Source organism: Klebsiella sp. HMSC09D12 (assembly GCF_001808475.1).
Taxonomy (GTDB): Bacteria; Pseudomonadota; Gammaproteobacteria; order Enterobacterales; family Enterobacteriaceae; genus Klebsiella; species Klebsiella oxytoca.
On sequence record NZ_KV793492.1, the window covers coordinates 164,643 to 208,754 of the forward strand.

49 protein-coding genes, 1 other RNA gene and 1 pseudogene are annotated in these 44,112 nt (G+C 51.9%); 32 read left to right on the forward strand and 19 right to left on the reverse strand.

The genetic code is table 11. The features are described from left to right. Positions 1 to 155: 155 nt before the first annotated feature. Positions 156 to 1,643, reverse strand: coding sequence for a UxaA family hydrolase (locus HMPREF3178_RS19220; RefSeq protein ID WP_004105968.1), 1,488 nt, complete (start codon positions 1,641 to 1,643; stop codon positions 156 to 158). 18 nt (positions 1,644 to 1,661) lie between these two features. After that, a complete protein-coding gene (uxaC, locus tag HMPREF3178_RS19225; protein WP_017145382.1) occupies positions 1,662 to 3,074 on the reverse strand; it encodes a glucuronate isomerase in 1,413 nt (470 codons plus the stop codon). A gap of 480 nt (positions 3,075 to 3,554) precedes the next feature. Here uxaC and HMPREF3178_RS19230 point away from each other — a divergent pair, with 480 nt between their 5' ends. The 8 genes from HMPREF3178_RS19230 to HMPREF3178_RS19265 all read left to right on the forward strand — a co-directional run bounded on the left by HMPREF3178_RS19230 (position 3,555) and on the right by HMPREF3178_RS19265 (position 8,703). Continuing rightward, complete coding sequence (locus HMPREF3178_RS19230) at positions 3,555 to 4,856, forward strand: MFS transporter (protein ID WP_004115725.1); 1,302 nt, start codon at positions 3,555 to 3,557, stop codon at positions 4,854 to 4,856. A 127-nt stretch (positions 4,857 to 4,983) separates the two neighbouring features. Then, positions 4,984 to 5,760, forward strand: a complete 777-nt coding sequence (gene exuR, locus HMPREF3178_RS19235; protein WP_004105974.1) for a transcriptional regulator ExuR — start codon at positions 4,984 to 4,986, stop codon at positions 5,758 to 5,760. Positions 5,761 to 6,098: 338 nt separating this feature from the next. Further along, positions 6,099 to 6,761 carry a DedA family general envelope maintenance protein YqjA gene (yqjA, locus tag HMPREF3178_RS19240; RefSeq protein WP_004105976.1) on the forward strand — a complete coding sequence of 221 codons (663 nt, stop codon included), beginning with the start codon at positions 6,099 to 6,101 and terminating at the stop codon, positions 6,759 to 6,761. Between the two features lie 8 nt (positions 6,762 to 6,769). Continuing rightward, positions 6,770 to 7,147, forward strand: coding sequence for an EnvZ/OmpR regulon moderator MzrA (gene mzrA / locus HMPREF3178_RS19245; RefSeq protein ID WP_160886235.1), 378 nt, complete (start codon positions 6,770 to 6,772; stop codon positions 7,145 to 7,147). Positions 7,148 to 7,286: 139 nt separating this feature from the next. After that, positions 7,287 to 7,655, forward strand: a complete 369-nt coding sequence (locus tag HMPREF3178_RS19250; RefSeq protein ID WP_004105978.1) for a DUF1090 domain-containing protein — start codon at positions 7,287 to 7,289, stop codon at positions 7,653 to 7,655. Between the two features lie 45 nt (positions 7,656 to 7,700). Next, complete coding sequence (locus tag HMPREF3178_RS19255) at positions 7,701 to 8,006, forward strand: ElaB/YgaM/YqjD family protein (protein ID WP_004105979.1); 306 nt, start codon at positions 7,701 to 7,703, stop codon at positions 8,004 to 8,006. Positions 8,007 to 8,008: 2 nt separating this feature from the next. Next, positions 8,009 to 8,407: a phage holin family protein gene (locus HMPREF3178_RS19260; protein ID WP_004105980.1), complete on the forward strand. Its 399-nt coding sequence runs from the start codon at positions 8,009 to 8,011 to the stop codon at positions 8,405 to 8,407. Further along, positions 8,404 to 8,703, forward strand: coding sequence for a YqjK-like family protein (locus HMPREF3178_RS19265; RefSeq protein ID WP_004105981.1), 300 nt, complete (start codon positions 8,404 to 8,406; stop codon positions 8,701 to 8,703). The genes HMPREF3178_RS19260 and HMPREF3178_RS19265 overlap by 4 nt, the downstream gene beginning before the upstream one ends. Before the next feature lie 2 nt (positions 8,704 to 8,705). Here HMPREF3178_RS19265 and HMPREF3178_RS32025 read toward each other — a convergent pair whose 3' ends face one another. Continuing rightward, positions 8,706 to 8,831 (reverse strand): hypothetical protein, encoded by a 126-nt coding sequence (locus tag HMPREF3178_RS32025; protein ID WP_265091009.1) that lies wholly within the window; start codon positions 8,829 to 8,831, stop codon positions 8,706 to 8,708. Positions 8,832 to 9,034: 203 nt separating this feature from the next. On the opposite strand from HMPREF3178_RS32025, the gene HMPREF3178_RS19270 reads away from it, so the two are divergent. The 3 genes from HMPREF3178_RS19270 to HMPREF3178_RS19280 all read left to right on the forward strand — a co-directional run bounded on the left by HMPREF3178_RS19270 (position 9,035) and on the right by HMPREF3178_RS19280 (position 11,100). Continuing rightward, positions 9,035 to 9,427: a DoxX family protein gene (locus HMPREF3178_RS19270; protein ID WP_004105982.1), complete on the forward strand. Its 393-nt coding sequence runs from the start codon at positions 9,035 to 9,037 to the stop codon at positions 9,425 to 9,427. Positions 9,428 to 9,618: 191 nt separating this feature from the next. Then, positions 9,619 to 10,605, forward strand: coding sequence for a glutathione S-transferase family protein (locus tag HMPREF3178_RS19275; protein WP_017145380.1), 987 nt, complete (start codon positions 9,619 to 9,621; stop codon positions 10,603 to 10,605). A 126-nt stretch (positions 10,606 to 10,731) separates the two neighbouring features. Beyond that, complete coding sequence (locus HMPREF3178_RS19280; RefSeq protein ID WP_070585417.1) at positions 10,732 to 11,100, forward strand: DUF805 domain-containing protein; 369 nt, start codon at positions 10,732 to 10,734, stop codon at positions 11,098 to 11,100. 37 nt (positions 11,101 to 11,137) lie between these two features. Here HMPREF3178_RS19280 and HMPREF3178_RS19285 read toward each other — a convergent pair whose 3' ends face one another. Next, a complete protein-coding gene (locus tag HMPREF3178_RS19285; RefSeq protein WP_004105985.1) occupies positions 11,138 to 12,034 on the reverse strand; it encodes a LysR family transcriptional regulator in 897 nt (298 codons plus the stop codon). A 104-nt stretch (positions 12,035 to 12,138) separates the two neighbouring features. Here HMPREF3178_RS19285 and HMPREF3178_RS19290 point away from each other — a divergent pair, with 104 nt between their 5' ends. Both HMPREF3178_RS19290 and HMPREF3178_RS31365 read left to right on the forward strand, forming a co-directional pair. Then, a complete protein-coding gene (locus tag HMPREF3178_RS19290; protein ID WP_004105987.1) occupies positions 12,139 to 12,840 on the forward strand; it encodes a pirin family protein in 702 nt (233 codons plus the stop codon). An 18-nt stretch (positions 12,841 to 12,858) separates the two neighbouring features. Further along, positions 12,859 to 13,026 (forward strand): hypothetical protein, encoded by a 168-nt coding sequence (locus HMPREF3178_RS31365; RefSeq protein ID WP_016808040.1) that lies wholly within the window; start codon positions 12,859 to 12,861, stop codon positions 13,024 to 13,026. A gap of 35 nt (positions 13,027 to 13,061) precedes the next feature. Here HMPREF3178_RS31365 and HMPREF3178_RS19295 read toward each other — a convergent pair whose 3' ends face one another. After that, entirely contained in the window at positions 13,062 to 13,472 is a 411-nt protein-coding gene (locus tag HMPREF3178_RS19295; protein ID WP_004115743.1) for a Spy/CpxP family protein refolding chaperone, read from the reverse strand. Positions 13,473 to 14,174: 702 nt separating this feature from the next. On the opposite strand from HMPREF3178_RS19295, the gene HMPREF3178_RS19300 reads away from it, so the two are divergent. Both HMPREF3178_RS19300 and HMPREF3178_RS19305 read left to right on the forward strand, forming a co-directional pair. Continuing rightward, positions 14,175 to 14,846 (forward strand): hypothetical protein, encoded by a 672-nt coding sequence (locus HMPREF3178_RS19300; protein ID WP_017145379.1) that lies wholly within the window; start codon positions 14,175 to 14,177, stop codon positions 14,844 to 14,846. Continuing rightward, positions 14,843 to 15,955, forward strand: coding sequence for a helix-turn-helix domain-containing protein (locus HMPREF3178_RS19305; RefSeq protein WP_017145378.1), 1,113 nt, complete (start codon positions 14,843 to 14,845; stop codon positions 15,953 to 15,955). The genes HMPREF3178_RS19300 and HMPREF3178_RS19305 overlap by 4 nt, the downstream gene beginning before the upstream one ends. A gap of 123 nt (positions 15,956 to 16,078) precedes the next feature. Here HMPREF3178_RS19305 and HMPREF3178_RS31825 read toward each other — a convergent pair whose 3' ends face one another. Further along, positions 16,079 to 16,288 (reverse strand): hypothetical protein, encoded by a 210-nt coding sequence (locus HMPREF3178_RS31825; RefSeq protein ID WP_017145377.1) that lies wholly within the window; start codon positions 16,286 to 16,288, stop codon positions 16,079 to 16,081. 159 nt (positions 16,289 to 16,447) lie between these two features. Here HMPREF3178_RS31825 and HMPREF3178_RS19315 point away from each other — a divergent pair, with 159 nt between their 5' ends. The 4 genes from HMPREF3178_RS19315 to HMPREF3178_RS19330 all read left to right on the forward strand — a co-directional run bounded on the left by HMPREF3178_RS19315 (position 16,448) and on the right by HMPREF3178_RS19330 (position 19,798). Continuing rightward, positions 16,448 to 17,230, forward strand: coding sequence for an OB-fold protein (locus HMPREF3178_RS19315; protein ID WP_017145376.1), 783 nt, complete (start codon positions 16,448 to 16,450; stop codon positions 17,228 to 17,230). A gap of 331 nt (positions 17,231 to 17,561) precedes the next feature. Next, positions 17,562 to 18,509 carry a ParA family protein gene (locus tag HMPREF3178_RS19320; RefSeq protein WP_017145375.1) on the forward strand — a complete coding sequence of 316 codons (948 nt, stop codon included), beginning with the start codon at positions 17,562 to 17,564 and terminating at the stop codon, positions 18,507 to 18,509. Continuing rightward, on the forward strand, positions 18,506 to 18,991 hold the full coding sequence (locus HMPREF3178_RS19325; protein ID WP_017145374.1) for a hypothetical protein: 486 nt from the start codon (positions 18,506 to 18,508) through the stop codon (positions 18,989 to 18,991). Before HMPREF3178_RS19320 ends, HMPREF3178_RS19325 begins: the two co-directional genes overlap by 4 nt. 243 nt (positions 18,992 to 19,234) lie before the next feature. Beyond that, positions 19,235 to 19,798 carry a recombinase family protein gene (locus HMPREF3178_RS19330; RefSeq protein WP_016245123.1) on the forward strand — a complete coding sequence of 188 codons (564 nt, stop codon included), beginning with the start codon at positions 19,235 to 19,237 and terminating at the stop codon, positions 19,796 to 19,798. Between the two features lie 69 nt (positions 19,799 to 19,867). Here HMPREF3178_RS19330 and HMPREF3178_RS30185 read toward each other — a convergent pair whose 3' ends face one another. The 11 genes from HMPREF3178_RS30185 to garP form a co-directional block, all read right to left on the reverse strand. Then, the gene (locus tag HMPREF3178_RS30185) at positions 19,868 to 20,152 is read right to left on the reverse strand and encodes a hypothetical protein (RefSeq protein WP_016245124.1); all 285 of its coding nucleotides are present in this window, start codon (positions 20,150 to 20,152) and stop codon (positions 19,868 to 19,870) included. A 451-nt stretch (positions 20,153 to 20,603) separates the two neighbouring features. Then, positions 20,604 to 21,338: a YagK/YfjJ domain-containing protein gene (locus HMPREF3178_RS19335; RefSeq protein WP_017145372.1), complete on the reverse strand. Its 735-nt coding sequence runs from the start codon at positions 21,336 to 21,338 to the stop codon at positions 20,604 to 20,606. A gap of 233 nt (positions 21,339 to 21,571) precedes the next feature. Next, positions 21,572 to 21,697, reverse strand: a complete 126-nt coding sequence (locus HMPREF3178_RS32030; protein ID WP_017145371.1) for a hypothetical protein — start codon at positions 21,695 to 21,697, stop codon at positions 21,572 to 21,574. After that, positions 21,694 to 22,185: a hypothetical protein gene (locus tag HMPREF3178_RS19340; protein ID WP_017145370.1), complete on the reverse strand. Its 492-nt coding sequence runs from the start codon at positions 22,183 to 22,185 to the stop codon at positions 21,694 to 21,696. The genes HMPREF3178_RS32030 and HMPREF3178_RS19340 overlap by 4 nt, the downstream gene beginning before the upstream one ends. Before the next feature lie 97 nt (positions 22,186 to 22,282). Next, positions 22,283 to 22,537, reverse strand: a complete 255-nt coding sequence (locus HMPREF3178_RS31030) for a helix-turn-helix domain-containing protein (RefSeq protein WP_124070057.1) — start codon at positions 22,535 to 22,537, stop codon at positions 22,283 to 22,285. A gap of 161 nt (positions 22,538 to 22,698) precedes the next feature. After that, on the reverse strand, positions 22,699 to 24,093 hold the full coding sequence (locus HMPREF3178_RS19345) for a tyrosine-type recombinase/integrase (protein WP_228705142.1): 1,395 nt from the start codon (positions 24,091 to 24,093) through the stop codon (positions 22,699 to 22,701). Between the two features lie 289 nt (positions 24,094 to 24,382). Beyond that, positions 24,383 to 24,761, reverse strand: an RNA gene (gene rnpB / locus HMPREF3178_RS19350) — RNase P RNA component class A. A gap of 32 nt (positions 24,762 to 24,793) precedes the next feature. Continuing rightward, positions 24,794 to 25,939, reverse strand: a complete 1,146-nt coding sequence (gene garK, locus HMPREF3178_RS19355; protein ID WP_004115745.1) for a glycerate 2-kinase — start codon at positions 25,937 to 25,939, stop codon at positions 24,794 to 24,796. A 65-nt stretch (positions 25,940 to 26,004) separates the two neighbouring features. Continuing rightward, positions 26,005 to 26,895 (reverse strand): 2-hydroxy-3-oxopropionate reductase, encoded by an 891-nt coding sequence (garR, locus tag HMPREF3178_RS19360; protein ID WP_004105999.1) that lies wholly within the window; start codon positions 26,893 to 26,895, stop codon positions 26,005 to 26,007. A 28-nt stretch (positions 26,896 to 26,923) separates the two neighbouring features. After that, the gene (gene garL / locus HMPREF3178_RS19365; RefSeq protein ID WP_004106001.1) at positions 26,924 to 27,694 is read right to left on the reverse strand and encodes a 2-dehydro-3-deoxyglucarate aldolase; all 771 of its coding nucleotides are present in this window, start codon (positions 27,692 to 27,694) and stop codon (positions 26,924 to 26,926) included. A 28-nt stretch (positions 27,695 to 27,722) separates the two neighbouring features. After that, the gene (garP, locus tag HMPREF3178_RS19370) at positions 27,723 to 29,057 is read right to left on the reverse strand and encodes a galactarate/glucarate/glycerate transporter GarP (RefSeq protein ID WP_004106004.1); all 1,335 of its coding nucleotides are present in this window, start codon (positions 29,055 to 29,057) and stop codon (positions 27,723 to 27,725) included. A gap of 518 nt (positions 29,058 to 29,575) precedes the next feature. On the opposite strand from garP, the gene garD reads away from it, so the two are divergent. After that, a complete protein-coding gene (gene garD, locus HMPREF3178_RS19375) occupies positions 29,576 to 31,147 on the forward strand; it encodes a galactarate dehydratase (protein WP_004106006.1) in 1,572 nt (523 codons plus the stop codon). Positions 31,148 to 31,197: 50 nt separating this feature from the next. Here garD and HMPREF3178_RS19380 read toward each other — a convergent pair whose 3' ends face one another. After that, a complete protein-coding gene (locus HMPREF3178_RS19380; RefSeq protein ID WP_016809844.1) occupies positions 31,198 to 32,145 on the reverse strand; it encodes a sugar kinase in 948 nt (315 codons plus the stop codon). A 10-nt stretch (positions 32,146 to 32,155) separates the two neighbouring features. After that, positions 32,156 to 32,950: a DeoR/GlpR family DNA-binding transcription regulator gene (locus HMPREF3178_RS19385; RefSeq protein WP_153675448.1), complete on the reverse strand. Its 795-nt coding sequence runs from the start codon at positions 32,948 to 32,950 to the stop codon at positions 32,156 to 32,158. Between the two features lie 352 nt (positions 32,951 to 33,302). Between HMPREF3178_RS19385 and HMPREF3178_RS19390 the strand changes: the two genes are divergently transcribed. The 12 genes and pseudogenes from HMPREF3178_RS19390 to HMPREF3178_RS19445 all read left to right on the forward strand — a co-directional run. Next, entirely contained in the window at positions 33,303 to 34,157 is an 855-nt protein-coding gene (locus HMPREF3178_RS19390; protein ID WP_004106011.1) for a tagatose bisphosphate family class II aldolase, read from the forward strand. A 24-nt stretch (positions 34,158 to 34,181) separates the two neighbouring features. After that, positions 34,182 to 35,096: a 1-phosphofructokinase gene (pfkB, locus tag HMPREF3178_RS19395; protein WP_004115752.1), complete on the forward strand. Its 915-nt coding sequence runs from the start codon at positions 34,182 to 34,184 to the stop codon at positions 35,094 to 35,096. A gap of 10 nt (positions 35,097 to 35,106) precedes the next feature. After that, positions 35,107 to 36,519 (forward strand): PTS fructose transporter subunit IIC, encoded by a 1,413-nt coding sequence (locus HMPREF3178_RS19400; RefSeq protein WP_004115754.1) that lies wholly within the window; start codon positions 35,107 to 35,109, stop codon positions 36,517 to 36,519. Positions 36,520 to 36,529: 10 nt separating this feature from the next. Beyond that, positions 36,530 to 37,345 (forward strand): HPr family phosphocarrier protein, encoded by an 816-nt coding sequence (locus tag HMPREF3178_RS19405; RefSeq protein ID WP_017145367.1) that lies wholly within the window; start codon positions 36,530 to 36,532, stop codon positions 37,343 to 37,345. Between the two features lie 175 nt (positions 37,346 to 37,520). Continuing rightward, positions 37,521 to 38,792, forward strand: coding sequence for a tagatose-bisphosphate aldolase subunit GatZ (gene gatZ / locus HMPREF3178_RS19410; protein WP_004106019.1), 1,272 nt, complete (start codon positions 37,521 to 37,523; stop codon positions 38,790 to 38,792). Between the two features lie 15 nt (positions 38,793 to 38,807). Then, positions 38,808 to 39,275: a PTS galactitol transporter subunit IIA gene (gene gatA / locus HMPREF3178_RS19415; RefSeq protein WP_004106021.1), complete on the forward strand. Its 468-nt coding sequence runs from the start codon at positions 38,808 to 38,810 to the stop codon at positions 39,273 to 39,275. Positions 39,276 to 39,301: 26 nt separating this feature from the next. Continuing rightward, complete coding sequence (gene gatB, locus HMPREF3178_RS19420) at positions 39,302 to 39,586, forward strand: PTS galactitol transporter subunit IIB (protein WP_004106023.1); 285 nt, start codon at positions 39,302 to 39,304, stop codon at positions 39,584 to 39,586. 5 nt (positions 39,587 to 39,591) lie between these two features. After that, positions 39,592 to 40,965 carry a galactitol-specific PTS transporter subunit IIC gene (locus HMPREF3178_RS19425; RefSeq protein WP_017145366.1) on the forward strand — a complete coding sequence of 458 codons (1,374 nt, stop codon included), beginning with the start codon at positions 39,592 to 39,594 and terminating at the stop codon, positions 40,963 to 40,965. Between the two features lie 46 nt (positions 40,966 to 41,011). Further along, positions 41,012 to 42,055 carry a galactitol-1-phosphate 5-dehydrogenase gene (gene gatD / locus HMPREF3178_RS19430; RefSeq protein WP_004115763.1) on the forward strand — a complete coding sequence of 348 codons (1,044 nt, stop codon included), beginning with the start codon at positions 41,012 to 41,014 and terminating at the stop codon, positions 42,053 to 42,055. A gap of 110 nt (positions 42,056 to 42,165) precedes the next feature. Then, positions 42,166 to 42,939: a DeoR/GlpR family DNA-binding transcription regulator gene (locus HMPREF3178_RS19435; RefSeq protein ID WP_004106029.1), complete on the forward strand. Its 774-nt coding sequence runs from the start codon at positions 42,166 to 42,168 to the stop codon at positions 42,937 to 42,939. A 330-nt stretch (positions 42,940 to 43,269) separates the two neighbouring features. Next, a complete protein-coding gene (locus HMPREF3178_RS19440) occupies positions 43,270 to 43,839 on the forward strand; it encodes a fimbrial protein (RefSeq protein WP_004106030.1) in 570 nt (189 codons plus the stop codon). Positions 43,840 to 43,899: 60 nt separating this feature from the next. After that, positions 43,900 to 44,091, forward strand: a pseudogene (locus HMPREF3178_RS19445) (fimbria/pilus periplasmic chaperone); the annotation flags it as partial. Positions 44,092 to 44,112 lie beyond the last annotated feature (21 nt).

Sequence of the window (44,112 nt, forward strand, 5' to 3'; positions counted from 1 at the left end):
CTGTTCAAAGCACAAGTGCTTTGTCCTGCGACTCGAATTATTTAGGGTATAAGACAAAACGGCGCATCATACTCAGAAACGCCGCTTTTGAAACGCCTCTCTTTATTACTCAATAAGGTTTCACGCCGCAGCTGTGGCGTGAAAGATACGAGTACTTAAAGGGTGACGCCGCTTTTGAATATCGCCAGTTCGCGGAAATCATTACGCTCGTTGCAGGTTTGCTTACCGTTGGCAAAGGCCACAATGGTATCGACAAACTCTTCCAGCAGCTGCGGCATCGCTTTACCGTGAATCAGCTGACCGGCATCGAAGTCGATCCAGTGTTTTTTCTTCGCCGCCAGTTCGCTGTTGGTGGCAATTTTCACCGTCGGAACGAAACCGCCGTATGGCGTGCCGCGTCCGGTGCTGAAGAGCACCATATGGCAGCCCGCGCCGGCCAGGGCGCTGGTCGCTACCGCATCGTTGCCCGGCGCGCTCAGCAGGTTAAGGCCGTGCACTTTCAGCCGCTCGCCGTAGCGCAGAACGTCAACCACCTGGCTGGAGCCCGCTTTCTGCGTACAGCCCAGCGACTTATCCTCAAGCGTAGTGATGCCGCCCGCTTTGTTGCCCGGCGATGGGTTCTCATAAATCGGCTGGTCATGAGCGATAAAGTACTGTTTGAAATCATTAACCATCGTCACCAGCTTGCCAAACGTCTCTTCATCGCGACAGTGGCTCATCAGCAGCTGTTCGGCGCCGAACATTTCCGGTACTTCGGTCAGCACGGTGGTACCGCCGTTAGCAATCAGGTAGTCCGAGAAACGGCCCAGCATCGGGTTAGCGGTGATGCCGGACAGACCGTCTGAACCGCCGCACTCGAGACCAAACTTCAGTTCGCTCAGCTTACCCGGCTCGCGCTTATCGTGGCGCATCACGTCATATAGCTGACGCAGATGCTCCAGCCCGGCTTCCACTTCATCATCCTGATGCTGGCAGATCATAAAGTGGACGCGGTCAGGGTCGAACTCGCCCAGCGTTTCGCGAAATGCATCAACCTGATTGTTTTCGCAGCCCAGGCCGACCACCAGCACCGCCCCCGCGTTCGGATGGCGCACCATGTTTTGCAGCATGGTACGGGTGTTGATGTGATCGTCACCGAGCTGTGAGCAGCCGTAGGTGTGACTGAAAAGATGTACGCCGTCAATATCTTCCGCGTCATTCGTCTCTTTCAGGAATCGATTCTGCATTTGACGCGCCATGGCGTTGACGCAGCCGACGGTCGGCAGGATCCACAACTCGTTGCGCACGCCGACTTCGCCGTTGGCGCGACGATAAATCTGGATATCGCGATCCGCCGGCTGCGCGGCGGGTTCGATAAGATCCGGTTGATAGCTGTACGCGTCGAGATCGCTTAAGTTAGTACGCGTATTATGGGAGTGGATATGTTCCCCCGGCGCGATATCCGCCAGCGCATGCCCTATCGGCAGACCGTACTTAATGACGTTGTCTCCCTTCGCAATGCCGCGCAGCGTAAACTTATGCCCGCGCGCAATATCCTGAGCCAACGTGACCGTATCGCCGTCAATGGTGACTACCGTGCCTGCCGCCATATCCGCCAACGCTACCGCGACGTTATCTTGCGAATGGATTTTAATGTATTGCATATCAACCGACCTCTGGTCTTAGTTCAGTTCAATGGCGAAGTAGTCACGCGCATTGTTAAAGCAAATATTTTTCACCATCTCGCCCAGCAGCTGAATGTCCGCCGGGGCTTCTCCCGCTTCAACCCAGCGACCAATCATCTGGCACAGGATGCGACGGAAATATTCATGACGGGTGTAGGAGAGGAAGCTGCGGCTATCGGTCAGCATCCCGACAAAGCGGCTCAGCAGGCCAAGCTGCGCCAGCTGGGTCATCTGACGTTCCATACCGTCTTTCTGATCGTTAAACCACCAGCCGGAACCGAACTGCATCTTGCCCGGCATACCTTCCCCCTGGAAGTTGCCGATCATGGTGCCCAACACTTCGTTGTCGCGCGGGTTCAGGCAGTAGAGGATAGTTTTCGGCAGCAGGTTTTCTTCGTTCTGTTTGCTGAGCAGTTTGGACAGCTCTTCCGCCATCGGACGGTCGTTGATGGAGTCAAAACCCACATCAGGCCCTAACAGTTTGAACTGGCGAAGGTTGTTGTTGCGCAGCGCGCCGATGTGATACTGCTGTACCCAGCCGCGACGGGCGTATTCCGCGCCGAGGAAAACCAGAACCGCCGTCTTGAACTGCGCAACCTCATGCTCGCTAAGGGCCTCGCCCGCCAGACGACGCGCCAGGATGCTATCCAGTTCGCTTTCGTTGGCTTCGGCAAACAGCACCACGTCCAGCGCATGGTCAGAAACTTTACAACCGTGAGCGGCGAAGTGATCCAGACGTTTAGTCAGCGCGGACTGGAGATCGGCAAAGCGGCGGATATCGGTGTCAGACACTTCGCTCAGCTTCGCCATGTAGTCGTTGAAGGTCGCCTGTTCGATATTGAAGGCTTTGTCCGGACGCCAGCTTGGCAGCACTTTCACGGTGAAGGAGCTGTCTTTAGCGACGGAAGCGTGATGCTCGAGAGAATCGACCGGATCGTCGGTGGTGCCGACCATTTTCACATTCATCTGCTGCATGATGCCGCGAGCGGAGAAGCTCTCCTGCGCCAACAGATCGTTGCACTGATTCCAGATTTCGTCCGCCGTAGCCGGAGAGAGGACTTTACCTGTAATACCAAAAGGACGACGCAGCTCAAGATGCGTCCAGTGGTATAACGGGTTACCGATGGTATGCGGTACGGTGGCCGCCCAGGCGTCAAATTTCTCGCGATCGGAAGCATCACCGGTGCACAGACGCTCGGCTACGCCGTTGGTACGCATCGCACGCCATTTATAGTGATCGCCTTTTAGCCAGATGTCATACAGATTTTTAAAGCGGTAATTTTCCGCAATCTGCTGCGGCGGCAGGTGGCAATGGTAGTCGAAAATCGGCTGGTCTTTCGCGTAATCGTGGTACAGACGGCGGGCAAACTCGGTATCAAGCAGGAAATCTTCGGTCATAAACGGTGTCATTTTCGTGTCCTCTTCGCCCCCGGGGGAGCCCATCAGATGATTGACTATAATGCTGACAAAGTTATCACACCAATTTCTACAGACCGAAGTATTTTTCGTGAGTTAGATCAATAAACGATGACAAAAAAAGTACCATGAAAGGAGTAAACGGCCCGCCAGAGCGCGCCAGCTCTGGCCTTTCTCGCATGAACGAATGCCCACACAAACTTTCCCACTTTTGTGACGTCACTCAACTTTTGAAGTTGTATGACAAGTTATCTTGCTGCCGTCGAAACATATAAACCGACGGAATGCATTACCGACGAACTATCACGTCGGATTTACCGGTATGGACACCGAATTAGACACAACAGTTAATGGCAAGGTTCGGGCCATACGAGGTTTCCTCTCCTGAACCCTCCGTTTCACCTTCTTCGCCGCCGTTACAGGCAAGAAGATAGTCGCACCCGCTGCGGATATATAACAAACGATGAGGTTTACATGCGTAAAATTAAAGGGTTACGTTGGTACATGATCGCACTGGTGACCTTAGGCACCGTGCTGGGGTACCTGACGCGTAACACTGTGGCGGCAGCTGCGCCGACTCTGATGGAAGAGTTACACATCTCCACCCAACAGTATTCCTATATCATCGCGGCCTATTCCGCTGCCTATACCGTCATGCAGCCTGTCGCCGGCTACGTGCTGGATATTTTAGGTACCAAAATCGGCTATGCCTTCTTTGCTATCGCCTGGGCCGTGTTCTGCGGCTCTACCGCGCTGGCGGGAAGCTGGGGCGGTCTGGCGCTGGCGCGCGGCGCGGTGGGTGCCGCCGAAGCGGCAATGATCCCGGCGGGTCTGAAAGCCAGTTCCGAATGGTTCCCGGCGAAAGAGCGTTCTATCGCCGTCGGCTACTTCAACGTCGGCTCCTCTATCGGCGCTATGATTGCTCCACCGCTGGTGGTTTGGGCTATCGTTATGCACAGTTGGCAGATGGCCTTTATCATCTCCGGCGTACTGAGCTTTGCCTGGGCAATGGCGTGGCTGGTGTTCTATAAACACCCGCGCGATCAGAAAAAATTAACTGACGAAGAACGCGACTACATCATCGGTGGCCAGGAGTCTCATCACCAGACTAACAACGGCAAGAAAATGTCTCCGTGGCAGATTCTGCGTAACCGTCAGTTCTGGGGTATCGCCCTGCCGCGTTTCCTTGCCGAACCGGCATGGGGGACCTTTAACGCCTGGATCCCTCTGTTCATGTTTAAAGTCTACGGCTTTAACCTGAAAGAAATCGCCATGTTCGCCTGGATGCCGATGCTGTTTGCCGACCTCGGCTGTATTATCGGTGGATACCTGCCGCCGCTGTTCCAGCGCTGGTTTGGCGTGAACCTGATTGTTTCCCGTAAAATGGTCGTGACGATGGGCGCGCTGCTGATGATTGGCCCAGGGATGATCGGTCTGTTCACCAGCCCGTTCGTCGCTATCGCCCTGCTGTGCGTCGGCGGTTTTGCTCACCAGGCGCTGTCCGGTGCGCTGATCACGCTCTCTTCCGACGTATTTGGTCGTAACGAAGTGGCAACCGCGAACGGTATGACCGGCATGGCCGCATGGCTGGCCAGCACCATGTTTGCCCTGGTGGTTGGCGCGCTGGCGGATACTATCGGCTTTAGCCCGCTGTTCGCCGTACTGGCCATCTTCGATGTGCTGGGCGCGGTGGTCATCTGGACCGTACTGAAAAATAAATCTGCGGATGACGACAGCACTCCGCTGGAAACCAGTAAGCCTGCCACGCAAAGCTAGTTAAACGCGGGCTCCCCCCTCCCGAAGCCGCCTTGATGAAGGCGGCTTTTTCATTTCTTCTTGTGGTGAGAAGCGCGTAAAAGTGGTATAACAAATCCAATATTGTCGCCATCTCCCGGGAGCGAATATGGAAATCACTGAATCGCGTCGTTTGTATCAGCAGCTTGCCGCTGAGCTTAAGACGCGTATTGAACAAGGTGTCTACCTTGTAGGCGATAAGCTACCCGCAGAGCGGTTTATCGCTGACGAAAAAAGCGTAAGTCGTACCGTCGTTCGCGAAGCCATCATTATGCTGGAAGTGGAAGGCTACGTTGAAGTCCGCAAAGGTTCCGGTATCCACGTTATCTCCAATCATCCGAAACATCAGCAAATTGCCGATGAATCGCTGGAATTCGCCAATTATGGTCCTTTTGAGCTGTTGCAGGCCCGCCAGCTGATCGAAAGCAACATTGCCGAATTCGCCGCCACTCAGGTGACCAAGCAGGACATCATGAAGTTGATGGAAATCCAGGAAAAAGCGCGTAAAGAGAAGTGTTTTCGCGATTCCGAATGGGATCTTCAGTTTCATGTGCAGGTGGCGCTGGCAACGCAAAACACCGCCCTCGCCGCTATCGTGGAAAAGATGTGGACCCAGCGCGTACATAACCCGTACTGGAAAAAGCTGCATGACCATATCGACTCGCGTACCGTCGATAACTGGTGCGACGATCACGATCAAATTCTGAAAGCGCTGATTCGCAAAGATCCTCATGCGGCTAAGCTGGCCATGTGGCAGCATCTGGAAAATACCAAGCTGATGTTATTCAATGAAACCAGCGATGACTTTGAATTCAATGCCGATCGCTACCTGTTTGCCGATAATCCGGTAGTTCATCTCGATACGGCCGCCAACGGCGCAAAATAGCCCTTTATCTCCCTGCCGGGCAGCAACTCCTGCGCTGCCCGAAAAGCCCTCAGGGTAAGCAAAGCATATATAGTGTCAGCCTGTGTAAATACACTCGCCACCCTCCGCCGCAATCAGCAAAATCAGAATGCAACAAACTGCAATTTCTCTGACGTAAAGTCAGCGGGTTTGTTACAATTAGATGCATTTTGTCGTTCTGAGAGTAAGCTTTTGCTTACTTCACTTTTAAACAGGGAACCGTTCAGAGCGCAGTAGCGACCATAATCCAATAAGAAGCTATGTCGCCATGCATATGCCGCGTTCAGACGTGCCGTTAACCGATGTACCAGGAATCGTGAATGGAACTATTAACCCAATTATTGAATGCCTTGTGGGCTCAGGATTACGAAACTCTCGCTAATCCCTCCATGATTGGCATGCTGTACTTTGTCTTATTTATGATTTTATTCCTTGAGAACGGTCTGCTGCCCGCCGCCTTCTTACCAGGCGATAGCCTGCTTGTTCTGGTGGGCGTACTGATTGCCAAAGGCGCGATGGGTTTTCCACAAACGCTGCTGCTACTTACCGCGGCGGCAAGCCTGGGCTGCTGGCTAAGTTATATTCAGGGCCGCTGGCTGGGCAATACGCGTATCGTACAAAACTGGCTGTCGCATCTCCCTTCGCACTACCACCAGCGCGCGCATCATCTGTTCCATAAGCACGGGCTTTCCGCCCTGCTGATTGGCCGTTTTATCGCTTTCGTGCGCACGCTGCTGCCGACCATTGCCGGCCTGTCGGGCCTGAGCAGCGCGCGTTTCCAGTTTTTTAACTGGATGAGCGGGCTGCTGTGGGTGCTGATTCTGACTTCGCTGGGATATCTGTTGGGGAAAACGCCGGTATTCCTGAAATATGAAGATCAGCTGATGTCCTGCCTGATGCTGCTGCCCGTCGCGCTGCTGGTATTCGGCCTGATTGGCTCGCTGATCGTCCTGTGGAAGAAAAAATACAGGAGCCGGGGCTGACAATGGCGATAAAGCGCGCCTCTCTACGTCAGATAAGCTGGATGCTGGGCGGTTCGTTACTCCTGTGCGGCCTGTTCTGGCTCTGGCTCACCGTGCAGCAGCAGGAATCAACCCTGGCTATTCGTCCCGTTAGCCAGGGTATTAGCATGCCGGACGGTTTTTCCGTCTGGCACCATCTCGATGCCAACGGCATCCGTTTTAAGAGCATTACGCCACAGAATGACGGTCTGCTCATCAAGTTTGACTCCAGCGCTCAGGGAGCCGCCGCCAAAGAAGTTTTGGGTCGCGCTCTGCCGCATGGTTATATTATCGCTTTAGTGGAAGACGATGATTCGCCGACGGCCTGGATTTCCCGCCTGCGCGATACGCCACACAGATTCGGGTAATCAACGAAAATTCCGAATATTTTCACCCGGTTTGGTGATTTCCCGGTTTACTTACTATCATTAAGTTTGCGGAAGTCACCAGACTCACGTTTATCAACTGGATCGGGGTTATTCCCCCGCACAATGGAAGGTAGTATCCATGAAACACCGCATCGCTTTGCTCCTGGTTCTGTCATCACTTAGCGCCAGCGCCTTTGCCATCTCCCCTTGCCAGGAAAAAGAGCAGGATATCCAGCGGGAGATCAGCTATGCAGAAAAGCATAATAACCAGCATCGTATTGACGGTCTGAAAAAGGCGCTGAGCGAAGTGAAGGCTCACTGCAGCGACAGCCAGCTCAAAGCCGATCACCAGAAAAAAATCGCCAAACAGCAGGAAGAAATTGCTGAACGCCGCAACGACCTGCGCGAAGCCGAACAGAAAGGCGATGCTGATAAAATCAGCAAGCGCCAGCGTAAACTTGAAGAAGCGCAGCAAGAACTGAAAGAGCTGCAATCTCGCGAGTACTAATCGCTTAAGCAAGACCAATATGGACCACTTTAACAGGAGATAAACATGGCTAAAGATAACGTTGCAGAAGACCTGCGTGCGGAACTGAAGACGCTGGCTGATACCCTGGAAGAAGTGCTGAACTCCTCCACGGATAAGTCGAAAGAAGAGATCGGTAAGCTACGTAGTAAAGCTGAAAGCGCGCTGAAGGAAAGCCGTGTACGCCTGGGTGAAACCAGCGACGCTCTCATGAAGCAAACGCGAGAAACCGCTGCGCGTGCAGATGAATACGTCCGTGAAAACCCGTGGACCGGCGTGGGGATTGGTGCTGCCGTCGGGCTGGTGCTGGGTGTCCTGCTGACGCGTCGTTAATTATGGCGAATTCTAAAAGCACGCAAGGCCCCGGACAAAGCGTTTTCGGCATCGGTCAGCGCATCGTCACTTTGCTGGTTGAGATGGTGGAAACGCGCCTGCGCCTGGTCGTCGTGGAGCTGGAAGAGGAGAAAGCCAACCTCATCCAGCTATTCCTGATGCTCGGATTGACGCTGCTGTTCGCCGCGTTTGGTTTGATGAGCATGCTGGTTCTGATCATCTGGGCGGTCGATGCGCAATATCGATTAAACGTGATGATCGGCACCACGGCGGTTCTGCTGCTGGCAGCGCTCATTGGCGGTATCTGGACCTTACGCAAAGCCCGACGTTCAACGTTCCTGCGCTTCACGCGTCAGGAGCTGGCAAACGACCGCGCATTGCTGGAGGACGATAAGCCATGAGCCGCGAACAGCAGGAACGCGAACGACAAAAAGCGCTTTTGCTGCGCCTGATCCAACAGCAGCGGCTGGACCTTAGCGCCAGCCACCGCCATTGGCTTGAGGCAACTGCGCCCATTGATCGCGGCTGGAATACCCTGCTGAATCTGCGTTCATGGGCAATGGTCGGCAGCGGCCTCGTGGCAATATGGTCAGTTCGTCATCCGCGCTTTTTGATGCGCTGGGCAAAACGCAGCCTCGGTATCTGGAGCACCTGGCGGATGGCCCGCAATCTGCTGCGCCAGTCGTCATCACGCTGAGGCTAATGTTCATAGCGGAATGATATAAGCCGGGTCAGGCGCCAGCCGCCTCCCGGCATCATGAGCAGATCTGCTTCCTCCTTGAATTTCATGACAGCCGCATCGCTTCTCCTTTCTTCTTTTCTCATCTCCAGCGCCGCTATAGCGGTTCTTCTATTCATTTGGTTTATCAATAATCACTCAGAATCTTTGAAGAAGATCTACAGTTTTCCTTGCTAACAATTCCGTCACGGCCCCGCTAATATTCACTCCATCGACAGCAACCCCGCGTAACACGCTGGATTACTTTGAAAAACAAAATCGCCGCCCTTTGGGTTTTCTGGAGTAGGAAATGAAAAAATTAGAAGATGTTGGTGTACTGGTAGCGCGCATTCTGATGCCCATTCTGTTCATTACCGCAGGTTGGGGAAAAATTACCGGGTATGCGGGTACACAACAATATATGGAAGCCATGGGCGTCCCTGGGTTTATGCTGCCGCTGGTGATCCTGCTTGAATTCGGCGGCGGTCTGGCAATCCTGTTCGGTTTCCTGACCCGCACTACCGCGCTGTTCACCGCCGGCTTCACCGTGCTGACCGCGTTCCTGTTCCACAGCAACTTTGCTGAAGGCGTGAACTCGCTGATGTTCATGAAAAACCTGACCATCGCGGGCGGCTTCCTGCTGCTGGCTATCACCGGTCCAGGCGCCTTTAGTATCGACCGCGTACTGAATAAAAAGTGGTAAGCGCACTATACTGAATAAATATAAAGCGAGGAGACATCTCCTCGCTTTTATTATCTATGCCCTAAATAATTCGAGTTGCAGGACAAAACGGTTAACCGTTTTGAACAGCGCTTGCGCTGGCCCTGAAAGGGTGAGCGAGGAAAGCCAACGCACAAGCAACTTGAAGTATGACGGGTATAAAGGAGGAAATAATGGGACAATTAGTTGACGGCGTCTGGCACGACACCTGGTATGACACCAAATCCACCGGAGGGCGATTTAAGCGTTCTGTTTCCGCCTTTCGCAACTGGTTAACCGCCGACGGCGCGCCGGGCCCAAGCGGCGAAGCCGGATTCGCTGCGGAGAAAGATCGCTATCATCTGTACGTTTCTCTTGCCTGCCCATGGGCGCATCGCACTTTAATTCTGCGTAGCCTGAAAGGGCTGGAGCCGTTTATCTCCGTCTCCGTGGTTAATCCCTTGATGTTCGAGAACGGCTGGACTTTCGACGATAGCTTCCCGGCAGCCACCGGCGATACGCTCTACCAGCACGAATATCTTTATCAGCTTTATCTGCATGCCGATCCCCACTACAGCGGGCGCGTTACGGTGCCGGTGCTGTGGGACAAAAAGCAGCACACCATCGTCAGCAATGAGTCGGCGGAAATCATCCGCATGTTTAATACCGCCTTCGATGGGCTGGGCGGCCGCGCAGGAGATTACTACCCGCCTGAGCTGCGCGATCAGATTGATGAGCTGAACGGCTGGATCTACGATAATGTGAATAACGGCGTCTATAAAGCCGGGTTCGCCACCAGCCAGCAGGCCTATGATGAAGCGGTTGATGCAGTGTTTACCGCTCTGGAGCGTCTGGAGCAAATCCTTGGCCAGCATCGTTTCCTGACGGGTAACCAACTGACGGAAGCTGATATTCGCCTGTGGACCACCCTGGTTCGTTTCGATCCGGTGTACGTGACCCACTTTAAATGCGACAAACGCCGCATCAGCGATTACCTCAACCTGTATGGCTTCCTGCGCGATATCTACCAGATGCCGGGCATTGCGGAAACGGTGGACTTCGCCCATATCCGCAACCATTACTACCGTAGCCATAAAACCATCAACCCGACCGGGATTATCTCCGTTGGTCCGCAGCAGGATCTTAACGAACCTCACGGCCGCGATCTTCGTTTCCGCTAGGCAATTGGGCGCGATTTGCTGCGCCCAATAATTCACAAAACAAATATTTACCATCATTTCATTCACGTCTATTCTTATTTCGATCGCTTTAAAAACAAGTGATTGACGGTTAACAGAGGCGTAGAAATGGACTGGTATCTTAAAGTATTAAAAAACTACATTGGATTTGGCGGCCGCGCCCGGCGCAAAGAGTACTGGATGTTTATTCTGGTCAACATCATCCTCACCGGCGTACTCAGCATCATTGATAAGATGCTGGGATGGCAGCGCGCCGGAGGAGAAGGGATTCTGACCACTATCTATGGCGTGCTGATATTCTTACCGTGGTGGGCCGTGCAGTTCCGTCGATTGCGCGATACCGACCGCTCGGCATGGTGGCTGTTATTGCTGCTGATTCCCGTTATCGGCTGGCTGGTGATCCTGGTATTCAATTGCCAGAACGGCACCCCAGGAAATAATCGCTTCGGGCCGGATCCTAAACCGACTTCTTACTAACGATGCGCCCCTCGACAAAAAAGGGGCGCATTTTGTTTTATCTTCCCATAAACAGCTTCGGGATTTCCCGCAGACACCATGACTTCGCCTCACCCATGCTGTCGCGACGCCAGGCCATAATAATGTCGATCTCGTTGCTGTATTCCGGACTGACCACCCGCAGACGCCCTTCGGCAATATCCTGCTCTACGAGCGGATACGGCATCGTCGCAACGCCCAATCCTGCCAGCAGCGCCTGACGCTTATCTTCGATGGTGCTCACGGTTAACCGCGGTTGTTTATCGAGCAGCTGCACGGTCAACACCGGGCGCTCGCGGGCGGTATCCGCGACCGCCACGCCGCGGTACTTAACGCGCGTAACTTCAGAAAGCGGCTCCGGCTCCTGGTGAATAGGATGATCCGGCGCGGCTACATAGACGCTCATCACCGAATAGAGCTTGCGGGAGTTGATTTCCGAAGAGGAGCGAAAATGCATATCCGGCGCAACGACAATATCCGCCCGCCCCTGCTCAAGGCGTTCCCATGCCCCGGCCAGTACTTCGGTAATAATCGACAGTTGAGTATTCGATTTGGTCGCCAGCTTTTCAATTAAAGGAAAAAGGTCGGTGGTGGGCACCAGCGCCTCGGTGACGATAGTGAGGTGCGTTTCCCAACCGCGCGATAGCGCTTCGGCATCCGTCGTCAGCTTATCGGCCGCCTCCAGCAGTACGCGCCCGCGCTCCAGCAACATTCGGCCCACGTTAGTGAATTTTGTTCGATGACCTGAACGGTCAAACAGCACGACGTCCAGCTCCTCTTCCAGCTTTTGCATGGTATAGCTCAGCGCTGAAGGCACCCGACCCAGCTCATCGGCCGCCGCCGCAAAGCTTCCGCGTCGGTCAATTGCATCCATAACGCGCAATGCTTCCAGCGTTAATGCTCTCTCTTTAGCCATCGCAGTCTCATTCAGGAAATTTGAATATACCGGGCAGAATATCTGGCTAACAATACAGCGTCCATACCTTTACCATTGATTTAGTGTAAAGAGAGGTCAAGAAGATGATTACAACCCGAACAGCCAAACAGTGCGGTCAAGCAGACTTCGGCTGGCTGCAGGCCCGCTACACCTTTTCCTTTGGCCACTACTTCGACCCTAAATTGCTGGGCTACGCATCGTTGCGCGTGCTCAATCAGGAAATTCTGGCGCCCGGCGCGTCGTTTCAGCCGCGGACCTACCCGAAAGTCGACATTCTGAACCTGATTCTGGAAGGTGAAGCGGAATACCGCGACAGCGATGGCAACCATATTCAGGCAAAAGCCGGCGAAGCGCTGCTGATATCAACTCAGCCTGGCGTAAGCTACAGCGAGCATAACCTGAGTAAAGATCGCTCGCTGACGCGAATGCAGCTGTGGCTGGATGCCTGTCCACAGCACGAAAACCCGCTGGTGCAAAAAATCGCTATCGCCGCCGGATCGCAGCAGCTGCTGGCTTCGCCGGACGGCAGCCAGCATAGCCTCCAGCTGCGCCAGCAGGTATGGATCCACCATATCGACCTGGCGAAAGGCGAGCAGCTTAACGTGCAGCTTCACGGCCCCCGCGCCTACCTGCAGTCGATTCACGGTACGGTGCATGCGCGGGTGCAGGAAGAAGAGAAGCAGGCTCTGACCTGCGGCGATGGCGCTTTTATTCGTGACGAAGCTAACATTACCCTCGTTGCTGATACGCCGCTGCGCGCTTTGCTGATAGATTTACCAGTGTAACAACGGCAGTAAGGGAGTATGTCAGTGGGCAAGAAGAAAACAAAAAAAGTGGCGCTATCGGCGCAACAGCCGCAATCGGAAACCGTCACTACGATGAGTTTTGGCTATGAAGAGATGTTAAGCGAGCTGGAAGCGATCGTCGCGGAAGCGGAGATTCGGCTCCAGGAAGAAGAGAGCGTCGCCTGATGCAAATATCGGCCCCGGGCGCGGGGCCGATGGATTTACTCACTCAGCTCCTGAGCTAAGTCTTTTTGTACCTGCTTACGCTGTTCTGGCGTCAGCACCTGGTTCACATCAAAATAGTACTTCACGCGATAATAGCGAGCCTGCTGCTCTACCTGGCTAAATGCCGCCAGCTGATCTTTGACCGCCTTTTCGTTCCATTTTCCAGAATCAATAACCTCAAACAACACGCCGTCTTTAATATCTTTCTGGGAAATCTGCTGAACGTTTTTTTCCAGCTGCTGATGCAGGCTTTTAATTTTTGTTATCTGATCGTTAGTCAGTTTTAAGTGCTGGACAATCGGGTCCTGCGCCGGAGCGGGTGCAGCCTTAACATCCGCAGCCTGAGCCGCCATGGAGAACCCAGTGGCGAGAGCGGCTGTTAATGCAATGCGGGTCATTAATTTCATTGTTGTATCCTGATTAATTATCGTCGATGTGGCGGTCTATTATTTTTCAGAAGCTAATGACGAAATGTAAGAAATAGTACGTATAAATGTAGTTAAATCAGCAACATATAATAAATACGAATGCTATAATTCAATTCATTTATTTAAAATATATAAAACCAGGCGAGGAGAATGCATGGCCGTATGAGTCATCATGCGGTTGATGGCAGCCCGGTTTCCCACATACTGCCCGCGTTCTTTGTTCAAACCCGAAGCCAGAAGCAAAAACCCCCGCCATTGCTGACGAGGGTTTTCTTTGAATGTGGAAGCTGACCGTTAAGGCGGCTTCGTTCAACCATACGTCAGGCATCTGCGGCGCTGGGGTTGTCTTGTGTCGCAGACTGTATCTCACTTTGTGTAGCAGATAAAGTCAGTTAACAAACAAAAAAACTCGCAGGGACGAAACCAGCTACTCTGCTGAAATTGAAACAAATATTGATTTTGAAAGGTCGTCATTTGAGGGTGTAGATAAAAATCAGCTATGCGCGAGAACTGGAGTTTCACTGCCGGTTGGCTTAACAAACATCGCAGCATGTCAATGAGCTGGGAGAAAGCCAGTAAGAAAATAAATATGAAGCCGTAATGACTTTTCGATAATCACTTCTTGATTTTGTCATAATATTTATGTTGAAATCATGAAGTGAAACTACCGGAGAGACTTTCATGACCATGCCTTACTGTATCCTGCATACCGAAGCTGATTCAGATGTTGTACTTAATGGACTGGGCTTTTCAGAAAACGATATTCATGCTGCTCTGACATCTGCTTTGTACGAGCGCCGCAAATCCAGCAAGCTTCACCCCGCTGTCGATGCAGGATTCCGTTTCTGGAGTGAAATGGTTGCCGCGACACGCCGTGTACTAATTGGTAAGGGTAACGGCTGGTCCCCTGAAGTGGTCAAGCGAATGGAAATGGTCGCTAACTCAGCGAGGGGGGTTAATCTGATTATCACCTCGGGTGATAGACACACCGGGCGTCCTGATGGATTGCCGAAAACGAAGAATGCCAAAGGTGAGGCAACGCGCTCGATTGTTCACAACAATCCTGGCACAATTGATATGTTCCAGACGGATGCTTTGTATTCAGGCAAATCTGAAATCACTCCGATAGATAGCACTCGCACCTATATCGTCCTGTACTATTATGATGCGGCTAACAAAGAGGTTCGCTGCGAGGTGTCTTATCCGGTAGGAATGGTGAATCAGGACGGATTTGCCCGCGTAAGCGCATGGAGTGAGCGTATTATTTTGAGTCCTCTGCCATTTGAAGGTGCGGATATTTTCCCTGATGAGGATTTCAATGATGACATATCAATTACTGTTGAAAGCAAATGAGTAACCCTGTTGATGACGGTAAACGTCTTTTTAATCCATCCCGGCTCAAGCTGGCACGGATCAGACGCAAACTGACCCTAAAAGAACTGGCAGAAAAGATGGGACTTTCCAGCCGTATTGTAATTGAGTACGAAAAAGCCTATTGCCTATACGAACCCACGCCAGAGACGGTCCAGGCGTACGCCAGGGCTCTGAAATACCCAGAGTCCTTTTTTTTCGGGGATGACGTTGAAGCAATCGATCCACTGACGGTTTCATTCCGTTCTTTGCGCACGACAAAAGCCGCCGACCAGCATGCGGCAATTGGGGCTGGTGCGCTGGGAGTTATGCTGAGCGAGTATTTCAGCACCCGTTTCACCCTGCCGCAGCCTGAATTGCCGAATCTTCGTGGAAGTGAGCCTGAGATCGCTGCTCAGGCGGTGCGTGAAGCTTGGGGTATTGGCAAGAAGAGCATCACCAACGTTGTTCATCTTCTGGAGAAGCACGGCGTTAAGGTGTTCTGGCTCTCGGAGGAAACGGCGAGTATCGATGCATTTTCGTTCTGGAAAGATGATGTCCCTTACATCTTCCTGAACACTCGTAAATCAGGTGAACGCAGTCGTTTCGATGCGGCACATGAACTCGCTCACCTGGTGCTCCACCGTCATGGTGACGTCAAGGGACAAGATGCAGAGCGTGAAGCGGATGCTTTTGCGTCAGCATTTCTGATGCCCCTGGAAAACGTGATGGCGGTTAAGATGACGTTGCCGACGTTCGACAAAATCGTGCAATTGAAATCGCTCTGGAAAGTCTCGGCGATGGCTCTGATTGTCAGAATGCGAAATCTGAACATGCTTACAGAATGGCAGTACAACAGTCTGATGCGCGATGCGACGGCAAAGGGGTATCGAACCGGTGAGCCCGGAGGAATTGAGCGTGAAAGATCGCTCATTATTGAAAAAATGATGACCGCTCTGGCTGGTAACGGCATTAATCTGACTCAATTGAGTGATGAGCTTAACGTGCCTCTTGATGAGCTGAGTAGCCTGCTTTACGGTGTGGCGGCAATTAGTGGTGGTAATAGCGGAACATCAAGTTCACTGTCAAAGGCCTCTCTCCGTCTGGTGTGAAAAGCTATAAGCCGTTAGAGACCGTCTTTAGCGGCTTATTATTGATCGCCAATGGGCTCGCCGCAGTCATCCTTCTGAGCAATAACCTTCATTTTCAATGTTCGACGCACTCTTATCCATAATTTATTCACTTTCGACCGTGTTGAAACTTTTGCTATACGGGCAATGTTTCGACTTCGTGACGTAGGTAAAGGTGTAAATACTGTTGGAATAGACACATAAGGTTTGCCCGTTCGCCGTGGTTGACTGCTCCGGGTTGCTCATAGTTATACGCCCGGCATTGGCACTGAACGCAGCAAGAATAAGTCCCATCAACAACACTCTTCTTACCATCTCTAAACCTCCATTGAAGTTGATTTCTGCCGCCTTCCTGCAAGCGGTGTATGTAGGATGCATCTCAGTTATTGATCTATAAAAACGATCGATAATATAATTTCGATCGATAAAATCTATTATTAATTTTAACGGTCAAGTCTGCATACAGGAAGAAGTATGAAAAAAATTATTGTCTTACCTCTGTTGCTCTGCTCTTTCTCATCCGTAGCTAGTGGAGCGGTCTCGGGCGAAATTCAGCCATATCCTGATTACCTGTCTGCCTATGTCAAAACGCTTGTTACAGCCAGTTGTGATCAGGTCCTTTCAGATGATGGAAAGAACTCCATTGATAGAGCCATCAAGTCCATCAGCGCTAGCGCCACCAAAGGAATGACTACCGACACGGAAAGTTACTACGCTGTTTACAATTCAATCGTTTTTGGGGCTGAGATGGGGGATAAGCTGAAAAATGCCAAGAAACAGAAAATGATTCTGTCAACGAAAGACAAAATTGGAATAGATAGTTGCGGTGGTGTTGGTGCTTATGCATTGATACAGAAAGATTTTAGAAAGATGACCCTCGCGGGGCTAATGCCTTTAGCTCCGCAAGCAGGTGTCGCAAAGTCAAAGGCGACAACTTCAGACGAAAGCGTGTATCGAACTACGGCGAAAGCTCTAGCTGAACTTTATAAAGCTAACGAGGTTGCAGCTGATGACAAAATTGGTGGTCGTAAGGTGGAAGTAACCGGAACTGTTCAGGACATAACAAAAAATTTCGCGAATGATGTAGTCCTTAAACTTGAAAGCGGTAACCGCTTTATGCCTGTCAGCCTGAGTATGTCTGATTCAGAAAAGACGAAGGCGTCGAAGCTGATAAAGGGGCAAAAAATCACCATAACCTGCGAAAAGATGCAGCTTTTCATCGGTGCTCCGTCTGGCGGCAACTGCACCTTTAACTAATCTGTCATACGGTCTGCGGGGTAAATTCCCGGCGACTTACCCACTTCCCCCGCCGAGCAGATTCGAGAAGTACCCCCAGCAGAGCCGCAGCCCGAAGTCAAATATCACTGAGGATTGTCTGAACGGTCAGGCAGAAGCTTTTCACTATTGGAAGTGGTTGTATTATTTTCACAAATATCAATTGCATACCATTAAATTGATGTGTAAGCAGCGTCTGATTGATGGAAAATCGAGGAGGTTCATGTTATGAATCAGTGTGGTAAAAAAAGCATTCTCAGTAACACTTTATCGGCACAGTGATTGGAAAATAAACATAATTAAGGAACAATAAGTGGCTATTAAACTCTCAGTCATTAACTTCAAGGGTGGTGTAGGTAAATCTACATTGACATTCCACCTCGCAGCATATCTTGCACAATCATCAAAAGTACTGGTTATTGATGTCGATCATCAGTCAAGTCTGTCTATAGTAATGATGGGAGGTGCCTTGTGGAACCAAGCAGTCGAAAACAGAGAAACATGCAATACTATTTTTGAGTCTTTTTGCAATCGAAAAGTTACGATGCCGGGGCGAGAAATCATCCATGAGAACATTCTGCATCAGCGAAGCCCCAATTATGATTTCTATCCTAATCTTGACTTAGTACCTGCTCAATTTGAGCTTGACGACACGGAAATTGAGATGGCATCGACAACTATGGGATCTGCTATGTTGTCAGAATGGCACAAGCGAACTCTTTTAGCTGAGTGGCTTGATAGCGTCGAAGCCGATGAATATTATGATTACATCATATTCGATTGCCCCCCCGCGACCAAACTCGTCAGCCAGAATGCCTTAGCTGCCAGTGATTATTTTGTTGTTCCTGTTATACCTGATGCGATGTCAAGCCGTGGGGTTACGCATTTTAGGGTACTGGTAGAAAACAAAATTGATAAGAAATTGGAGTTTTTACGAGCTGGCTCATCAGTTGCACCGAAAGATGTCCCTAAGGCATACTGCCCTCAAACCAAGCTAGCAGCAATTGTTCCATTCATGGCGAAACCGGCTGGGAATGCAGCTTCTGGGCTGACAAATATTCATACCGAACAACTGGAAGCCCTTAAGCGAAAGTGGCAGCACGATTTGATTAAGCCTATCGTTAAGCACATGACAGGAGTAGCTGAAGCTATAGATGCGGGCTGGCCCGTCTGGACTGCTTATCAAACCCCAAACATTAAAAAAGTCATACCTATGATGAGATCCACATGTGAAGCTGTTAAGAGGAGGTTATTGCCTTGATCTCCTCCAAAAAATTGGTTGATCAAATAAAAGAGTACAAAGAAGTACTTCTTTTGATGGAAAAAAACCTTAATTATATTGAGGCAATAGGTGTGGATAAATCACACCTGCAAACTTATCGCCGAATCCTGAATCATCTGATTGCTAAAAATCCCGTTGAGATTCAGTCCATCCTTGAGAGCGGATTAACTAAAGGGAAATCGTTAAAAAAATCACCAAGTCAATTTATTGATAAAGAAATCAAAAAGTTAGATAAGGATGAGATCAAAACACTTCTTGGAACACAAAAGTTAACGCGATCAACATTAGAACGTATGGCAGTAGTACGTTTTGGTGTGCCTCAAGGTTCGTTGTCTGTATTGCGCACCCGTGATGCACTTATTCAGAAGATCCTCACATTATTATCACATGAGGATACTCATGAGGCGATATCTCAAGCTGCACTTGGCTCTGAGGCAATCGATCCAACCAAGAAAGATTAGATTTTGTTGTAACCACTGAAGACGTTTATCAAGCCTTAAAAGGAGCTAATCTTAAGAAAAAACAAACGATTAACTCCTTTTGGTTTTGAGTAATGTCAATCAATTTTTCTTTATCTAAATCTCACATGAGTAGACACAGTTGATACTTACCGCAGATGTTCGAATTTAGTATCTAAATGATGTTGTTTTAACTTATTTGATACTGTATCGTTAATGTCATCAATATGAGACTTTGAGGCAGAGATGAAAACTTTCGGATATGTACGGGTAAGTAGCAAAGATCAGAATGAAGCGCGTCAAGTTGAAGTGCTGGCGACGCAGGCTGACGAGATTTTGATCGATAAAGCCAGCGGTAAGGATGCAGACAGACCAGCCCTAAAAGAGCTAATGAGTAAAGTTCGTCCTGGCGACACGGTTCGAGTTAAAAGCGTTGACCGCTTGGCACGTAATACCCGCGATCTGCTGGAGATTCTGGAGGAACTGACCACAAATGGTGTAAGGGTTGAGTTTATCGATAATCACATGGTGTTTGATGATTCACCCACCAGCAAATTTATGATCACAATGCTCGGAGCCGTCGGTGAACTGGAGCGCTCTTTTATTCGCCAACGCCAGAATGAAGGCATCAAGATCGCGAAGGCGAAAGGTGTATTCAAAGGGCGACAAAAAGATGACGAGATCCGCAGGAAGGTCGCTGAGTATTTGGCTAAGGGGACATACTCCAATGAAGAAATTTACAAGCTGGTGGGGTGTGGGCGGGCTACATTTTTCCGGATCAAAAAAGAACTGAATGAAGCACCGTTGTGATATTTCCTTCGCCGAAGAACCGAACGCAGCATTGCTGCGTCGGTTGTATAATTACCACATGGGGATCAGTTACTGATATCTGTTCCAGTTATCCACGAGCCATTGCCAGACATTCTTATGACTACGCACTTCGCCGGGTAGATGGTTCTTGATCAGCCTTTCTGCTTTGAGTGCTGGCGATTTGGTATCCCAATTACTTGCATGAGCTAAGCGGTTAAGGAACGAAAGAACCTCATATCCTTCATGGCGGTTAAGCAATGTACTATCCGGTTTTCCCGTTATACGCGGGTCATCGGGAGATAATGCTGACCATGCGTATTGAAATTGAAGGTCGCTTCTGTTTAAAAGTGCCATAAAACCTCCTGAGTAAAAACTTCAAGTAGACGATATGTTCTTTTACGGGCTACTTCTTCGGATCGAAGTATACCCACCTACCCGATAGTATCTCCTTGCATCAAGTGAATGAATTGAATAAATCAGGGTTTGTGACGCTTGCGGGAAAAGTTCTCTCAAGATGTTAGAACGTGATCTTCGCGATGTGCGGGGCTTTTTTGTCTCTATTTCAACCATTTGATCCGGGAAAGTGCGAAGCCTGTACCAGAAGCCGGAGATTGAACAGATTGAAAAAATTTTCGCAACGATGAGAATAATGCGCTATATTTAAAAGTTAACCTGACAATGATAAGGAAAGGCATCGTTAAACGCTACATGCGCCATTGTGAGCGCTTTTTGTGGTGTGGGTAATGCGAAGGTACTGCCCTTGAACTTGAAGGTCATAGCGGGCTTTATACAAAGGATTTCGCGATCATGGTTTTTTGTTTCGAAGCTGCGAGGTCGAATGAACCTTGTCACCTTTGCCCGTCTGATATTTCCCGCGCTCCTTTGCCAGGTACGACAACCAGAGGATTGGCCCCTCAAGGGTTTCCGGTTTATCTCGTTCGATAACATAGTATTTCGTGTATCTGTCGTTTGATTTTGGGAACTCCAACAGCGTTGGCTCACCTCCTGACAGACTCGTCCAGATTTCCGTAATAGCGCCAGCAATGCCACTTGTTGGCGTTCCAAGTCGTTTTACCTGCCGGTGCGGAAGGGCTATCCAGCAATGGTAATGTACCTGTTTTGCCATTTCTTTTTCCCGCACCCAGCCGTAAGCGAAGTTGAGGATCGGATCTGCAACTCCTTCAGGTCTACGAAATTTCGATTTCAGCCGCTCGCGTAGTTTCTTGAATAGCTGGCTTACCCATTCGTTGGAGGTGTCTACGGGTGTGCCTGCTGGTAAGCGAAGATCAAAGCGGGTGAGGTAAACACGACTATAAGAACTCAGTATTGCGTCAAGCTCTGCGGCTATCGGGGTAAGGATATCTAACCGAACACCGGATTCGGCTGTAGTATTGACGGGATAGAGGTAGCCGTTATGGAAAAATTTGTCGCCCGTGATGACCGGATAGCGCCCGTGATCGTGGACAACTGTTCTGTAAGGCGTGGTTTGTGGTTGTGCTAACTGTGTAGGGGGTAATTCTGTTTGTGTCTGTTGTTGCAAGGCTCCTCCTCTGACTGTTTACATGAATACTCTCTCGTGTGCTTGTATACGTGTACATACGTATAAGTTATTACCATCAGACCACCGGAAATGGGCAGCCACAGCCACGGGCAAAACCCGCGCCGTTAAAGGCACTACAGGCAATCTCAGTAGTGTGTATTTTTTCGTAAGAAGTTTACATGGCGAAAAAATCCAATATAAAGCATACGCTAAATTCCGGAAAGGTGCAAAAATTATTTTATTCGGCGGTATTTTTCCGGCTCTGCATCGGCAAGTTCTTTCGCTTTGGCAATGGCGCGTTTCAACGCTACTTCATCGATAATGTGAACGGGACATTCGCGCGGTGTCTTTGTTGTCATGCTTTAACTCCGTTCAGGAGAGTGCGTAAGCGATCCCGCATTGCGGCCTGCTCTGCCTCTGCTTGTTTCTCGGCTTTCCGCTGCGAGTCCTCGGCGGCTTGTTGCATCAATTCATCGATCTCGCGCTCCATGCCTGAAAACAGTTCATTGGTATATGAGTCGGAGACCTTGGATCGTAGTTCTTTGAGTTCTGTTTCGATCAGTGGGGCAGGTTTTTGCAAAGTAACGGAAATCATCGATGGATTGGCAAGCACTGAAGCAGGCCCAGAAAGATGAAACCGCCAGCCCTCAAGGATCAGCGCCTGGAGCCTGTCCACCAGCCGCGCCGGAATGTCTGCAAAGCTCTGGAACTTGTTATAACGGGCTTCGGCGTTTTCAATTCGGCGCTGCAAAACTTCTGGGTTTGGTTGGTATTTTGCAGCGATCTTATCGATAAAAATCTGCAATTCTGGGTCAATCTGGTTAGATAGTTCTTTCTTTGTTGTCATGCTGGGTCTCCGTATCGGTAATAAATGGGCGTAAGGGTTCGCTGGCTTTGGTGATGTGCGCCAGTCGTTACCGCTTTGCGATGGTTTCTATGGTCTATCAGTAAGCGCCGTTGAAAGTCTGGTTGCAGGTCGGACAGTAGTTTGCTCGTCCTACGGTGACAAGAAACCACCTGCAAACGCTTGCACGATCAACGATAAAATCCACCAGCCCGAAATCAGCGAACATCGAAAGATTTCGATGTACTGTTGAAAGCGGCAGGTTTACCAACTCTGACAGGTTGAAGGCCGTAAGTGGGATCTGGTTTTGCGTCAGGTGGTGAAGAAGGTTGATCCGGGCGGTCGTCAGAGTCAACCCGGACTTCCTGAGAATGCTGACCAGCGTTTTACGTTCTTCTGAGGAAGGCGGTGAAAAAGCTGGTAGCGTTAAGGCAAAGCACAAAATGACCTCTCAATAAGTTATTCATTATAAGAAGTATTTTATCATAAAACCATTCAAATGGGAATAATTATCATTTAAAACCAATCAACACTATCAACTACTGGAAGCAAGTCAGAAACTTTCATCTTGCCTGTATAAACCTTAGTTTGCCCCTGGTTTGAATGCTCATGGCCGATTGTCTGCTGAACAAGCGTGAGGGTATGTTTTGCCTGAATTTCAGTTACGAAAGTGTGGCGTAAGCTGTGAACAATGCGCCTGTTTTTAAAATCGTCAAGATAATCAATATTCAATTGCTCACGTATCGCGTGGAACAACCGGGTTACCTGACTTCGATTAGTAATCTCGGGAAATAAGTAAGCATCTGGCTTTTTGCCATCCAGATATAGCAAGAACCCCATGTCAAGAAGACGCTTTGCGATAGGAACCTGTCGAATCCCTGCCTCAGTTTTACTATCCCCGATCATTATGTAATGCCTCTGGCTATCCTCGTCCAACCGCACATCGGAAACTTTCAGTTTTGCGATTTCAGAGCGTCTTGCGCCAGTGTACGCCAATAGCAAAAAACCCCATTTATTCCACCCTTCCAAAGTCGCAAAGTGACATACTAATTTTCGCATTTCTGCTCGAGTGTAATAACCATAGCTGTGGCTTTTAGCTTGGTACGTAACGTTAAGTGTTGGTGATGATTCAAGAATATCCTCTTCTTTAGTCAGGTAGGTTGAAAACAACCCCTGACACAGTTTCAGATAATCTTTGACCGTTTTGGATGAAACCAGATCTTCTTCTGGGACTTCATCCAAGTCCAAAAATTGCTGGATCGTCATCCGGTTATAAGGCCTCTTATTCTGACGAGGTAAACCTTCAACTACCTCAAGCAGGTTTTTAATATCACGTCGAGAAATGTCAGAAACTTGAGTGTCAGCCCCCAAAACCGCCTCTATCACTTCATAGTATTTTTCATTCCCCTGCCGAATCTTGGGAGTCCAGTCCGACTTATATTTTACAAAACCCTTCCATGCCTCAGATAGCGACAAAGAAGGGGTCTGTGGTTCTTCAGGCTTAGCAGCTTGACCGGGAACATAATCACTTTCTGGTCGCATAGAGTTAACGATCTGGCGATAATCTGAATGCCGTTGATCCATAAAGGCTATATGTGCATCGCAGTAATGTCTCCAAAGGAGATCGTACTCTGAGGCCAAATAATCGATTTCATCCGCCATGCCCGTAAGATCAAACTGGCTACCAAGTTGCTCTATGACTGAATCTGTCGACAGCGGTTCAACATCTTGTTTAAAAGTTCCATCAAGTAGCAGCCCAAAATCAGGCGCATTACGTTTTTCACGAGCCAATGAACCGGATTCTCGCAGGATGCTACGTACAGTTGAGGGAATTTTTTTTGCTGCGGCGTAAAAATCCGCCTGAATTTTAAGCAAATAACGATCAATATCGTCTTGTTCTAACTTCTTCATTTTCTGCACTATGTCCAATAATTGGGCTGGCTCCATTTTGGACGATTTTACAAAAGAAATGAACATAGAGAGACGGGAAGATATAAATCTTGCTCTGCTGGCTGAATCGCAGCCCAGAGACACGCGGAACAAACCGCCTGAAGGTAGTCTGAAATGAAGGCAGTAGCGGTTGCCACGCTTTAGGATATTCGGGATGGAACAGCCGTTGGTGTGCCTCGTCTGTATCACAGTCTGTGTCACATTTTCACCTATTAAGGCCTGAGACACACCAACGTATTGTTTTAGAAGAAGTTGAAGCTGACCGTTAAGCCGGGTTCTGTCGTGGACAGTCATTCATCTAGGCCAGCAATCGCTCACTGGCTCAAGCAGCCTACCCGGGTTCAGTACGGGCCGTACCTTGTGAACCCCTATTTGGCCTTGCTCCGGGTGGAGTTTACCGTGCCGCGAACTGTTACCAGACGCGCGGTGCGCTCTTACCGCACCCTTTCACCCTTACCTGATCCCACTTGCGTGGGCCATCGGCGGTTTGCTCTCTGTTGCACTGGTCGTGGGCTTGCGCCCCCCAGGCGTTACCTGGCACCCTGCCCTATGGAGCCCGGACTTTCCTCCCCTCCGCCCGTCTCCCCCGAAGAGGACGACGACGAAGCGGCGACTGTCTGGTCAGCTTCGGCGCGAAGTATAGAGGGTTTACCGACGGTTGTCATCCTTCCGTCGCCATCCCAACCTGCAATGTCGCCGCAATATTACGCGACGCATGATAAATATTGTCCGCCGCGCCGCGAAACGCCTCTTCGAGCGTCGTTACGCTGGTCAGCACGCTAAACACCGCATCAATCCCATACTGGTGAACCACACCGACGTCCCGGGTCAGACTACCGGCGATGCCAATCACCGGCTTATGATACTTTTTCGCCACGCTTGCCACGCCAACCGGCACTTTACCGTTAATACTCTGGCTATCCAGCCGACCTTCGCCGGTCACCACCAGCGAACAATCAAGGATATGCTCTTCCAGGTTCAGCGCCTGGGTCACGATTTCAATCCCGCTGCGTAATTCAGCCTTCAGAAACGCCATCAGCGCGGCACCCATACCGCCCGCCGCGCCCGCACCGGCAACCTGCTTCACATCGACATGCAGATCGGCCTTAATAATATCGGCATAGTGCGCCAGATTGCTGTCCAGCTCGCGGATCATCGCTTCGGTAGCCCCTTTCTGCGGGCCAAAAATTCTTGACGCGCCGCTATCGCCGATCAGCGGGTTGGTGACATCGCAGGCGACCCGAATAGCGCAATCATGCAGTCGGGCATCAAGACCGGAGATATCTATCGAATTGAGGCTACACAGACTACCGCCGCCGTTGCCAATCTCCGCGCCGTTGGCATCGCAAAGCCGCGCGCCCAGCGCCTGCACCATTCCTGCGCCGCCATCGTTGGTGGCGCTGCCGCCAATGCCAATGATGATATTTTTCGCCCCGTGATCCAGCGCCTGCAGAATCAGCTCGCCGGTACCGCGCGATGTCGTCAATAGCGGGTTACGCTGCGCGGGCGGCACGAGCCCCAGCCCGCTGGCCGCAGCCATTTCGATAAACGCGGTTTTGCCGTCACCGGAAAGCCCCCAGCAGGCCTCAACCGGGAGACCCAGCGGCCCCGTCACGCAGGCGCTCATCTCGGTTCCCTGCGTCGCGGCAATCATCGCCTCAACGGTACCTTCTCCGCCATCGGCGAGAGGAACCTTCACGTAGAGCGCATCGGGGAAAATTTCCCGAAAACCTTTTTCTATAGCCTGAGCAACCTCGGTGGCCGAGAGGCTTTCTTTATAAGAGTCTGGGGCGATTACGATTTTCATAGTTATGTAGCCTGACAGTGCCGCGCAAGGCAAGAATTACAGGGCGCGCATCCGCGCCCTTCTTGTTAGCGAGTGACTTCCACTTTCGCCAGTTTTTCGTAGTAGCATGCAAGTGCGCTATGGTCGGCGGTACCCAGGCCATCCGCGCGCAGCGCCTGCATCATCTCCATTACTGCGGCGGTCAGCGGCAGCTGGGCGCCCACGCCGTGAGAAGTATCCAGCGCATTCGCCAGATCTTTAATATGCAGATCGATACGGAAGCCCGGCTTAAAGTTACGATCCATCACCATCGGCGCTTTGGCATCCAGCACGGTGCTCCCGGCCAGCCCGCCGCGGATGGCCTGATAAACCAGATCCGGGTTCACGCCCGCTTTAGTCGCCAGCGTCAGCGCTTCGGACATCGCCGCAATGTTCAGCGCCACAATCACCTGGTTGGCCAGCTTGGTGACGTTGCCCGCGCCGATCTCGCCGGTGTGTACCACGGATCCCGCCATCGCTTTCAGCAGATCGTAATATTTATCGAAAATCGCTTTATCACCGCCCACCATCACCGACAGCGTACCGTCGATAGCCTTCGGTTCGCCGCCGCTGACCGGGGCATCCAGCATATCGACGCCCTTCGCTTTCAGCGCTTCGCTGATTTCGCGGCTCGCCAGCGGCGCGATGGAGCTCATATCAATCAAAACGGTGCCCGGCTTCGCGCCTTCAATGATCCCGCCTTCGCCCAGCGCGACCTCTTTCACGTGCGGGGAGTTCGGCAGCATGGTGATGATCACATCGCACTGCTCGGCAATCGCTTTCGCTGATGCGGCGGTTTCTGCGCCTGCGGCAATCACTTCGGCAATCGCTTCCGGATTACGGTCAGCAACCACCAACGAGTAACCCGCCTTGAGGAGGTTTTTACTCATTGGTTTACCCATGATACCGAGGCCAATAAAACCAACTTTCATTGTCATGTCTTTATCTCTCTAGTTTCGGTGGTGGTTATTTCTTAAAGGAGTCAGCCAGCTTCTGCGTGGCAGAACGGAAAACGCCCAGGTCGCTGCCGACGGCGACAAAGGTCGCGCCCCATTCCAGATAGCGGCGCGCGTCGGCTTCAACCGGTGCCAGAATACCGCTCGGCTTACCGTGCTTCTTCGCGCTGGCAAAAATATGCTGGATTGCTTTTTGAACTTCCGGATGGGAAGCATTGCCCAGATGACCCAGCGCAGCGGCCAGATCGCTTGGGCCGACAAAAATACCGTCCACGCCAGGCGTGGCGGCTATCGCATCAACGTTATCCACGCCCTGCTGGCTCTCGATTTGCACGAGAATGGTGATATTTTTGTTCGACTGCGCGAAGTAATCCGGCACGGTGCCAAACATATTGGCGCGGTGCGAGACGGATACGCCGCGAATGCCTTCAGGCGGATAGCGGGTTGAGGCAACGGCGTTAATCGCCTGCTCTTCCGTTTCCACAAACGGGATCAGGAAGTTATAAAAACCGATATCCAGCAGGCGCTTAATGATCACCGGTTCGTTGGTCGGTACGCGAACGACCGGCGCGCTGGCGCTCCCTTTCAGCGCCATCAGCTGGGGGATAAAGGTAGAGATATCGTTCGGCGCATGTTCGCCGTCCAGTACCAGCCAGTCGAAACCGGCCAGGCCTAAAACTTCGGTGCTAATTGGGCTCGCCAGCGCGGACCAGCAACCAATCTGAACCTGATGCGCCGCCAGGGCCGCCTTAAATTTATTCGGGAAGATATCGTTATTCATCACTTATACCTTGTCACTTAACCGTTAATTATTTCTGCAGTTCCATACGTTTGATGTCGCCGACCACAAACAGATAGCAAACCATCGCCATCAGGGCGGAACATCCAACAAAGACCAGCGCTGCGTTGAATGAGTGCAGTTCGCTCACCAGGTAACCGATAACCAGCGGGGTTACGATGGAAGCAACGTTACCAAATACGTTAAATACGCCGCCGCACAGGCCAACAATCTCTTTCGGCGCAGTATCGGAAATCACCGGCCAGCCCAGCGCGCCAAACCCTTTACCGAAGAATGCCAGCGCCATCAGGGTGACCACCAGCGCGGTATTATTGGTGTAGTTACACAGAATGATGGTGGAAGCGAGCAGCATTCCGAGGACGATCGGCAGCTTACGCGCCACGGTGATGGAAAAACCGCGTTTAATCAGATAGTCAGAGAACACGCCGCCCAGCACGCCGCCGGCAAAACCGCACAGCGCCGGAATCGATGCGACCAGACCCACTTTCAGAATCGACATACCCTTTTCCTGCACCAGATAAATCGGAAACCAGGTGAGGAAGAACCAGGTAATGGTATTGATAAAATATTGACCGAAGAATACGCCCAGCATCATGCGGTTGGTCAACAGCTGCTTGATATAGTGAAGCTTCGGACCGCTGGCCGCCGCGCTGCCGGGCTTTTTATGGTCCATATCAACGACTGCGCCATTCTCGGAGATAAACTTCAGCTCCTCTTGCGTCATGCGCGGATGGTCAGTGGGATTATGGATCAGTTTTATCCACAGGCCGGTCAGCACAAAGCCAATCACGCCCATGACGGTGAATACATGCTCCCAACCCCAGGCAAAGGTCAGCCAGCCCAGCAGCGGCGAGAACAGCGCCAGGGAGAAATACTGCGCGGAGTTAAAGATCGCCGATGCGGTGCCGCGCTCTTTCGTCGGAAACCACGCCGCGACGATACGGGCGTTTGCCGGGAAAGATGGCGCTTCAGAGAAGCCCAGCATAAAGCGCATAAAAAACATTGAGATGCCCGCCCATGCCAGCGGAAACATATCCACAAAGCCTTGCAGGAAGGTGAACAGCGACCAGAAGAACAGGCTGTAAGAGTAGACCTTTTTCGATCCAAATTTATCGAGCAGCCAGCCGCCGGGGATTTGCATTAGCAGGTAGGCCCAGCCAAAAGCGGAGAAAATATAGCCCATTGAGACCGCACTCAGCTGCAGCTCTTTCGCCACCTCGGTACCGGCGATCGAAAGCGTCGCGCGGTCGGCATAGTTAACGGCAGTGACAATAAAAATAATTAACAGAATTAAATAGCGGGTTGGCACACTTTTTTTCTGTTCTATTGTTGCATCCAGACTCATCTCATATTCCTCAGGTACAACACACCTTCCATTATTTATTTTGGTGTGATTCTTAATTATTCAGAAATCAATATCAGGAGGTATCGATTTACTCATCCGGCGCATTGCAAGCATGACTCAGTATAATCAGCTTGCGACCGTTAAACACTGTGCATATAACCTGTAAATGGCATTTAATTATCTCTAATGTTGTGCAAATGCAATAATCAATGGGCGCTGATCCACAGTTCCAGCGATTTCCCCCATGTGCGGGTTCTCTTGCGTAGCAATGGGTGATTTAGATCACATTTTCAAATTCAAACACCTGACATTCTTTATTTCACAAATCTGCGCATCAGAAATTGAATATACCCTAAATATTTCGAGTTGCATGAAGGCGGCAACGCAGGGAATCCCCAGGAGCTTACTAAAGTAAGTGACTAGGGTGAGCGAGGAAAGCCAACGCAAATGCAGCTTGAAATATGACGGGTATAAACGTTTTATTTTATTATTCGCACCTTGCTGGAGAATACTGGACAATGGCTGACATTGAAATTAGACAAGAATCGCCAACGGCGTTTTATATAAAAGTGCACGAAACGGATAACGTGGCGATTATTGTTAACGATCGAGGTTTAAAAGCCGGAACGCGTTTCCCTGACGGGCTCACGCTGGTTGAGCATATCCCGCAAGGCCACAAGGTCGCGCTGGTCGATATTCCTGTACACGGTGAAATCATCCGCTATGGCGAGGTGATTGGCTACGCGGTACGCGATATTCCGCAGGGCAGCTGGATTGACGAATCGCTGGTGGAACTGCCGAAGGCGCCGCCTCTGCACACCTTACCTCTGGCGACCAAAGTTCCGGCGCCGCTGCCGCCGCTGGAAGGCTATACCTTCGAAGGCTATCGCAACGCCGACGGCAGCGTTGGCACCAAAAATCTGCTCGGTATTAGCACCAGCGTGCACTGCGTGGCGGGAGTCGTCGATTACGTAGTGAAAATTATCGAACGCGATCTGCTGCCGAAGTATCCCAACGTCGATGGCGTCGTGGGTCTGAACCATCTTTATGGCTGCGGCGTGGCGATTAACGCTCCGGCAGCGGTCGTTCCCATCCGCACCATTCATAACCTGGCCCTCAATCCAAACTTCGGCGGCGAAGTGATGGTGATTGGCCTTGGCTGCGAGAAACTGCAGCCGGAGCGCCTGCTGGAAGGCACCGACGATGTAAAAAGCATTCCCGTAGATAGCGCCAGCATCGTCAGCCTGCAGGATGAGAAGCACGTCGGTTTTAAATCAATGGTGGATGACATTCTGCAGGTCGCCGAGCGCCATCTGGAGAAGCTGAACCAGCGCCAGCGCGAAACCTGCCCGGCCTCCGAACTGGTGGTCGGTATGCAGTGCGGCGGCAGCGATGCGTTTTCTGGCGTGACCGCCAACCCGGCGGTGGGCTATGCCTCCGATCTGCTGGTGCGCTGCGGGGCGACCGTCATGTTTTCCGAAGTCACCGAAGTACGCGATGCGATTCATCTGCTGACGCCGCGCGCCATCAACGAAGAAGTCGGCAGACGCCTGCTGGAGGAGATGGCCTGGTACGATAACTATCTTGATATGGGTAAAACCGACCGCAGCGCCAACCCATCCCCGGGCAATAAAAAAGGCGGTCTGGCCAACGTTGTAGAAAAGGCGCTGGGTTCTATCGCTAAATCCGGAAAGAGCGCGATTGCCGAAGTGCTCTCTCCGGGGCAGCGCCCGACCAAACGCGGTTTGATTTACGCCGCGACGCCGGCGAGCGACTTCGTCTGCGGTACTCAGCAAGTGGCCTCCGGGATCACGGTGCAGGTCTTTACTACCGGTCGCGGTACGCCGTATGGCCTGGTCGCCGTACCGGTGATTAAAATGGCGACGCGTACCGAGCTGGCAAACCGCTGGTATGACCTAATGGATATCAATGCGGGAACCATCGCCACCGGCGAAGAAACCATCGAAGAGGTAGGGCTGAAGCTGTTTGAATTTATTCTTGATGTCGCCAGCGGCCGCAAGAAGACTTTCTCAGATCAGTGGGGCCTGCACAATCAGCTGGCGGTGTTTAACCCGGCGCCGGTGACCTGATCGACTCAGCAACTTATCCCGCTCGTGATGCTTCGGGCGGGATACCTCTGCTATTGATGCGCGTTGAGAAACCCCTCTATCTGCGCTTTCGTGGAAGTCCCTTCCATCGGCCCACGCCGGGCAATCGCCAGAGAGCCGCTGGCGTTGGCCCATCTCAGCGCCTCCTGCGGCGATGCGCCGGACAGGAAAAGGCTGACAAAGGTGGCGCCAAAGCAGTCGCCGGCCCCCGTCGGATCGACAACCGGGACATGAAAACCGGCAGCATGATGCGTTTCTCTGGCGCTGTAATAGCTCGCTCCGCGCGGGCCGCGTTTAATTACCACGTGCTTAACGCCGCGTTTTAAAAGCTTATCCACCAGCACCTGCTCATTGCGCCCAGGGTTGAGGCCAAAGTAATCCAGTTCGCCATCGCTGGGCAAAAAGATATCTGTGTAATCAAGGATATATTCAAAAGCCTGCGACATTTCAGGGATGTTGAGCATCTCTTTGCGGATATTCGGATCGAACGAAACCGTGCCGTTGCGCGCTTTAATATTTTCAATCGCTTTACGCATCGCGTCGATCATGCGAAACGAAAACAGCGAAGAGCCCATAATGTGAAAATGATTGCACTGGTTAAGCAGACGGTCGTCAATATGGTCAGCGGTTAGCAAACCACAGGCGCTATTCGGCATATTAAAAATAAAATCGCGCTGCGCCTGGCTACGGTAGCTCACGAAAGCGCTGCCGGTGGTCGCCTTTTGCAGTATGGCGATCCCATTAACGTTTACGCCGTCGCTTTCCAGCCGCGCGATATTCATTTCACCAAACGCATCGTTGCCGACACAGCTGAAAAGCACCGAGCCCAGCCCCAGCTTTGCCACCTGATCGGCGAAAATTGCCGGGGCGCCGCTGGGATATGGCCCCCAAAATTCACCCGGGCGAGAAAAACCCTGGTTCTCTTCTTTTGCCAGAAACTCCACCAGTAGTTCGCCGATGGTGCAAATGGTCACATTCATCATCGCTCCTTTACTTTGCCTTCTGCAAAGCAGGGTTGAGCCATGTCAGGCACTCGTTGTTGGTATAGCTGTTAGTCATGCCAGCGGCGAGAAGGCGGGCGTGATACTCCGCGGCGACCACCTGCGGCGTCACGATGCCGCTAATTTGCTGCAAGTCGCCAATCGCGTAGCGTTTATCGCCATACACCGGACGATGCGCAACGACCGCAATCACCCTCTCACTTTGCGCCACCGCTTCGCTCAGCAGGCGAGCGCTGGCTTCCTGTCTGACGCTCAAGGTGCCATCTTCCGCAATGTGGTCGACAGCGATCAGCGCTCGTGAGGGGCGATATTGACCCAGCGCGTTCAGCGCCAGATCGCCTTCGACTATTTTGCCGCTGCTCCCGAGTACGCCGCCGAGCAGCACGGTTTCCCCATTCAGAAACTCCTGCGCCAGCGGCACATGCGCCAGGTCGTTTAACAGCAGACAAAGCTCGTCATAGCCAGCAAGGAACGGGATCACTTTGCGTAAGATCGACCCCTGCCCCAGAAAGAGCGTTTCGCTATCTTCGATCTGCGCGGCGATCTGGCGAGCCATTTCGGTCTCCAGGGCTTTATCCGTTACTACCGGAGCCTCCTGAGCCAGGGCGATCGGGGTCCCGGCCTGGGAAGTGTAAATTGCGCCGCCAAACGAGCGCTTAAGGTAGCCCTGCTGTTCAAGGTAGTTCAGGTCATTACGGATCGTTACCCCAGATACAGCCAGCATTTCAGCCAGATCGTCGACTTTGATCTCTCCGTTTTTGCGCACGATCTCCGCGATGTCCAGGCGCCTTTTCAGCAGACTTGTAGACGGTTTTGCCACAGTGTTGTGCCTTCTTATTTTCTCCCAGAATAACTTTCATTTTTAAATTTCCCCGCTGGATTGTCAAACGCCAGGCCTTCTTTAAGCATTCAATAACGAATTAAAATTATTTAATTCAGTAGGTTATGTTTAATCATGCTTTTTAAGATACTTTTAAAAAAGAAAACAAACAAGAGCATATAACTTTCATTTTTAAAATAACATCACAGTAGTGTGCGATTGATCACAACAACAAAACGTAGCGATCGCTACATTACTTTCAAAACGAAGGCGTAAGTAACAAATAAATTTACAAAATGAAAGTTAAGGAGCAAGAATGTACATTATCTCGAGTAAAAACATGCTGTTGAAAGCTCAGCGGCTTGGATACGCTGTTCCGGCCTTTAATATCCACAACCTGGAAACGATGCAGGTGGTGGTAGAGACGGCGGCCGAGCTGCGTTCTCCGCTGATCCTTGCCGGCACCCCTGGAACTTATAGCTATGCAGGAACCGGTAACGTGGTGGCGATCGCTCGCGATCTGGCTAAGATCTGGGATCTCCCTTTAGCGGTCCACCTCGATCACCATGAAGATCTGGCCGATATCACACGTAAAGTACAGGCCGGTATCCGCTCGGTCATGATCGACGGTTCACACGCACCTTTTGAAGAAAACGTCGCGTTAGTCAAGAGCGTGGTTGAACTGAGCCACCGTTATGATGCCAGCGTCGAAGCCGAGCTTGGTCGCCTGGGCGGTGTGGAAGATGATCTCGTGGTCGATGCAAAAGATGCGCTGTATACCAACCCGGAACAGGCGCGTGAATTTGTCGCCCGCACCGGTATCGACTCGCTGGCGGTCGCTATCGGTACTGCCCACGGCATGTACGCTGCAGAACCCAAGCTCGATTTTGACCGCCTCGCCGCCATTCGCGATCGCGTTGAGGTTCCTCTGGTTCTTCATGGCGCATCGGGTCTGGCCGATAGCGATATCCGCCGGGCAATCTCGTTGGGCGTGTGCAAGGTCAACGTCGCCACCGAGCTGAAAATCGCCTTCTCCGATGCCCTGAAGCACTATTTCGAGGAAAATCCAGACGCTAACGATCCGCGTCATTATATGAAACCGGCAAAAGCGGCGATGAAGGATATCGTACGCAAAGTCATTCACGTTTGCGGCTGTGAAGGACAACTGTAATTTTCGGATCGAAGGAGCAATGTCGTGATCCATACCCTGACACTCAATACTGCAATCGATATGAATATCTTTTGCGATCCGCTGAAGCCGTCGGCAGTGAACCGAACCCGGCACACGGAATATTGCCCGAATGGCAAAGGAGTGAACGTTTCGCTGATATTAAATCACTATCAGCAGCCCACTCACATTATGGGCATTTTCGGTGGTTTCACTGGCCGTTATATTGTGGAAGAGTTACGTCAGAAAAACATTAAAGTGACGCCGGCATGGGTCTCTGAGCCAACCCGAATTAATATTTTTATTAATGACGGTGCTGAGGAATATAAGCTCGTTAATCCCGGAGCAAAAATTGATGATGAGTGCAAACAACAGGTTATTCATCATCTGCAATGCGTCACTTCCGGGGATTATTTAGCGATCAGCGGCAGCCTGCCGCCGGGAATTGAAAGCCGATTTTATGCTGAAATCATTGAATTATGCCAGCAGAAAGGCTGTGAAGTTATTCTCGATATCAGCCATCCGGTACTGCGCCAGCTGCTGGAACTGCGGCCATTGTTGATTAAACCCAACGATGACGAGCTGCGGGAAATCTTCGGTCTTGACGTCAGTAGCCGCCAGCAGGTGCGTGAGGCCATGCGCACGCTGCATCAACTGGGCGCTCGCAACGTGCTGCTGACGATGGGAGCCGAGGGTCTCTACTTTTCCAACGGCGAAGGCGTGTGGTTTTGCTCCGCACCGAAAATTGAACTGGTCAGCTCCGCCTGCGCTGGTGACGCCGCACTGGGTGCTTTTCTCAGTAAATGGCTTAACAAAGAAGATGTCACTCACGCTCTGGCATTAGCCAGCGCGACCGGCGCCGATGTCGCCGCTTCCGCCGGGTTAGGCAAATTACAACGCACAGAAGAATTATTACAACAAATTCAGGTCGTCCAATTATAAAGGTCCGATTATGAAAAAAATCATTGCAGTTACCGGCTGCCCTACGGGTATTGCACATACTTTTATGGCTGAAGAGGCCTTAAAAACCGCAGCAAAGAAATTAAATGTCGATATTAAAGTGGAAACCAACGGCGCTTCCGGCGTTGAAAACGCGATTACCCCCGCGGATTTAAAAGATATTTATGGCGTGATTATCGCCGCCGATAAAGACGTGAACGCCGAGCGGTTTAATGGCCTGCCGGTCATTGAGGTTCCGGTTAAAGAAGCCATTCACCATCCGGCCGATTTAATTAATAAAGTGATCGGCGGTCAGGCGGCGCGTCGCCAGGGAATTTCTGCTTCCGCCGAGTCAACGGAGAAATACGAGCAAGAGTCTTTCGGCCGTCAGGTTTATAAGCACCTGATGAGCGGCGTGTCCAACATGCTGCCGTTTGTCGTAGCGGGAGGGATTTTGATTGCCATCTCCTTCCTGTGGGGCATCTACTCCGCCGATCCAAACTCGCCGCAATATAACGCGATCGCCGCAACGCTAATGAAAGTGGGCCAACAAGCCTTCTCAATCATGGTGCCGATTTTCACCGCTTATATTGCCTGGTCTATTTCCGGGCGTCCCGGTATGGTCGCGGGCTTCGTCGGTGGCTTACTGGCCAATGCGACCGGCGCAGGCTTTCTCGGCGGAATTATCGCCGGTTTTGCCGCCGGTTATTTTATGCTGCTGATCCGCAATATGCTCAACGGCCTGCCGCGACAGTATGAAGGGCTCAAATCGATATTCATTATGCCGCTCATCGGCGTGCTGGTGATTGGCGTAATGATGGTCCTCCTCGGTCAACCCGTCGCCGCCATCAATAACGCGATGATGAACTGGCTAAGTTCATTACAGGAAGCAAACCCGATTCTGTTAGGTATTGTGGTCGGCGCGATGTGCTCCTTCGACTTCGGCGGCCCGGTGAATAAAGCCGCCTACGTCACCGGTACGCTGCTACTTGGCCAGGGCAACTACTTCTTTATGGCCGGGGTTTCCGCCGCCTGCATCACACCGCCGCTGGTTATCGCTCTGGCAACGACCTTCTTCCCGAAAGGGTTCAGCGAAGAAGAGCGCGCCGCCGGGATGGTCAACTATATTCTCGGCTGCACCCATATTACTGAAGGCGCTATTCCGTTCGCCGCGAAAGATCCTTTACGCGTTATCCCCATGATGATGATCGCCTCTTCCATCTCTGCGGTTCTTAGCTACAGCCTGCATATTCAGGTTCCCGCTCCGCACGGCGGCTTCCTGATCCTGCCGCTGGTGAGCAAACCACTGATGTGGGTGCTGTGCATTCTCGCCGGTTCCGCCTGCGGCGCGGTCATGCTGGGATGCTGGAGGCTGTGGCAAAAGCGGGCCCTGGAAGCAACATCGCTGGCCGGCGCTATTAAATAAGGAGCTATGTATGCAACTGACTTGCGCAGATATCCATTTCGATCGCGCGATCAAAACGAAAGATGAAGCGCTGCAACGCGTCATTGGCAAATTAACCGAAGCCGGGCATACCACGCCCGCTTATCTGAGCGGCATGCGCGACCGTGAAGAACAAATCAGCACTTACCTCGGCAACGGTATCGCGATCCCTCACGGCACGCCGCAGAGCCGCGATGCGGTACTGAAAACCGGTGTCAAAGTACTGGCCTGCCCGCAGGGTGTGGATTGGGGAGAAGAACAAACGGCTTATCTGATTGTGGGCATCGCCGCCCAGGATAACGAACACCTTGATATTCTCCGCCAGCTTACCCACGCCCTGAGCGATGAGCGCGTGCCGGCAGCGCTTTCGCGCGCTGAGAGCCCACAGGCGGTGCTGGAGATACTGGCCGGCAATATCTTCCCGGCCGGAGGAGAAGAGACGGAACCGCCCCCGATGTTCGACGAAGAGGCGACCTTTACCCTGCGCAATCCCCACGGACTGCACGCGAGACCAAGCGCGGTACTGGTGAAAGCGGTGAAGCAGTGGCAATCGCAAATCCGGGTGGAAAATCTCGACACGCGTTCCGCCATTGTTGACGCCAAAAATCTGATGCGGGTTGTCTCTCTCGGTGCAAAACAGGGCCATCGGCTGCACTTTATGGCCAGCGGAGAGGATGCTCATCAGGCGCTGGAGGCTATTGGCGCGGCCTTTAATGCCGGATTAGGCGAAATCGCCGCTCAGCCGCAGCGTGCCGTTCCGCCCGTAGAAAAACCTAAACGGAGCTGGCTGTCTCGATTATTTAGTTAAATTTCAAACAATTAAAAACGCTCTGCCGTCATCGCCAGAGCGTTTTTTTATCTCTACTTTCGCAACATTACGTTTTACCTTTCTTTTTTTCGAGATTGATCACAAATCAAAACAAAGGAGTTTGCGAGCAAAACAAAACATAACGAATATATTCGAAAGAAAACGGAGGTTTGAAATGAAAGATATTATCTCCCGCCACAAAGCTGGCGAACACATCGGCATCTGCTCAGTTTGTTCCGCACACCCGTTGGTCATCGAAGCCGCGCTACGTTTCGATCTGCATACCAACAATAAGGTCCTCATCGAGGCCACCTCTAACCAGGTTAACCAGTTTGGCGGCTACACCGGAATGCAGCCTGCGGACTTCCGTGATTTCGTAAATAAAATCGCCCGCGAAGTCGGTTTCCCGTCAGAACGCATCATCCTCGGCGGCGACCATCTCGGCCCGAACTGCTGGCAGGGCGAACCCGCCGCTGAAGCGATGGAAAAATCAGTCGATCTGATTAAAGCCTACGTCGCCGCTGGATTCAGCAAAATCCATCTCGATGCTTCAATGTCCTGTGCAGACGATCCGGTGCCGCTGAACCCGGCCGTCGTCGCCGAACGCGCCGCTCGCCTGTGCCAGGCTGCGGAAGAGACCGCAACCGACGAGCAGAAACGCCATCTGACCTACGTCATCGGCACCGAAGTTCCGGTTCCCGGCGGCGAAGCCAGCACCATCGGCAGCGTCCACGTGACCCGCGCCCAGGATGCGGCGGCAACGCTGGAAACCCATGAAGCCGCCTTTCGTAATCTGGGGCTGAACGCCGCGCTGGATCGCGTCATCGCTATCGTGGTGCAGCCCGGCGTTGAGTTCGACCATACGCAAATTATTCATTACCAACCGGAGGCAGCCAAAGCACTCTCCGCGTGGATCGAAAGCACGCCCATGGTCTACGAAGCGCACTCGACTGACTACCAGTCCCGTCAGGCCTACCGGGCGCTGGTACGCGACCATTACGCCATCCTGAAAGTGGGTCCGGCGCTGACCTTCGCGCTGCGTGAAGCCATCTTTGCTCTCGCGCAAATGGAGAATGAACTGGTCGCTCCGGAGTCCCGCAGCCGCGTAATGGAAGTGATTGATGAAGTGATGCTTAACGAACCGGGCTACTGGCAGAAGTACTATCGTCCGACCTGGAGCCAGGCAATGGTGGATATTCACTTCAGCCTGTCCGATCGCATTCGCTACTACTGGCCGCATCCGCGTATTCGCCAGAGCGTGGAAAAGTTAATGGCAAACCTGACCGAAACTAAGCTGCCTTTGGGCCTTATCAGCCAGTATATGCCCGTGCAGTTTGAACGACTGTCGTTAAACGAACTCGCCGCCGTGCCGCACGACCTCATCCTCGACAAAATTCAGGATGTGCTGCGTGCCTACCGTTACGGCTGTTCATCTGAAATCGCCTGAAGTTAAAGAGGATTTATGAGTCAATTGTTTGTTCGTACCGGCATTCATTTTCGTTCCAGCCAGCAGGCGCTGGAACACATTGGCGAAGAGATGCTGGCGCGCGGCGTCGTGCACGATAGCTATCCGCTGGCGCTGCTCGAACGAGAAGCGACTTTCCCAACCGGTATTGCGCTGGAGCAGCATGCGGTCGCGATTCCCCACTGCGAGGCGGTACATGCGAAGTCTCCGGCTATCTACCTGATTCGCCCGGACAATCCGGTCCCTTTTCAGCGTGCTGACGACGACGGCGAAATCGACGTTTCGTTAATCATCGCGCTGATTGTAGAAAATCCGACTGCACAGCTACAGCTGCTGCGCCGGTTATTTAGTGAGCTACAGAACCCGACCACGCTTGAAGCATTGCTCGCTGCCCCGCAGGAGCAGCTGCCTGAGCTGTTTCGGCGCTCTATCCTTGAGTCAGAGCCGAGCGCTCAGGCTTTATAAAACACTGATAATAAAAGGGGTACCCTATGAAACGCAAAGTAATCGTCGCCTGTGGCGGCGCTGTCGCCACCTCGACCATGGCCGCAGAAGAGATCAAAGATCTGTGCGCGGACCACAGCATCGAGCTGGACCTGGTGCAGTGCCGGGTGAATGAAATCGAAACCTATATGGACGGCGCACACCTCATTTGCACCACCGCCCGGGTTGACAGAACCTTTGGCGACATTCCGGTGGTTCACGGTATGCCTTTCATCTCCGGCGTAGGCATTGAAGAGCTGCAGCAAAAAATCCTGAACATCCTGACGGAGTAACGCCCATGTTTAGCGAAATCATGCGTTATATCCTCGATCTTGGTCCGACGGTGATGCTGCCTATCGTGATCATTATCTTCTCCAAAATACTGGGGATGAAACTCGGGGATTGTTTTAAATCTGGCCTGCATATCGGCATTGGCTTTGTCGGTATCGGCCTGGTTATCGGCCTGATGCTCGACTCTATCGGCCCGGCGGCAAAAGCGATGGCTGAGCATTTCCAGATTAACCTGCACGTGATTGATATTGGCTGGCCGGGGTCGTCACCGATGACCTGGGCGTCGCAAATCGCGCTGGTGGCGATTCCTATCGCCATCGCAGTCAACATTTTCATGCTGGTCACCCGGATGACTCGCGTCGTGAACGTCGATATCTGGAACATCTGGCATATGACCTTTACCGGCGCCATGCTGCATATCGCGACCGGTTCTTACTGGATTGGTATTCTTGGCGTAGTGGTGCATGCAGCTTTCGTTTACAAGCTCGGCGACTGGTTTGCGAAGGATACCCGCGACTTTTTCGGCCTTGATGGCATCGCCATACCGCACGGTAGCTCGGCTTATTTAGGGCCGATAGCGGTGCTGGTCGATACGATTATCGAAAAAATCCCCGGCCTGAACCGCATTCACTTCAGCGCTGACGACATTCAGAAACGCTTCGGTCCGTTTGGCGAACCGGTCACCGTCGGTTTTGTGATGGGTCTGGTCATCGGCGCGCTGGCGGGCTACGACCTGAAGGGAATTCTCCAGCTGGCGGTCAAAACCGCGGCCGTCATGCTGCTGATGCCGCGCGTTATCAAACCTATCATGGATGGCCTGAACCCGATTGCCAAACAGGCGCGTAAACGTCTGCAGGCGAAGTTTGGCGGCCAGGATTTCCTGATTGGTCTCGATCCGGCGCTACTGCTTGGGCATACCTCGGTCGTATCGGCCAGCCTGATCTTTATTCCGCTCACTATTCTGATCGCGGTTGTGGTGCCGGGCAACCAGGTCCTGCCGTTCGGCGATCTCGCGACCATTGGATTCTTCGTCGCCATGGCGGTGGCGGTACACCAGGGCAACCTGTTCCGCACGCTGATTTCCGGGATCATCCTGATGGGGATCACGCTATGGATTGCGACGCAGACCATCGGCCTGCATACCCAGTTGGCGGCTAACGCCGGGGCTCTGAAGACAGGCGGCCTTGTGGCCTCTATGGACCAGGGCGGTTCACCGGTTACCTGGCTGCTCATTCAGCTCTTCACCTGGCAAAACGTGGTGGGTTTTGTGGTTATCGGCGTCATCTATGTCGCCGGCGTGCTGTTGACGTGGCGTCGGGCGCGCAGCTTCGCCGCCGCAGAGAAAGCCACCGCCGCGCAGCAAAGCCCGAGCGTTTCTTAATCTCAAGGGGGAGCATTCGCTCCTCCGGACATTTCTGGAGAATATTATGCAATCAGTGGTTATCCATGCTGAGGGGACAGTGCGCGTTGAAGAACGCCCGATACCGGCTCTACAAACGGAAAACGATGTCCTGGTCAAAGTCGTCAGCTCTGGATTGTGCGGTTCTGATATTCCGCGCATCTTCGCCAAAGGCGCTCACTACTATCCCATCACCCTGGGTCACGAGTTCAGCGGTTATGTTGAATCTTACGGCTCAGCAGTGACCGACCTGCAACCGGGCGACGCGGTAGCCTGCGTGCCTCTGCTCCCCTGCTTTAGTTGTCCCCAATGTCAGCGCGAATATTACTCTCTCTGCAAGCAGTATCAGTTTGTCGGTTCGCGCAGCGAAGGCGGAAATGCGCAGTACGTGGTGGTTAAACGCGCCAACCTGTTCCGTCTGCCGGATCAGATGCCGATTGATGACGGCGCGTTTATTGAACCGATTACCGTCGGTCTGCACGCCTTTCATCTGGCGCAAGGCTGCGAAGGGAAAAACGTGATTATTATTGGCGCAGGCACGATTGGCCTGCTGGCGCTGCAGTGCGCCCGCGAACTGGGCGCCAAAAGTATTACGGCTATTGATATCAACCCGCAGAAGCTGGAGCTGGCAAAAACGCTCGGCGCAACGCACGTCTTTAACAGTAAGGAGATGAGCGGCAAACAGATTCAAACGGCGCTGGAAGAGATTCAGTTCGACCAGTTGGTGCTGGAAACCGCCGGCACGCCGCAAACCGTGGCGCTGGGCATTGAGGTCGCCGGACCGCGTGCGCAGCTGGCGCTGGTGGGCACGTTGCACCATGATTTGACGCTGCCTTCCGCCACCTTTGGCCAGATTCTCCGTAAAGAGCTGACTATCGTTGGTAGCTGGATGAATTACTCCGGTCCGTGGCCGGGAGAAGAGTGGCAAACGGCGGCTCGGCTGCTGACGGAAAAACGCATTCAGCTTGCCCCGCTTATCGCCCACATCGGCGATGCCGAAAGCTTTGCCCGCGAAGTCCAGGCGCTCAACGGCGCACCGATGCAGGGGAAAATCCTGCTTAAACTCTCCTGACCGCCTGAGCCAGCAATCTGCGCTGGCTCACATAACCTTTCGAAAATTATCGTTCAACTTTCATTATCCTTCGATTACACTAAGATCAGTTAATTATCAGGCAAATTAATATGAACTCATTCGAGCGAAGGAACAAAATTGTCGAAATGGTCAATACGCAGGGTAGCGTATTGGTGCTGGACCTTTCGAATCTCTTTGGCATCTCCGAAGTGACTATCCGGGCCGATCTCCGCTTGCTGGAGGAAAAGGGATTACTCACCCGCTTTCACGGCGGCGCCGCGAGGCCCGGCAGCAATTTAACCGAAGGAGATAGCCAGGAAGTGGTGCTGGAAGAGCGTTATCAACTGGCCAGCGACCCGAAAAAGCGAATAGCCCAGGCCGCGGCGGCAATGATTAGCGAAGGCATGACGGTGATCCTGGATAGCGGCAGCACCACCCTGCTGATTGCCGAGGCGCTGGTACGTATGACCAATATTACGGTGATTACCAATAGCTTACCCGCAGCGTTTACGCTTTCAGAAAATAAAGATATCACCCTGGTGGTGTGCGGTGGCACCGTGCGCCACAAAACGCACTCGATGCACGGCACCATCGCTGAACGCTCGCTTCAGGGCATCAGCGCCGATCTCATGTTCGTCGGCGCGGACGGTATCGACACCACCAACGGCATCACGACCTTCAACGAAGGCTACTCCATCAGCGGCGTCATGGCAGCCGCTGCGCATAAGGTCGTTGCCGTGCTGGATGCCAGCAAATTTAATCGTCGCGGCTTCAACCAGGTTCTGCCGATGGAGAAAATAAACTGCGTGATTACCGATGACGGGATTAGCGGGGAATATCTCGCAGAGTTAAAAAACACACCCATTGAGTTACAAATCGTCTAGACAACCCGGCAGATATTAAACATCTGCCTTTTGTCACTTGATTAATATTATAAAAAACAAAACCTATAAAAATAGCTTGCCAACCAGTATGTTCATGAATTCATTTTTAATAAAATCAGTTCATAAACCCATTCCTGAAAACTTTTATTTAAACGTAAATTAAGCACATTTAACTTTACAGCGAATTAACATAAATACAATCCTAAAACCCGCCTCAGCCAATATGAATTCATAAAAAGTTCAATATAATCTTCGTCGTGATGATTTATGAAAAAAGCTTAATCACCATAAAAGATGTTTTCCAAAAAAAATACATGGATGAGGTAAAAAATGAATGTAATTGCAAAGTCCGTTGCAGTTGGATTACTGGCAATGGCTGCAGGCAGCGCCTGGGCAAGCGATGGTACTATTGAATTCACGGGTGAAATCACCACCTCTACCTGTGAATTCGCTAACGGCGATACGGTAAATGTTGAACTGGGCCATTACTCTAATACCCAGTTTAAAACCGTAGGCGACAAATCACCGACTACCCCGTTCACCATTCCGCTGACCAATTGCCCAACTGAAGCCTGGAAACATGTTGATGGCAGCGAAAGCAAGTCGTTCCAGCTCTGGCTGGAAACGCGTAATGGCGGTACTACGGGCGCAAATAACGATCTGGTTGCAGTAACGGGTTCGGCCACGCCTGCGACCGGCGTCGGTATTCGCATCGACCGCGCTTCCGACGGAGCCCAGCTGGCGCTCAATAAACTGAACGACACCCCGGTCACTTTTGATATCACGGGTGAACAAACGGACGTCAATCTGCAGGCTTACTACGTCTCTACCGTTGAATCTTCGGCCATCACCGCCGGGGAAGCGAACGCTTCCGTCGACGTTACCATCGATTATCGTTAATTCTCACGTTGTGCTTTTACCCACCATATGGTGGGTAAAACTTTTTATTGGAGCCGCAGGATGAAAGGGAAAACCCTGGTAGCATTGGCCTTGTTGCTTGGAGGATGGGTCAGCCAAAGCCTGGCCGGCGGGATCGTTCTGCAAACCACGCGGGTGATTTACGACGCCAGTAAAAAAGAGGCCGCCCTGCCCGTTGCCAATCACAGCAGCAAAATGCCCTATTTATTGCAATCATGGATTGGCTTTGTTGAATAAATCAGATTTCGGGTAAGT

Excerpts from the sequence above, each read along its gene's own strand:
- HMPREF3178_RS19220 (WP_004105968.1), bottom strand. The coding sequence starts at position 1,643 with ATGCAATACATTAAAATCCATTCGCAAGATAACGTCGCGGTAGCGTTG.
- uxaC (WP_017145382.1), bottom strand. The coding sequence starts at position 3,074 with ATGACACCGTTTATGACCGAAGATTTCCTGCTTGATACCGAGTTTGCC.
- HMPREF3178_RS19230 (WP_004115725.1), top strand. The coding sequence starts at position 3,555 with ATGCGTAAAATTAAAGGGTTACGTTGGTACATGATCGCACTGGTGACC.
- exuR (WP_004105974.1), top strand. The coding sequence starts at position 4,984 with ATGGAAATCACTGAATCGCGTCGTTTGTATCAGCAGCTTGCCGCTGAG.
- yqjA (WP_004105976.1), top strand. The coding sequence starts at position 6,099 with ATGGAACTATTAACCCAATTATTGAATGCCTTGTGGGCTCAGGATTAC.
- HMPREF3178_RS19250 (WP_004105978.1), top strand. The coding sequence starts at position 7,287 with ATGAAACACCGCATCGCTTTGCTCCTGGTTCTGTCATCACTTAGCGCC.
- HMPREF3178_RS19255 (WP_004105979.1), top strand. The coding sequence starts at position 7,701 with ATGGCTAAAGATAACGTTGCAGAAGACCTGCGTGCGGAACTGAAGACG.
- HMPREF3178_RS19260 (WP_004105980.1), top strand. The coding sequence starts at position 8,009 with ATGGCGAATTCTAAAAGCACGCAAGGCCCCGGACAAAGCGTTTTCGGC.
- HMPREF3178_RS19265 (WP_004105981.1), top strand. The coding sequence starts at position 8,404 with ATGAGCCGCGAACAGCAGGAACGCGAACGACAAAAAGCGCTTTTGCTG.
- HMPREF3178_RS32025 (WP_265091009.1), bottom strand. The coding sequence starts at position 8,831 with ATGAGAAAAGAAGAAAGGAGAAGCGATGCGGCTGTCATGAAATTCAAG.
- HMPREF3178_RS19270 (WP_004105982.1), top strand. The coding sequence starts at position 9,035 with ATGAAAAAATTAGAAGATGTTGGTGTACTGGTAGCGCGCATTCTGATG.
- HMPREF3178_RS19275 (WP_017145380.1), top strand. The coding sequence starts at position 9,619 with ATGGGACAATTAGTTGACGGCGTCTGGCACGACACCTGGTATGACACC.
- HMPREF3178_RS19280 (WP_070585417.1), top strand. The coding sequence starts at position 10,732 with ATGGACTGGTATCTTAAAGTATTAAAAAACTACATTGGATTTGGCGGC.
- HMPREF3178_RS19285 (WP_004105985.1), bottom strand. The coding sequence starts at position 12,034 with ATGGCTAAAGAGAGAGCATTAACGCTGGAAGCATTGCGCGTTATGGAT.
- HMPREF3178_RS19290 (WP_004105987.1), top strand. The coding sequence starts at position 12,139 with ATGATTACAACCCGAACAGCCAAACAGTGCGGTCAAGCAGACTTCGGC.
- HMPREF3178_RS31365 (WP_016808040.1), top strand. The coding sequence starts at position 12,859 with ATGTCAGTGGGCAAGAAGAAAACAAAAAAAGTGGCGCTATCGGCGCAA.
- HMPREF3178_RS19295 (WP_004115743.1), bottom strand. The coding sequence starts at position 13,472 with ATGAAATTAATGACCCGCATTGCATTAACAGCCGCTCTCGCCACTGGG.
- HMPREF3178_RS19300 (WP_017145379.1), top strand. The coding sequence starts at position 14,175 with ATGACCATGCCTTACTGTATCCTGCATACCGAAGCTGATTCAGATGTT.
- HMPREF3178_RS19305 (WP_017145378.1), top strand. The coding sequence starts at position 14,843 with ATGAGTAACCCTGTTGATGACGGTAAACGTCTTTTTAATCCATCCCGG.
- HMPREF3178_RS31825 (WP_017145377.1), bottom strand. The coding sequence starts at position 16,288 with ATGGTAAGAAGAGTGTTGTTGATGGGACTTATTCTTGCTGCGTTCAGT.
- HMPREF3178_RS19315 (WP_017145376.1), top strand. The coding sequence starts at position 16,448 with ATGAAAAAAATTATTGTCTTACCTCTGTTGCTCTGCTCTTTCTCATCC.
- HMPREF3178_RS19330 (WP_016245123.1), top strand. The coding sequence starts at position 19,235 with ATGAAAACTTTCGGATATGTACGGGTAAGTAGCAAAGATCAGAATGAA.
- HMPREF3178_RS30185 (WP_016245124.1), bottom strand. The coding sequence starts at position 20,152 with ATGGCACTTTTAAACAGAAGCGACCTTCAATTTCAATACGCATGGTCA.
- HMPREF3178_RS32030 (WP_017145371.1), bottom strand. The coding sequence starts at position 21,697 with ATGACAACAAAGACACCGCGCGAATGTCCCGTTCACATTATCGATGAA.
- HMPREF3178_RS19340 (WP_017145370.1), bottom strand. The coding sequence starts at position 22,185 with ATGACAACAAAGAAAGAACTATCTAACCAGATTGACCCAGAATTGCAG.
- HMPREF3178_RS19345 (WP_228705142.1), bottom strand. The coding sequence starts at position 24,093 with ATGAAGAAGTTAGAACAAGACGATATTGATCGTTATTTGCTTAAAATT.
- garK (WP_004115745.1), bottom strand. The coding sequence starts at position 25,939 with ATGAAAATCGTAATCGCCCCAGACTCTTATAAAGAAAGCCTCTCGGCC.
- garR (WP_004105999.1), bottom strand. The coding sequence starts at position 26,895 with ATGACAATGAAAGTTGGTTTTATTGGCCTCGGTATCATGGGTAAACCA.
- garL (WP_004106001.1), bottom strand. The coding sequence starts at position 27,694 with ATGAATAACGATATCTTCCCGAATAAATTTAAGGCGGCCCTGGCGGCG.
- garP (WP_004106004.1), bottom strand. The coding sequence starts at position 29,057 with ATGAGTCTGGATGCAACAATAGAACAGAAAAAAAGTGTGCCAACCCGC.
- garD (WP_004106006.1), top strand. The coding sequence starts at position 29,576 with ATGGCTGACATTGAAATTAGACAAGAATCGCCAACGGCGTTTTATATA.
- HMPREF3178_RS19380 (WP_016809844.1), bottom strand. The coding sequence starts at position 32,145 with ATGAATGTGACCATTTGCACCATCGGCGAACTACTGGTGGAGTTTCTG.
- HMPREF3178_RS19390 (WP_004106011.1), top strand. The coding sequence starts at position 33,303 with ATGTACATTATCTCGAGTAAAAACATGCTGTTGAAAGCTCAGCGGCTT.
- HMPREF3178_RS19400 (WP_004115754.1), top strand. The coding sequence starts at position 35,107 with ATGAAAAAAATCATTGCAGTTACCGGCTGCCCTACGGGTATTGCACAT.
- HMPREF3178_RS19405 (WP_017145367.1), top strand. The coding sequence starts at position 36,530 with ATGCAACTGACTTGCGCAGATATCCATTTCGATCGCGCGATCAAAACG.
- gatZ (WP_004106019.1), top strand. The coding sequence starts at position 37,521 with ATGAAAGATATTATCTCCCGCCACAAAGCTGGCGAACACATCGGCATC.
- gatA (WP_004106021.1), top strand. The coding sequence starts at position 38,808 with ATGAGTCAATTGTTTGTTCGTACCGGCATTCATTTTCGTTCCAGCCAG.
- gatB (WP_004106023.1), top strand. The coding sequence starts at position 39,302 with ATGAAACGCAAAGTAATCGTCGCCTGTGGCGGCGCTGTCGCCACCTCG.
- HMPREF3178_RS19425 (WP_017145366.1), top strand. The coding sequence starts at position 39,592 with ATGTTTAGCGAAATCATGCGTTATATCCTCGATCTTGGTCCGACGGTG.
- gatD (WP_004115763.1), top strand. The coding sequence starts at position 41,012 with ATGCAATCAGTGGTTATCCATGCTGAGGGGACAGTGCGCGTTGAAGAA.
- HMPREF3178_RS19435 (WP_004106029.1), top strand. The coding sequence starts at position 42,166 with ATGAACTCATTCGAGCGAAGGAACAAAATTGTCGAAATGGTCAATACG.
- HMPREF3178_RS19440 (WP_004106030.1), top strand. The coding sequence starts at position 43,270 with ATGAATGTAATTGCAAAGTCCGTTGCAGTTGGATTACTGGCAATGGCT.